This window comes from Burkholderia anthina, assembly GCF_001547525.1.
GTDB classification, from domain to species: Bacteria; Pseudomonadota; Gammaproteobacteria; order Burkholderiales; family Burkholderiaceae; genus Burkholderia; species Burkholderia semiarida.
The window spans coordinates 400,382-458,052 of sequence record NZ_LNJP01000004.1 but is presented as its reverse complement, the minus strand read 5'-3'; the positions used below and the strand labels follow the sequence as shown (position 1 = coordinate 458,052).

General features: G+C 67.9%; 44 protein-coding genes and 2 pseudogenes (2 of these 46 running past the window's edge). 27 read left to right on the top strand and 19 right to left on the bottom strand.

The window, feature by feature from the left end:
* Positions 1-40, top strand: partial view of a VC0807 family protein gene (locus tag WS64_RS31200; protein WP_059585133.1) — the 3' portion only. The gene continues 617 nt to the left of window position 1, outside the view; 40 of the gene's 657 nt are visible here — the last part of the coding sequence; its start codon lies off the left edge, out of view; it ends in the stop codon at positions 38-40.
* Between the two features lie 99 nt (positions 41-139).
* On the top strand, positions 140-1,006 hold the full coding sequence (locus tag WS64_RS31195) for a CPBP family intramembrane glutamic endopeptidase (RefSeq protein ID WP_060968961.1): 867 nt from the start codon (positions 140-142) through the stop codon (positions 1,004-1,006).
* A 27-nt stretch (positions 1,007-1,033) separates the two neighbouring features.
* On the opposite strand, the gene WS64_RS31190 is transcribed toward WS64_RS31195, so the two are convergent.
* The 5 genes from WS64_RS31190 to WS64_RS31170 all read right to left on the bottom strand — a co-directional run bounded on the left by WS64_RS31190 (position 1,034) and on the right by WS64_RS31170 (position 6,754).
* Entirely contained in the window at positions 1,034-2,014 is a 981-nt protein-coding gene (locus WS64_RS31190; protein WP_060968846.1) for an aldo/keto reductase, read from the bottom strand.
* A gap of 158 nt (positions 2,015-2,172) precedes the next feature.
* Positions 2,173-2,844 carry a MarC family protein gene (locus WS64_RS31185; RefSeq protein ID WP_059639557.1) on the bottom strand — a complete coding sequence of 224 codons (672 nt, stop codon included), beginning with the start codon at positions 2,842-2,844 and terminating at the stop codon, positions 2,173-2,175.
* A 137-nt stretch (positions 2,845-2,981) separates the two neighbouring features.
* Positions 2,982-3,782 carry an enoyl-CoA hydratase-related protein gene (locus tag WS64_RS31180; protein ID WP_060968845.1) on the bottom strand — a complete coding sequence of 267 codons (801 nt, stop codon included), beginning with the start codon at positions 3,780-3,782 and terminating at the stop codon, positions 2,982-2,984.
* 39 nt (positions 3,783-3,821) lie between these two features.
* The gene (gene paaK / locus WS64_RS31175; protein ID WP_060968844.1) at positions 3,822-5,144 is read right to left on the bottom strand and encodes a phenylacetate--CoA ligase PaaK; all 1,323 of its coding nucleotides are present in this window, start codon (positions 5,142-5,144) and stop codon (positions 3,822-3,824) included.
* Between the two features lie 53 nt (positions 5,145-5,197).
* A complete protein-coding gene (locus tag WS64_RS31170; protein WP_060968843.1) occupies positions 5,198-6,754 on the bottom strand; it encodes a 3-hydroxyacyl-CoA dehydrogenase in 1,557 nt (518 codons plus the stop codon).
* A gap of 545 nt (positions 6,755-7,299) precedes the next feature.
* Here WS64_RS31170 and WS64_RS31165 point away from each other — a divergent pair.
* Complete coding sequence (locus tag WS64_RS31165; RefSeq protein WP_060968842.1) at positions 7,300-8,388, top strand: calcium:cation antiporter; 1,089 nt, start codon at positions 7,300-7,302, stop codon at positions 8,386-8,388.
* Positions 8,389-8,549: 161 nt separating this feature from the next.
* Here WS64_RS31165 and WS64_RS31160 read toward each other — a convergent pair whose 3' ends face one another.
* The gene (locus WS64_RS31160) at positions 8,550-9,458 is read right to left on the bottom strand and encodes a LysR family transcriptional regulator (RefSeq protein WP_059585024.1); all 909 of its coding nucleotides are present in this window, start codon (positions 9,456-9,458) and stop codon (positions 8,550-8,552) included.
* A gap of 113 nt (positions 9,459-9,571) precedes the next feature.
* Here WS64_RS31160 and WS64_RS31155 point away from each other — a divergent pair, with 113 nt between their 5' ends.
* Both WS64_RS31155 and WS64_RS31150 read left to right on the top strand, forming a co-directional pair.
* A complete protein-coding gene (locus tag WS64_RS31155; RefSeq protein ID WP_060968960.1) occupies positions 9,572-10,510 on the top strand; it encodes a 2-hydroxyacid dehydrogenase in 939 nt (312 codons plus the stop codon).
* Between the two features lie 64 nt (positions 10,511-10,574).
* Positions 10,575-11,938 (top strand): annotated as a pseudogene (locus WS64_RS31150) (MFS transporter).
* A gap of 25 nt (positions 11,939-11,963) precedes the next feature.
* Here WS64_RS31150 and WS64_RS31145 read toward each other — a convergent pair.
* Entirely contained in the window at positions 11,964-12,932 is a 969-nt protein-coding gene (locus tag WS64_RS31145; protein ID WP_059639565.1) for a LysR family transcriptional regulator, read from the bottom strand.
* Between the two features lie 364 nt (positions 12,933-13,296).
* Here WS64_RS31145 and WS64_RS31140 point away from each other — a divergent pair, with 364 nt between their 5' ends.
* The 4 genes from WS64_RS31140 (at position 13,297) to WS64_RS31125 (ending at position 17,634) form a co-directional block, all read left to right on the top strand.
* Complete coding sequence (locus WS64_RS31140; RefSeq protein WP_060968841.1) at positions 13,297-14,472, top strand: HPP family protein; 1,176 nt, start codon at positions 13,297-13,299, stop codon at positions 14,470-14,472.
* Positions 14,473-14,597: 125 nt separating this feature from the next.
* Positions 14,598-15,011, top strand: a complete 414-nt coding sequence (locus WS64_RS31135) for a MarR family winged helix-turn-helix transcriptional regulator (RefSeq protein ID WP_059585021.1) — start codon at positions 14,598-14,600, stop codon at positions 15,009-15,011.
* A 14-nt stretch (positions 15,012-15,025) separates the two neighbouring features.
* Complete coding sequence (locus WS64_RS31130) at positions 15,026-16,813, top strand: chloride channel protein (protein WP_060009361.1); 1,788 nt, start codon at positions 15,026-15,028, stop codon at positions 16,811-16,813.
* Positions 16,814-17,301: 488 nt separating this feature from the next.
* Positions 17,302-17,634 (top strand): hypothetical protein, encoded by a 333-nt coding sequence (locus tag WS64_RS31125; protein WP_179231799.1) that lies wholly within the window; start codon positions 17,302-17,304, stop codon positions 17,632-17,634.
* A gap of 90 nt (positions 17,635-17,724) precedes the next feature.
* Here WS64_RS31125 and WS64_RS31120 read toward each other — a convergent pair whose 3' ends face one another.
* Positions 17,725-18,045 (bottom strand): pyrimidine/purine nucleoside phosphorylase, encoded by a 321-nt coding sequence (locus tag WS64_RS31120; RefSeq protein WP_040140021.1) that lies wholly within the window; start codon positions 18,043-18,045, stop codon positions 17,725-17,727.
* Between the two features lie 174 nt (positions 18,046-18,219).
* The gene (locus WS64_RS31115; RefSeq protein ID WP_059585018.1) at positions 18,220-19,122 is read right to left on the bottom strand and encodes a LysR substrate-binding domain-containing protein; all 903 of its coding nucleotides are present in this window, start codon (positions 19,120-19,122) and stop codon (positions 18,220-18,222) included.
* 182 nt (positions 19,123-19,304) lie between these two features.
* Here WS64_RS31115 and WS64_RS31110 point away from each other — a divergent pair, with 182 nt between their 5' ends.
* The 3 genes and pseudogenes from WS64_RS31110 to WS64_RS34030 form a co-directional block, all read left to right on the top strand.
* Positions 19,305-20,489 carry a M20 aminoacylase family protein gene (locus tag WS64_RS31110; protein WP_060968840.1) on the top strand — a complete coding sequence of 395 codons (1,185 nt, stop codon included), beginning with the start codon at positions 19,305-19,307 and terminating at the stop codon, positions 20,487-20,489.
* Positions 20,490-20,531: 42 nt separating this feature from the next.
* On the top strand, positions 20,532-21,860 hold the full coding sequence (locus WS64_RS31105) for an MFS transporter (protein WP_060968839.1): 1,329 nt from the start codon (positions 20,532-20,534) through the stop codon (positions 21,858-21,860).
* Between the two features lie 239 nt (positions 21,861-22,099).
* Positions 22,100-22,225 (top strand): annotated as a pseudogene (locus WS64_RS34030) (cysteine hydrolase); the annotation flags it as partial.
* Positions 22,226-22,449: 224 nt separating this feature from the next.
* Here WS64_RS34030 and WS64_RS31100 read toward each other — a convergent pair.
* The 5 genes from WS64_RS31100 to WS64_RS31080 all read right to left on the bottom strand — a co-directional run bounded on the left by WS64_RS31100 (position 22,450) and on the right by WS64_RS31080 (position 27,617).
* Positions 22,450-23,556, bottom strand: a complete 1,107-nt coding sequence (locus WS64_RS31100; protein ID WP_059639570.1) for a porin — start codon at positions 23,554-23,556, stop codon at positions 22,450-22,452.
* A gap of 63 nt (positions 23,557-23,619) precedes the next feature.
* Entirely contained in the window at positions 23,620-24,039 is a 420-nt protein-coding gene (locus WS64_RS31095; protein ID WP_011547564.1) for a DoxX family protein, read from the bottom strand.
* A gap of 175 nt (positions 24,040-24,214) precedes the next feature.
* Positions 24,215-25,492 (bottom strand): cytochrome c, encoded by a 1,278-nt coding sequence (locus WS64_RS31090; protein ID WP_060968838.1) that lies wholly within the window; start codon positions 25,490-25,492, stop codon positions 24,215-24,217.
* Between the two features lie 2 nt (positions 25,493-25,494).
* A complete protein-coding gene (locus tag WS64_RS31085; protein ID WP_059585012.1) occupies positions 25,495-27,114 on the bottom strand; it encodes a GMC family oxidoreductase in 1,620 nt (539 codons plus the stop codon).
* Positions 27,114-27,617, bottom strand: a complete 504-nt coding sequence (locus WS64_RS31080) for a sugar dehydrogenase complex small subunit (RefSeq protein ID WP_059639572.1) — start codon at positions 27,615-27,617, stop codon at positions 27,114-27,116. The genes WS64_RS31085 and WS64_RS31080 overlap by 1 nt, the downstream gene beginning before the upstream one ends.
* A gap of 310 nt (positions 27,618-27,927) precedes the next feature.
* On the opposite strand from WS64_RS31080, the gene WS64_RS31075 reads away from it, so the two are divergent.
* The 5 genes from WS64_RS31075 to WS64_RS34770 all read left to right on the top strand — a co-directional run bounded on the left by WS64_RS31075 (position 27,928) and on the right by WS64_RS34770 (position 41,598).
* Positions 27,928-33,975: an alpha-2-macroglobulin family protein gene (locus WS64_RS31075; protein WP_060968837.1), complete on the top strand. Its 6,048-nt coding sequence runs from the start codon at positions 27,928-27,930 to the stop codon at positions 33,973-33,975.
* Between the two features lie 10 nt (positions 33,976-33,985).
* Positions 33,986-36,238, top strand: coding sequence for a penicillin-binding protein 1C (gene pbpC / locus WS64_RS31070; protein ID WP_060968836.1), 2,253 nt, complete (start codon positions 33,986-33,988; stop codon positions 36,236-36,238).
* 123 nt (positions 36,239-36,361) lie between these two features.
* Positions 36,362-37,051, top strand: coding sequence for a hypothetical protein (locus tag WS64_RS31065; RefSeq protein ID WP_060968835.1), 690 nt, complete (start codon positions 36,362-36,364; stop codon positions 37,049-37,051).
* A gap of 386 nt (positions 37,052-37,437) precedes the next feature.
* Entirely contained in the window at positions 37,438-40,650 is a 3,213-nt protein-coding gene (locus WS64_RS31060; protein WP_081103985.1) for a DEAD/DEAH box helicase, read from the top strand.
* A gap of 3 nt (positions 40,651-40,653) precedes the next feature.
* Positions 40,654-41,598, top strand: coding sequence for a hypothetical protein (locus tag WS64_RS34770; protein ID WP_155720520.1), 945 nt, complete (start codon positions 40,654-40,656; stop codon positions 41,596-41,598).
* A gap of 106 nt (positions 41,599-41,704) precedes the next feature.
* On the opposite strand, the gene WS64_RS31055 is transcribed toward WS64_RS34770, so the two are convergent.
* On the bottom strand, positions 41,705-42,952 hold the full coding sequence (locus tag WS64_RS31055; RefSeq protein ID WP_060968833.1) for a multidrug effflux MFS transporter: 1,248 nt from the start codon (positions 42,950-42,952) through the stop codon (positions 41,705-41,707).
* A 297-nt stretch (positions 42,953-43,249) separates the two neighbouring features.
* On the opposite strand from WS64_RS31055, the gene WS64_RS31050 reads away from it, so the two are divergent.
* A complete protein-coding gene (locus tag WS64_RS31050; protein ID WP_060968832.1) occupies positions 43,250-43,792 on the top strand; it encodes a hypothetical protein in 543 nt (180 codons plus the stop codon).
* A gap of 75 nt (positions 43,793-43,867) precedes the next feature.
* Here the strand turns inward: WS64_RS31050 and WS64_RS31045 are convergent, their stop codons facing one another.
* Complete coding sequence (locus tag WS64_RS31045) at positions 43,868-44,764, bottom strand: glutamate/aspartate ABC transporter substrate-binding protein (RefSeq protein WP_059585004.1); 897 nt, start codon at positions 44,762-44,764, stop codon at positions 43,868-43,870.
* Positions 44,765-45,182: 418 nt separating this feature from the next.
* Between WS64_RS31045 and WS64_RS31040 the strand changes: the two genes are divergently transcribed.
* The gene (locus WS64_RS31040) at positions 45,183-46,853 is read left to right on the top strand and encodes a S8 family peptidase (protein ID WP_060968831.1); all 1,671 of its coding nucleotides are present in this window, start codon (positions 45,183-45,185) and stop codon (positions 46,851-46,853) included.
* Positions 46,854-47,568: 715 nt separating this feature from the next.
* On the top strand, positions 47,569-50,334 hold the full coding sequence (gene mgtA / locus WS64_RS31035; RefSeq protein ID WP_060968959.1) for a magnesium-translocating P-type ATPase: 2,766 nt from the start codon (positions 47,569-47,571) through the stop codon (positions 50,332-50,334).
* Positions 50,335-50,443: 109 nt separating this feature from the next.
* Here the strand turns inward: mgtA and WS64_RS31030 are convergent, their stop codons facing one another.
* Together WS64_RS31030 and WS64_RS31025 are read right to left on the bottom strand one after the other, a co-directional pair.
* A complete protein-coding gene (locus tag WS64_RS31030; RefSeq protein WP_071332416.1) occupies positions 50,444-50,728 on the bottom strand; it encodes a transcriptional regulator in 285 nt (94 codons plus the stop codon).
* Between the two features lie 71 nt (positions 50,729-50,799).
* Positions 50,800-51,675: a LysR family transcriptional regulator gene (locus WS64_RS31025; RefSeq protein WP_059585000.1), complete on the bottom strand. Its 876-nt coding sequence runs from the start codon at positions 51,673-51,675 to the stop codon at positions 50,800-50,802.
* Between the two features lie 51 nt (positions 51,676-51,726).
* On the opposite strand from WS64_RS31025, the gene WS64_RS31020 reads away from it, so the two are divergent.
* From WS64_RS31020 to WS64_RS30995, 6 genes are all read left to right on the top strand, one after another.
* Positions 51,727-52,005: a hypothetical protein gene (locus WS64_RS31020; RefSeq protein ID WP_060968830.1), complete on the top strand. Its 279-nt coding sequence runs from the start codon at positions 51,727-51,729 to the stop codon at positions 52,003-52,005.
* A gap of 207 nt (positions 52,006-52,212) precedes the next feature.
* Positions 52,213-53,295: a serine hydrolase gene (locus WS64_RS31015; RefSeq protein ID WP_060968829.1), complete on the top strand. Its 1,083-nt coding sequence runs from the start codon at positions 52,213-52,215 to the stop codon at positions 53,293-53,295.
* Between the two features lie 44 nt (positions 53,296-53,339).
* Positions 53,340-53,573 carry a DUF7661 family protein gene (locus tag WS64_RS31010; protein WP_060968828.1) on the top strand — a complete coding sequence of 78 codons (234 nt, stop codon included), beginning with the start codon at positions 53,340-53,342 and terminating at the stop codon, positions 53,571-53,573.
* 84 nt (positions 53,574-53,657) lie between these two features.
* Complete coding sequence (locus WS64_RS31005; RefSeq protein ID WP_060968827.1) at positions 53,658-54,101, top strand: MarR family winged helix-turn-helix transcriptional regulator; 444 nt, start codon at positions 53,658-53,660, stop codon at positions 54,099-54,101.
* Between the two features lie 67 nt (positions 54,102-54,168).
* Positions 54,169-54,732: a cysteine hydrolase family protein gene (locus tag WS64_RS31000; RefSeq protein WP_059639585.1), complete on the top strand. Its 564-nt coding sequence runs from the start codon at positions 54,169-54,171 to the stop codon at positions 54,730-54,732.
* Positions 54,729-56,189 (top strand): DHA2 family efflux MFS transporter permease subunit, encoded by a 1,461-nt coding sequence (locus WS64_RS30995; protein ID WP_060968826.1) that lies wholly within the window; start codon positions 54,729-54,731, stop codon positions 56,187-56,189. The genes WS64_RS31000 and WS64_RS30995 overlap by 4 nt, the downstream gene beginning before the upstream one ends.
* Before the next feature lie 31 nt (positions 56,190-56,220).
* On the opposite strand, the gene WS64_RS30990 is transcribed toward WS64_RS30995, so the two are convergent.
* Complete coding sequence (locus WS64_RS30990) at positions 56,221-56,874, bottom strand: LysE family translocator (protein ID WP_208606883.1); 654 nt, start codon at positions 56,872-56,874, stop codon at positions 56,221-56,223.
* A gap of 42 nt (positions 56,875-56,916) precedes the next feature.
* Here WS64_RS30990 and WS64_RS30985 point away from each other — a divergent pair, with 42 nt between their 5' ends.
* On the top strand, positions 56,917-57,671 hold the 5' portion of the coding sequence (locus WS64_RS30985) for a LysR substrate-binding domain-containing protein (protein ID WP_060968824.1). 121 nt of this gene lie beyond the right edge of the window; 755 of the gene's 876 nt are visible here — the first part of the coding sequence; the start codon lies at positions 56,917-56,919; its stop codon lies beyond the right edge, outside the window.

The window sequence follows — 57,671 nt, the reverse complement described above, 5'->3', positions numbered from 1 at the left end:
CCCGGGCCGCGGCGGCGTCACGGAAACCGCCGGCCGCTGACACGCGGTGCGCCGGCTGACCGGCCGATGCCGCCCGGCCGCGTTTCACGGCGCCTGCTGTATGATGCGCGGCGTCTCGTCCGCCCATCCGTTTCCCGTCATGTCCCTTTCGCTCCTTCCGTGTGCCACGATCTGGATCGCCCTGTTCGCGGCCGCCGCATTCGCATGGCATCGCCCGCTGCACGGCCTGAGCATCGGCCTCGCCGCGCTCGGCTATGCGGGTGCGCTCGCGTTCGGCCAGCTTGCGCCGATCACGCTGGCGCCCTTCGCGCTGCTGATCGCGGCCGCGTGGGGCGTGCTGCCCCAGCGCCCGCTCGCGGTGCGCATCGCGGCGCACCTCGTCTTCGCCGCGCTGGCGATCGCGCTGAGCCTGCACCTGATTCCGGGCTTCCACAATCCGCGCGTGATCGGGCCGATCCGCTTCACACCGGACGCCGCGCCATTCACGATGTACCTGAACTTCGACAAGCCGCTCGTCGGGCTGTGGCTGTTGTGGGTGCTGCCGTGGGTCGCCCCCGGCGTCGCGCTGTCGCACGCGCTGCGCACCGGCGTCGTGGCGGCCGTCGCCACCGCCGCCGCGTGCCTGGCCGGCGCGCTCGCGTTCGGGATGGTCGGCTGGGCGCCCAAATGGCCGCCGTCGGGCTGGCTGTGGCTCGTGAACAACCTGTTGCTGGTGACGCTCGCCGAGGAAGGGCTGTTTCGCGGCTACGTGCAAGGCGGGCTGACCCGCATGTTGCGCGCGTACTCGTGGGGCCCGTGGGTCGCGCTCGCGGCCGGCGCGGTGCTGTTCGGCGCCGCGCACGCGGCGGGCGGCTGGCAATGGATCGTGCTCGGCACGGTGGCCGGCGTCGGCTACGGCCTCGCGTGGCGGCGCGGCGGACTGCTCGCCGCCGCGCTCGCGCACGCGGGGCTGAACGTCGTCCACTTCGGCCTGTTCACCTACCCGATGCTCGCCGCCGCGCGCTGAACGCGGCGCAGGTACCGCCGCCGTCGCTCAGTTGAACCCGGCGACCGCGTGCGGCACGTACGGGCGTTCGAGCGTGGCGATTTCATCGTCGGTCAGCTTCAGCGCGAGCGCGCCGAGCGCATCGTCCAGTTGCCGCGGCTTCGAAATGCCGACGATCGGTGCGGTCACGCCGCGCTTTTGCGCGACCCACGCCAGCGCGACCTGCGCCCGCGGCACGTTGCGCGCGGCGGCGATCGCCGCGACGGCCTCGACGACCGCCTTGTCCGCATCGGCCGTGGCGTCGTACAGCCGCTGGCCGACGTCGTCCTTCTGCTGCCGTTCCGACGATTCGTCCCAGTTGCGCGTCAGGCGCCCGCGCGCGAGCGGGCTCCACGGAATCACCGCGATGCCTTCGTCCTCGCACAGCGGCAGCATTTCGCGCTCTTCCTCGCGATACAGCAAGTTCAGGTGATTCTGCATGCTGACGAAGCGCGTCCAGCCGTTCTGCTTCGACGTGTGCAGCGCCTTCGCGAATTGCCACGCGAACATCGACGAGGCGCCGATATAGCGCGCCTTGCCGGCCTTCACGACATCGTGCAGCGCCTCGAGCGTCTCCTCGATCGGCGTGCCGTAGTCCCAGCGGTGAATCTGGTAGAGGTCGACGTAGTCGGTGCCGAGCCGCTTCAGGCTCTCGTCGATGTCGGTCATGATCGCCTTGCGCGACAGGCCGGCGCCGTTCGGCCCCGGCCGCATCCGGTAGAACACCTTGGTCGCGATCACGACGTCGTCGCGCTTCGCGAAATCGCGCAGCGCGCGGCCGACGATCTCCTCGGACGTTCCGTCCGAATACATGTTCGCGGTGTCGAAGAAGTTGATGCCGGCCTCGACCGCCCGCTGGATGATCGGGCGGCTTTCCGCTTCCGGCAGCGTCCACGGATGCGTGCCGCGCGACGGCTCGCCGAACGTCATGCAGCCCAGCACCAGCTTCGACACGTCCAGCCCGGTCGAACCGAATTTCACGTATTCCATTGCACGCCTCGCCAATCAGGTGGGGATTGCGGCCGGATGCGCGCCGCGCATCCGCCAGACGTCGCATGGTATCCCGCATGCGGCGAACGCGCATGACCGCGCGCCGCGTGCAGGCTGCGTGAAAGGAGCCCCTTGAAGGATGAACCGGGCGGCCCCGGTTACCTGGCCTGATCGGCGAGCGGCTGCAGGAACGCGGAGAAGCCGGTCAGCATGATCTGCACGCCGATGCACAGCAGCAGGAACGCCGACACGCGTTTCGCGACCTTCGTCCCTTCGCTGCCGAGGTAGCGCGCGAGCAGCGCGGAGCGGCTGTAGACCTGCCAGATCACGAGCGCGACGAGCACGGACACGGCGATCGACACGATGCTCGACAGCGCGAACTCCGACAGCTTGTGCGTGCGGTTCGCGTTCAGCGCGATCGCGGTCGCGATCGAGCCGGGGCCGACCGTCAGCGGCATGGTCAGCGGGAAGAACGCGCGCGTCATGATCGCGTTCGCGTCGATCGGCTTGACCGGCGTGTCGCCGCCGCCGGGCCCGTCCGGTTCGTTCAGCATCTGCCAGCCGGCCACGGCAACCGCGAAGCCGCCGCCGATCCGCAGCGCTTCCATCGAGATCCCGAAGAAATGCAGCACCGGCGTGCCGGCGAAGAATGCGACCATCAGCACGACGAACGCATTGAACGCGACCTTCCGCGCGAGCAGATCCCGTTCATGCGCGGTGAGCGCCTCGGTCCGTTCGAGAAACAGGAACGCGATGCCGATCGGATTGATGATGCCGATCAGGCCGGTAAAGCCGAACAGGATCTCGGAGACAAGGCGGTTGACGATCATCGTGCGAAGCATCGGTCGGGACGGGGCCGGCAGCGCGCCGGGGGTCACGCATTGTAGTGCAAGCGCCCGTGCCCGAGACGCAAAATGCGGCCGCCCCGGTTTCGGCGTCGATCGTCATGAACGATCGTCGCGCAGCCTTATTCGGCGCCCGTCTCCCACGCCGGCGGCCGCTTCGCGAAGAAGGCCGCGAAGCCTTCCTTTGCTTCCGGCGTCGCCCGCACGCGGGAGATCGTCTGCGCCGTGAACGCCGCGCGCTCATCCGACGGCGGGTACTCGCCGATCGCGTCGAAAAAGCGCTTGATCTCCATCAGCGCGTGCGGGCCGTTGCGGCCGAGTTCCGCGAGCGTCCGCTCGAGCGTGTCGTCCAGCGCATCGAGCGGCACGGCCTGATGAATCAGCCCGATCGCCACGGCTTCGGCGGCCGCGAGCTGCGTCGCGGTCAGCGCGAGACGGCGCGCCTGGCGTTGCCCGACCGCCTCGACCAGATACGGGCCGATCACGGCCGGCAGGATCCCGAAGCGCGCCTCGCTGACCGAAAAGCGCGCGTGGTCGCTCGCAATCACGATGTCGCACGCGGCGCACAGGCCCACCCCGCCGCCGAACGCGTGGCCCTGCACGCGGGCGACCGTCGGTTTCGGGCATTGCCGGATCGCGCGCATCATCGCGGCGAACCGCTCGGCGTCGCGCAGGTTCGCGGCCGCGTCGTTCGCGCTCGCACGCTGCATCCACTGCAGGTCGGCGCCCGCGCAAAATGCGCGGCCGTCCGAACGCAGCACGATCGCGCGTACGTCGTCGCGCCGGCCGAGCGTCGCGAACGCGTCGGTCAGCTCCGCGATCATCGTCTCGTCGAACGCGTTCAGCACGTCGCCGCGCTGCAGCGCGACGGTCGCGATGCCGCGCGTATCGACCGTGACGGCCAGGGTCTTCAATCCATCCATCGAACAGGTTTCCTCGGGTAGAACGGCATCCATCGACAATCAGGCGGCCTGGCGGCGATCGATCACGCGCCGCGCCTTGCCGGTCGCGCTCGCGGGAATGCCGCCGGCCGCGAGCACCGTCACGCCGGACGACACGCCGACCATCGTCTTGATCCGGTGCTGCAGCTCGCGCGCGAGCGCCGCGCGGTCGCCGTCGGAAACGGACGCCGCGGCCTCGGAGCGCAACTCGACCGCGAGGTCGAGCCGGTCCATGTGACCGTCGCGCGACAGCGTGATCTGGAATTGGCCCGACAACTGCGGCAGCGCGACGACGATCTCCTCGATCTGGCTCGGGAACACGTTCACGCCGCGCACGATCAGCATGTCGTCGGAGCGGCCCGTGATCTTCGCGAGACGGCGCATCGCGCGCGCGGTCGGCGGCAGCAGCGCGGTGAGGTCGCGCGTGCGGTAGCGGATCACCGGCATCGCCTCCTTCGTCAGCGACGTGAACACGAGCTCGCCCTGGCTGCCGTCGGGCAGTACTTCGCCGGTGACGGGGTCGATGATCTCCGGGTAGAAATGGTCCTCCCAGATCACCGGGCCGTCCTTCGTCTCGACGCATTCGCACGCGACGCCCGGGCCCATCACTTCCGACAGCCCGTAGATGTCGAGCGCGTCGATGCCCGCGCGCGTCTCCACTTCGTCGCGCAGCGCCTGCGTCCACGGCTCGGCGCCGAAGATGCCGATCTTCAGCGACGATTCGGCCGGGTCCATCCCTTGCCGCACCATCTCGTCGATCAGGTTCAGCATGTACGACGGCGTGACGAGGATGATCTTCGGCTCGAAATCGCGAATCAGTTGCACCTGCTTCTCGGTCTGCCCGCCGGACATCGGCACGACCATGCAGCCGAGCCGCTCCGCGCCGTAGTGAATCCCGAGACCGCCGGTGAAAAGCCCGTAGCCGAACGCGTTGTGCAGCGTATCGCCCGGGCGGCCGCCGGCCGCGCGGATCGAGCGCGCGGTCACGTTCGCCCACGTGTCGATGTCGCGCGCGGTGTAGCCGACGACCGTCGGCTTGCCGGTCGTGCCGCTCGATGCGTGCACGCGCACGACCTGCTCGCGCGGCACCGCGAAGAGGCCGAACGGATAGTTGTCGCGCAGGTCGCTCTTGGTCGAGAACGGGAACTTCGCGAGATCGGCGAGCGACTTCAGATCGTCCGGATGCACGCCTGCCGCATCGAACGTGCGCCGATAGTGCGGGACGTTGTCGTACGCGTGGCGCAGCGACCACTTGAGGCGGTCGAGCTGCAGCGCCTGCAGTTCGTCGCGGCTGGCGGTCTCGATCGGCTCGAGGGCGGCGGCGGGGTGCGTCGGGTGAGTCATCGGGGGCTCCTCCAAGGAGTGATGTCGTTATCGTGTTCGAGGTGACGAGGCGGTCACGACCGGAACATGCGGCCGGCCGCATGCAGCGCGGCGAGCCGCGGCGACACGCGATAGCGGTCCTCGCCGTAGCTCGCCGCCAGGTTCGACAGCACGCGGTGCACGCGGCCGATGCCGATTGCATCGGCCCACGCGAGCGGGCCGCACGGGTAGTTCACGCCCTTCTCCATCGCGAGGTCGAGATCGGCCGGCGAGCACACGCCCTGGTTCACCGTGTCGGCGGCTTCGTTCGCGAGCATCGCGACGGTGCGCATCGCGACCATGCCCGGCACGTCAGCCAAGCCGACGACGCGAAAGCCCGCCTGCTGAAAGAGCCCGACCGCATCGGCGTACGCGGCGTCGCTACACTGGAGCGCGCGCGTCAGCGCAACGAGCCTGGCCTGCGCGTAATCGCGTGCGAGGTCGACGAGCACGAGATCGGCCACGCCGGTTTGCGCGGCGCGCGCCGTGGCCGTCCGGCCGTCGGTCAGCGCGATCGACGCTCGGCCGGCCGTTGCGAGCAGTTCGTCCGGCTGCACGCCGGCCTGCCGGACGCCGTCGATACGTTCGGCCAAGCGTGCGTGCAACGCGGCGGCCGGGCCGTCCTGCGCAAACAGCACGACGTCGGCCGGCGCGGCGCGCGGCGGTTCGAGATCGGGGGCGGGCGGCGTCGCGCCGTCCGCATAAGAATAGAAGCCGCGCCCGGACTTGCGCCCGAGAAAGCCCGCGTTCACGAGTTCCTGCTGGATCAGCGACGGCGTGTAGCGCGGGTCGTTGAAGTACGCGCGGAACACCGACTCGGTCACCGCGAAGTTCACGTCGTGGCCGATCAGGTCCATCAGCTCGAACGGCCCCATCCGGAAGCCGGCGGCTTCGCGCATCACCGCGTCGATCGTGGCCGGCGCGCCGCCCTGCTCGTTCAGCACGCGCAGCGCCTCCGCGTAATACGGCCGCGCGACGCGGTTCACGATGAAGCCCGGCGTCGATTTCGCCATCACCGGTTGCTTGCCCCACGCAGCGGCGGTCGCAACGAGCATCCGGGCGATATCGGGCGCGGTTGCGAGCCCGCTGACCACCTCGACGAGCGCCATCAGCGGCGCCGGATTGAAGAAATGCAGGCCGGCGACGCGCTGCGGCACGCGCAGCCCGGCCGCGATCGACGTGATCGAGATCGACGACGTGTTGGTCGCCAGTACGCACGCGTCGTCGACATGGCGCTCGAGGGTCGCGAAGATCTCGCGCTTCACGTCGAGCCGTTCGGCCGCCGCCTCGACGATCAGCGCGGCGCCCGCGAAATCGGCCAGCGCGCGCACCGCGCGGATCCGGTTGCCGGCCGCGTCGGCCTGCGCCGGTTCGAGCCGGCCCTTCTCCGCCAGCCGCGCGAACTGTGCACGGATGCCGGCCAGCGCCTTGTCGCAGGCCGCTTCGTTCAGGTCGTACAGCAACACCGGATGGCCGGCCGCCGCCGCGACCTGTGCAATGCCCGCGCCCATCGCGCCGGCGCCGATCACGCCGACGACGGCCGACGGCGCCAGCGCGCCCGAGTTCACCGAATGTGCAGAGGAAACAGCCATCGCTTGCGATCCGTCATGAAGTGGAAGTGCGAGCGATTATAAACCGACCGGTCGGTATATTTATGTCAGGGTGCGCCCGAATGTCTTGCAAGAGACCATGACGAAAACCGCAACGACAAAAAAATCGAAAGAGTGCGGCACTTTTTGCAAACCGAAAGGTCAATGTAAGCGCTCGAATATGAGATAGCGACCCCGCAACGCCTGATAAAATTCGACAAATTGCCGGATTGAAGGGGGAAACGCGTGTCGCGCCGTCACCGCCGTCCATCGCCGGCCGTCCTTATGGGGGCGAATCGAGCCACCAGCCCGCGCGTCGCCACCCATGCTTGTCTCGCTGTCCGCAGGCAGCCGCATCGAACCGTTTCGTCCCGCGACGGGCCTCGGCCCGCCCGCGCCCCTCGCCGCCTCGCGGCAGCGAACCCGGGCAGCGCCATTGCGCGCTGCCGCCCTTCGGTTTCATCGTCCTCGTTCGGCGGATAGTACGGCCGGGCTTCATCAACCCGTGACGGCGCGTCGCGCGCCGCCACTCGCATAAGGAAACCCTCATGCCGCTCTCGTCCAACCAGCTCCCGCGCTGGACCGTCTGGGCCCCGCTTGCCGCCTGGCTGGTGCTCGCGCTGTCGCGCGTCGTGCCGGCCGAAGGCCTCGTCATCGCGGTGTTCGCGGCCGCGCTCGCCGGCGCCGTGTTCTCCGCCGTCCACCATGCGGAAGTCGTCGCGCACCGCGTCGGCGAACCGTTCGGCACGCTCGTGCTCGCGGTCGCCGTGACCGTCATCGAAGTCGCGCTGATCGTGTCGGTGATGCTCGGCGCGGGCCCCGAGAAATCGGGCCTTGCCCGCGACACCGTGTTCGCCGCCGTGATGATCATCTGTAACGGCATCGTGGGCATCTGCCTGCTGGTCGGCGCATGGAAGCACGGCGAACAGGATTTCCAGGGGCGCGGCGCGAGCAAGGCGCTCGCGGTGCTCGCGTCGCTGTCGGTTCTGTCGCTCGTGATGCCGAACTACCTGAACGCCGCGCCGGGCCCGTTCTTCTCGAAATCGCAGCTTGCGTTCGCCGGCGTCGCGTCGCTCGTGCTGTACGGCGCATTCGTGTTCGTGCAGACCGTGCGCCACCGCGACTACTTCCTCGCCGAGCACGACAGCGCCAACGAAGCGGTGCACGCGGCGGCGCCGAGCAACCGCACCGCGGCCATCAGCATGGTGCTGCTGTTCGCGAGCCTCGTCGCGGTCGTGCTGCTCGCGAAGCTGCTGTCGCCGGCCGTCGAGCACGCGGTGCTGAAGCTCGGCGCGCCCGAAGCCGCGGTCGGTATCGTGATCGCCGCGCTCGTGCTGCTGCCGGAAGGGCTCGCGGCCGTCACCGCCGCGCGTGCGAACCGGTTGCAGACCAGCATGAACCTCGCGCTCGGGTCGGCGCTCGCGAGCATCGGGCTCACGATCCCGACCGTCGCGGCCGTGTTCATCTGGGTCGGCCAGCCGCTCACGCTCGGGATCGGCGCGATGGAAACCGTCCTGCTCGCGCTCACGCTGCTGGTCAGCACGCTCACGCTGAGCCAGGGGCGCACGACGGTGCTGCACGGCGTCGTGCATGTCGCGCTGTTCGCCGCGTACCTGTTCCTGTCGATCACCCACTGACGTGCCTGTGCGCGCGGCCCGGCGGATGCGCTCCGCCGGGCCGCGCGCACGTCTTCGAGCCCCGCCCTCATCCCTCGCTTCACGCCGCCGTCAGCGGGCCGCCATCGCACGTCGCGCCACGCGGAACGGGCGAGCAAGCGCCGCTAGGGCGGGTTCACGCCCTAGACGCCCGCGTCGTCCGTGCTTTCGGTCAGAAACCGCTCGACCATCGCGTTGAACACCGGCAGCGCCGGGTTGTCGTTGTCCGCGCGCCAAGCGAGATACAGCTCCGCCGCCACGTTGACGCCCGCGAGCGGCCGGAACACCACGCCGTCGACATGAAGCTCGCGCGCCGACGCCGGCACCAGCGCCGCGCCGAGCCCCGCGCGCACGAGGCCGAGGATCGTATGCGTCTGGCCGACGTAGTGCAGGTAGTTCGGCAGCCGCCCGGCGCCCGCGAACATCCCCGAGATCATGTCGTGGAAATACTTGCCCTCGTTCGGCGAATACGCGATGAACGGCTGCCGGTCGAGCTCGTCGGGGCCGATCTGCTCATAGGCCGCGAGCGGCGCGCCTTCCGCGACCGCGACGAGCATCGGCTCGCGCTGCACGAGCCGGTATTCGAGCGGCTGGCGCGCGGCGCGCTGGCGCACGAAACCCGCGTCGAGCATCCGCGACGCGAGCGCGTCGATCTGCACGGTCGACACCATCTCCCGCAGTTCGACGTCGACGTCCGGCAACGCGTGCGCCGCATGCGCGAGCAGCACCGGGATCATCCGGTACGCACTGACGGCCGTGAACCCCAGCGTGATGCGCCCGGCCCCGCCGTGCGCGACACGCTGCGCGGCCTGTTCGGCGCGCGCGGAGAATTCGAGGATGTGCCGCGCATCGCGCAGGAAGCGCTCGCCGGCCGCGGTCAGGCTGACCTGCCGGCTGCTGCGCTCGAGCAGCGCGATGCCGAGCGCGTGCTCGAGCAACTGGATTTGCCGGCTGAGCGGCGGCTGGGTCATGAAGAGCCGCCGGGCCGCGCGGCCGAAATGCAGCTCTTCGGCAACCGCGACGAAGCAGCGAAGCTGGTGCAGTTCAATCATTCAAATCTTGAATCAATCGATAGTCTTTTGATGTTAGACGCATATCGATGCGATTTCTATACTCGGTTCCACCTGATGCGCGGCCCGCGCCGCGCACGACGACCGAGACCTTCATGACCATCGACATCCTGCTGACCCAGCCGCTCCCCGACGCGATCGACGCCGAACTCGCCGCCCGCTACACCGTGCACCGGCTGTATGCGGCCGAGCAACCGGAAGCACTGCTCGATCGCGTGGCACCGCGTATTCGCGGCGTCGTGACGGGCGGCGCGAACGGCCTGTCCGCCGCGCTGATGGAGCGGCTCGGCGCGCTCGAGATCGTCGCGATCAACGGCATCGGCACCGACGCGGTCGATCTCGATCGTGCCCGGGCGCGCGGCATCCACGTGACGACGACGCCCGACGTGCTGACCGACGACGTCGCCGACATGGCGCTGGGGCTGATCCTGATGACCCTGCGCGACCTCGGCGCCGGCGAGCGGATCGTGCGCGCCGGCCGCTGGGGCAAAACGGCCCAGCCGCTCGCGACGCAGGTCACGGGCAAGCGGCTCGGCATCGTCGGGCTCGGCCGCGTCGGACGCGCGATCGCGCAGCGCGCGCGGGCGTTCCGGATGCCCGTCAGTTACTTCGGGCCTCGCGAGCATCGCGACAGCGGCTATCGCTTCGTGCCCGACCTCGCCGCGCTCGCGCATGACAGCGACGTGCTCGTGATCGCGGCCTCGGCCGATCACGGCAACGTGCTCGTGACGGCCGACGTGCTCGCCGCGCTCGGCCCCAAAGGATTCCTGATCAACGTCGCGCGCGGCAAGCTGGTCGACGAAGCTGCGCTCGTGCGCGCGCTGGCCGACGGCACGATCGCCGGCGCCGGTCTCGACGTGTTCGCGAACGAACCGCACGTGCCGGCCGCGCTGCTCGAACTCGACCGCGTCGTCGTGCAGCCGCACCGCGCGAGCGCCACGCATGAAACGCGCGAGGCAATGGGCCGCATCGTGCTCGCGAACCTCGCCGCGTGCTTCGCGGGCCAGCGCCCGCCGACCAGCGTCACGCACTGAGCGCGGCGCCGCCCCTTCCATTACGACACGGATGCCTCCGCACGACGGAGGCCAGGAGACACGCATGTCCAATCGATCCAGCGGCGCCGCCGTCGCCGCCTCGCCCGCCGCATCGCGCACGATCGGCCGCGTCCGTTATGCGGTCCTCGCGCTGATTTTCGCGGTTACCGTCGTCAACTACGCGGACCGCGCGACGATGTCGATCGCCGGCACCGGCGTCGCCCACGACCTCGGGCTCACGCCCGTGCAGCTCGGCGTCGTCTTTTCGGCGTTCGCCTGGGCCTATGCGATCGGCCAGATTCCGGGCGGCTGGCTGCTCGACCGCTTCGGAGCAAGGCGCGTGTACGGCCTGAGCCTGTTGCTGTGGTCGGTATTCACGATGCTGCAGGGCACGGTCGGCGCGTTCGCCGTGCACGGCGCGGCCGCGACGCTGGCGCTGTTCGTCATGCGCTTCATGCTCGGGCTCGTCGAATCGCCGGCGTTTCCGGCCAATTCGCGGATCGTCGCATGCTGGTTCCCGACGGCCGAACGCGGCACCGCGTCGGCCTTGTTCAATTCCGCGCAATACATGGCCGTCGTGCTGTTCACACCGGCGATGGCATGGCTCACCCATGCGCTCGGCTGGGAACACGTGTTCCTGTGGATGGGGCTGCTCGGCATCGCGCTCGCCGCGCTGTGGTTCGCGTGGTATCGCGAGCCGCACGGCCACCCGCGCATGACGGACGCGGAGCGCGACTACCTGCGCGCCCACGGCGCGCTCGTCGATCTCGAGGCGAACCGTATGCGCGAGCGGCCGCGCGCGTCGTGGCACGACGTGTCGCAACTGTTCCGCCACCGAACCTGTGGGCGATCTACATCGGCCAGTACAGCATCACGGCGCTCACCTACTTCTTCATTACGTGGTTCCCGATCTACCTGATCAAGGGGCGCGGAATGACGATCATGGAAGCCGGCTGGGTCGCCGCGCTGCCGGCGATCTGCGGCTTCACGGGCGGCGTGCTCGGCGGCGTGCTGTCGGACTGGCTGATCCGGCGCGGCATGCATCCGTCGAAGGCACGCAAGACGCCGTTCGTCGCGGGGATGGCGATGGCGACGCTGCTCGTGCTCGCGAACGGCGCATCGTCGAACGCGGCCGTGATCGCGCTGATGACGGTCGCGTTCTTCGGCAAGGGGCTCGCGGCGGTCGGATGGGCCGTGCTCGCCGACACGGCGCCGGAAGGCATGGTCGGGCTGAGCGGCGGCGTCTTCAACGGCCTCGGCAACATCGCCGGGATCGTCACGCCGCTCGTGATCGGCTACTTCGTCGCCAGCACGGGTTCGTTCGCCGGTGCGCTGTGGTTCGTCGCCGCGCACGGGCTGATCGGCATGGCCGCGTACGGGTGGCTCGCGGGCCGCTTCGAGCGGATCCGCATCGCGCCAGCCGCATGAATGCCGCGGCGGCACACCGGCGCGGTCACGTGCGCAGGCGGCCGCCCGGCATGTGCTCCGTCGTCAACCGGTCGAGTTCGCGCAGATCGTTCTCCAGCGCGGGCGTGAGCGTCGTACGCAGGTGATCGAGGAAGGTCCGGATCTTCGCGTCGAGATAGCGGCGCGTCGCATAGACGGCATAGACGCTCACCGTCTGCAGCCGGTACGCCGGCAGCACGCGGATCAGGCGCCCTTCGCGGATATCGTCGAGCACCGTATACAGTGCCACGCACGCGATCCCCCGCCCGGCACGCACCGCGACGCACAGCGCGTCCGGCACGTTGACCTGGAACGGCGCCGGCTGCAACTCGTAGACGGTTTCCTCGCCGTCGCCGCGCTCCAGGCGCCATTCGCTGGCCGGCGACGCGGGCGTGTCGAGGCGCAGGCACACGTGGTTCGGCAGGTCGTCGGGCGTCTGCGGCGTGCCGTGCCGCGCGAGGTATTCGCGCGATGCGACGAGCACGCTGCAGCTCGTGCCGCAGATCTGCGCGACATAACCCGAATCGGGCAACTGCGACGCCGTCACGATCGACACGTCGTAGCCCTCCTCGACCAGATTCGGCATCCGCTGCGCCAGCGTCAGCTCGACCGACACGTCGGGGTTGTCCTCCTGGTACCGGACGATCGACGACACGACATGACTCTTCCCGAGCCCCGTCATCGCATGAATGCGCATCTTGCCGCTCGGCCGCAGCAGCGCGTTGCGCGCCTCCGCGTTCGCGTAGTCGAGCTCCGCGAGGATCGATTTCGCGCGCTCGAAATAGCGCTCGCCGCTTTCGGTCAGGCCGAGATGGCGGGTCGTGCGATGCAGCAGGCGCGTCTGTACGTGGGCTTCGAGATTCGAGACCGCGCGCGACACCTGGGCGGTGGTCGCGTCGATTTCCTTCGCGACCGCGGTAAAACTGCCGGCTTCGACAACGCGCACGAACAGACGCATGTTTTCGAGCATGTCCATTGAATTGGCTTGGGGAGAGTCAGTGGGGAGACGTCGGCGGCGCTCGCGTCAGGTGGGTAACGGAACGCGGGCGCGAAGAGCCACGTCGAATCGAGCGCCGTGCCGGGGAGAAGGCGGGAGAGCGGGCATCGAGGACAGGGTTCTGGCATGACGGGGGAATCGAGTGCGCCGAATTGTACGCCGCTGCGGACAAATTTGCGCGGTTACGCGGGCACAACCTCCCATCCGATGAAAGGTTTTTGCAAGATTCGTGCATCACGCGCGGCCAACGCGCCTGATGCGGCGCGACAATTTGTATCACAACGCGATATAATTCCGCGCTTGTCGCCGCGCTTCCACGTTGCCGTTTTTACCGCTTACCTCCATGTCGCCAGGCTCCTCCCCGTCGCGCCGCACGTTGCGGCAATGGCTGCACAGCTTCATTCCCCATCCGATGGCACTCGGCTGGCGCGAGCGCCTGCGCTCGTGCACCGGCGCGCTCGTGGGCATTGCGACGGTCGGCGTCACGATGCGGCTATTGCCCGGCGTGCCGGGCCTCGTGCCGCTGCTCGTCGCGCCGATGGGCGCGTCAGCCGTACTGCTGTTCGCGGTGCCGGCGAGCCCGCTCGCGCAGCCGTGGTCGATCATCGGCGGCAATCTCGTCGCGGCGACGGTCGGCGTCGCGTGCGCGCAATGGATCGCCGATCCGATCACGGCCGCCGCGGTCGCGATCGCCTGCGCGATCGGCGGGATGTTCGCGCTGCGCTGCGTGCACCCGCCGTCGGGCGCCGTCGCGCTCACGGCCGTGGTGGGCGGCCCCGCAATCCATGCGCTCGGCTTCGGCTTCGTCCTTCAGCCGATCGCGCTGCAGTCGGCGATCCTGCTGTCGGCCGCGCTCGTCTATCACGCGCTGACCGGGCACCGCTACCCGCACGGCGGCGTGCGCGCCGAAGCGAAACCGCAGGCCGGCGGCGCCACGCCGACGCGCGGCGGCTTCACGCGCGGCGACCTCGACGCGGTGCTCAAGCGCCGCGGCGAATGGCTCGACGTCGATCCGGACGATCTCGAAACGCTGCTGCGCGAAACCGAAATGCAGGCTTATGCGCGCACGTTCGGCCAGTTCAAGTGCGCCGACCTGATGACGAAGAACGCGATCGAGGTCGCGCCGTCCACGTCGATCACGGCCGCGCTCGCACTGCTCGACCGCCACCGCGTGAAGGCGCTGCCCGTGGTCGACGGCGAAGGCCGCCTGACCGGCATCGTCACGCGCGCCGACCTCACGCGCCCGTTGCGCCGTTCGACCCCGCTGTGGCAACGCCTGTCCGCACGGTTGCCGCGATCGTTCGGCGGCCAGCCCGCGAGCGTCGCGTCCGTGATGACGCGCGACGTCGCGGCGGTGCCGGAAACGATGCCGATCACGGCGCTCGTGCCGCTGTTCACGCATTCGGGCCACCACCATATTCCGGTCGTCGATGCGTCGCGCCGGCTCGTCGGCATCATCACGCAGACGGATCTCGTCACGGGCCTTTATCGGCAGACCCAAATGCTCGAGGCCGCGTAGCGCACGCACCGTCGCTGTCCGCAGAACGCGAAACGTGAAACGCGCCCGTTCCGCCCGATTTCGTCCATTTATATCACGTTATGATATATTTACCGCCACCGTAACCGAATGCCCGACCGCCCCCGATGAACGATACCCGACGCGCACTGACGAAAAGCGATTTCCAGCAACTGTCCGAGTTCCGCTACCAGATGCGCCGCTTCGAGCGCTTCTCCGAACGTGCCGCGCAAAGCGAAGGCGTGACGCCGCTGCAATACCTGCTGCTGCTGCACATCAAGGGCTATCCGCATCGCGAATGGGCGACCATCGGCGAACTCGCGGAACGCCTGCAGGCGCACCACCACGGCGTCGTGGCGCTGGTGACGCGCTGCGAAGCGCTCGGACTCGTGAAGCGCAAGCCGAGCGAAGCCGACCGCCGCCAGGTCGAAGTCCACCTCGAAGCGGCCGGCGAAACGCTGCTCGCCCGTCTCGCGGCCATGCATCGTGCCGAGCTGAAGTCGCTCAAGGGCACGTTCCAGGTCCCCCAAATCGATTACTGACCCCTGCCACTCCGATGAACGCACCGCACAAACGCGATTTCTCGACCAACGAACGCCTGCCCAGGATCGCGTTGCTTGCCGCCGGGATCGGCCTGCTCAGCACGCTTGCCGCGTTCGTGCTGTTGAGCCTGATCCACCTGTTCACGAACCTGTTCTTCTTCCAGCAACTGTCGTTCGCCGACCGTTCGCCCGCGAACAACACGCTCGGCGCATGGGTGATCGCGGTCCCGGTGATCGGCGGGCTGATCGTCGGGTTGATGGCGCGTTTCGGTTCGGAAAAGATCCGCGGCCACGGCATTCCCGAGGCGATCGAGGCGATCCTGTTCGGCAAGAGCCGGATGTCGCCGAAGGTCGCGATCCTCAAGCCGCTGTCGTCCGGCGTCGTGATCGGCAGCGGCGGCCCGTTCGGCGCCGAAGGCCCGATCATCATGACGGGCGGCGCGCTCGGCTCGCTGATCGCGCAATGCGTGCACGTGACCGCCGCCGAGCGCAAGACGCTGCTCGTCGCCGGTGCGGCCGCCGGCATGACGGCCGTGTTCGGCACGCCGGTGGCCGCCGTGCTGCTCGCGGTCGAATTGCTGCTGTTCGAATGGCGTCCGCGCAGTTTCCTGCCGGTCGCGCTCGCGTGCGCGGTGGCCGGTTTCGCCCGCGCGGTGTTCTTCGGCGTCGATCCGCTGTTTCCGCTGACGACGGCCGCGCCGACGCCCGTCGCGCTGCTGTCGTGCATCGTCGCGGGCGTGCTGTCGGGCCTGCTCGCGTGCGGCTTGTCGGCCGCGCTCTACCGCGTCGAAGACGCCTTCGCGAAGCTGCCCGTGCACTGGATGTGGTGGCCGGCGATCGGCGCGATCGCGATCGGCGTCGGCGGCTGGCTCGAGCCGCGCGCGCTCGGCGTCGGCTACGACGTGATCGGCGACCTGCTGCACCAGCACATCGCGCTGAAGATCGCGCTCGCACTGCTGATCGTGAAGGCCGTGATGTGGGTGATCGCGCTCGGCTCCGGCACGTCGGGCGGCGTGCTTGCCCCGCTGCTGATGCTCGGCGCCGGTCTCGGCACCGTGCTGTCGCCGCTACTGCCCGGTGGCGATCCCGCGCTGTGGCCGCTCGTGTGCATGGCCGCGACGCTCGGTGCGACGCTCGGCGCCCCGCTCACCGCGATCGTATTCGCCTTCGGTCTCACGCACGACACCAACGCGCTGCTGCCGCTGCTTGCGGCGACGCTCGTCGCGCACGGCTTCGCGACCATCGCGATGAAACGCTCGATCATGACGGAAAAGATCGCTCGCCGCGGCTACCACATCTATCGCGAATACGGTGTCGATCCGCTCGAGCGGCACGACATCGGCGAAGTGATGACGTCGGCCGACCGGCTCGTCGCGATCGACGGCGCGGCCACGCTCGATACCGTCGAAGCGCAATACTTCGGCGCGAAACAGACGCACCGTGCGTACCCGGTCGTGCAGCACGGCCGGCTGCTCGGCCTCGTCGATCGCGCGACGCTCGATGCCCAGCGCGCGCAGGCCGGCGCCGACACGCCGATCTCGGCCGCGTTCGCCGAGCGCGCACCGGCCGTCGCGTTCGCGCACGAAACCTGCCGTGTCGTCGCGTCGCGCCTTGCGATGCTCGGCCTCGAACGCCTGCCGGTGGTCGCCGACGAGCAATCGCTGCGCATCACGGGCATCGTGTCGCGCAGCGACCTGATCAAGCCGGCGCTCCAGCACTTCGACGACGAACAGAAGCGCGAGCGCTTCCGCCCGGTCGTCCCGGCCAATCTGCGCGACGTCGGCTCGCGCAAGGCCGGCTGACATCACCCGCGTGCGCGGCGCTCTGCCGCGCGCATCGCTTCCTCGCCTCACGCCGCTCCACGATACGGCGCGCCCGTCGCGCGCCGCATCGCCTCACTCCGTTGCTTTCACCCGTTTAAAGTTGGTTAACAATCCCGCCGACGAAAGTTTGTCATCATCGTGCTCATGCGACGGGGCCATCCATCAGCCATTCCACTTCGTCATCCGATAAAGAGTCGCGGCGCGGCATGCACGCACATGCCGCCCGCCGCGGCCGTCACGTCACCACACCACGACCGGACAGCGCACCGACCGCGCCAGCATGACGTCGAGCCGTACACGACGCATGCCGCGCCGCAGCAACATGCGCAGCATTCGAGCCGCCGTTTGGCAAGCGCGTTAACAACTTGTTTCGGAATGACCGGAACCGTGCGTGCCCAACGCGATCTCACTTGCACGCAGCACTGCTGCGCATCCCACTCAATCAATCACGACTCGAGGGAGATAACGTGAACGTGAAATACTTACCGCTCATCGCATTGACCGTGGCAATTTCTGCTCATGCGGCCGAACCGGCCGTGCAGAACGTGGGACAAAGCCAGAAAGCAGCGCCGGACGTCTCGGCATGCATCGCCAAGACCTGGGCCGACAAGTCGCAACAACAGGTGATCTCGCAGAACGTGCTGGCGAACGGCCTCGCGACCGACGTGTACGCACCGGGCCAGCAGCCGCCGAACGGCGCCGCCGCGATGGTTCGTCCGTCGTGGAAGCCGGATGCGAAGACGTGGGTCGGCGTGCGCGGCGACGCAGCGGCCGCCGGCGACATCAGCGCCTGCCTGTAACGAAGGCTGGCGCACCGGATGGCCTTGCGCCATCCGCTTGCAACGGGCCCCGCTTCGGCGGGGCTTTTTCTTTGCCGCGCGAAAAGCGCGTTACAGGTAGCTGCACACGTAGTCGAGCGTCTCGATCACCTCGATGTCGAAGCGGCTCTTGCCCGGCACCGAGAACGATTCGCCGGCGCCGTAGGTCTGCCATTCGCTGCTGCCGTCAAGTTTCACGCGGCACTTGCCGGCCTGCACTTCCATCAATTCGGGCGCATCCGTGCCGAAGTTGAGCGCGCACGGCAGGATCACGCCGAGCGTCTTGCGCGTGCCGTCCGGGAAGAGCACGGTATGCGACACGCACTTGCCGTCGAAATAGACGTTCGCGCGCTTGACGACCGATACGTTGTCGAATTGGGTTGCACTGGTCATGTGATGCCTCTGATTGCTTGGATGCCGGATGGCGATGGATTTGAAGGCCGGCCGAAGCGGCGGGCCGGCCGCTATGATACCGGCTCGCGCGGCGGGCGCCGCAATGGTACGCGGCGAGCGCGTGCCGGACCCACGATCGTCAGGATCACTACGCGCTCCGTGCAAGGCGCCCTTTCATCGCAGCCCCTTGCGCCGCGCGGAATCGCGCAGGCAATCGAGCAGCATCGCCGCGGCCGGCGTCAGCGGGCTGTCGCGGCGCGTGACGACCTGCACCGATACGCCCGGCAAGCGCTCGCGAATCGGCAGCACCGCGAGCTGGTCGCGCGCCCATTCGCCTTGCAGCAATTGTTCCGGCATCGATGCGATCAGGTCGCAGCCCGTCATCAGGCTGTGCGCGAGACCGAAGCTCGGGCATTCGACGACACGCGCCGGCACCGGCAGCCCGTACGCGACGAACGAGTTGAACAGCACCTGCGTCGAGCTTTCCGGCGACGGATTCATCAGCCAGTCGGCCTCGACGAGATCGGCGAGCGACGTGGCCGACGCGAGCGGATGCCCCTTGCGCGCGACGATCAGCGAACGGCTCGCGTAAAGCTCCGCATGATCGAACTCGGCCGCCAGCAGTTCGGGCACGACGACCACCACCGCAAAATCGAGCGAACCGTCGTGCAGGCGCGGCAGCGCGACACCGGGAAACCCTTCGATCAGGTTGACGCGCGCCACTGGAAAGCGGCGCCGGAACGCACGAAACGCGTCGGGCAGGATCGTGACCGCCGCCGCCGGCGTGATCGCCGCCGAGACGGAACCCGTCATCGCCCCCTGCGCCTGCTCGATGTCGTCGCGGGCGCGCTGCATTTCGGCGACGATCAGCCGCGCGCGCACCTGCAACTGCTGGCCGAACGCGGTGAGCTGCACGCCGCGTGCGGTACGCACGACGAGCGATACGCCGAGCGCGATCTCCAGTTCCTTGACCGCCTTCGTCAGCGCGGCCGGCGACACGTTCAGGCGCCGCGCGGCCGCGCGAATGCTCCCTTCCTCGGCGGCGGTGACGAACGCTTTCAACTGATGGTATTTCATGGCGGCAACGCATGATCGGTGGAAACCCGGTGCATCGCGCGGCGCGCCGGCTCAGGGTATTCCCGAGCGGCAACCGACGGTGTGCACCAAAGCAATTTAGCAGCTTCTGGTACGCAAAAGAAATTTATATGCTTGGTCGTCATATGCGCGTCAAACGCCCCACCGGCCCCACAGGAGACACCATGCTGCAAGCCGTGAACCCCGTCATCCCCGGCATCGCCGCGATTGCCCCCGAGCTCGTCGAAGTACGTCGCCGCATCCACGCCCATCCCGAACTCGCATTCGAAGAGACGCTCACGAGCGAGCTCGTCGCCGAGCTGCTCAGTGGCTGGGGCTACGACGTACATCGCGGCATCGGCAAGACGGGCGTGGTCGGCGTGCTGCGCGAAGGGCAAGGCACGCGCACGGTCGGCCTGCGCGCCGACATGGACGCGCTGCCGCTCGCGGAAACCACGGGCCTGCCCTACGCCAGCCGCCATGCGAACAAGATGCATGCATGCGGCCATGACGGCCATACCGCGATGCTGCTGTGCGCGGCGCGCCACCTCGCGGCCACGCGCCAGTTCTCCGGCACGCTGAACCTGATCTTCCAGCCGGCCGAGGAAAACTTCGGCGGCGCGAAGGCGATGATGGACGACGGCCTGTTCGACCGCTTCCCGTGCGACGCGATTTTCGCGATCCACAACATGCCGGGCCGCGCGGCCGGTGACATGGCGTTCCGCACCGGCGCCGCGATGGCGTCGGCCGACCGCGTGACGATCACGCTGCGCGGCGTCGGCGGCCACGGCGCGATGCCGCATTTCGCGCGCGATCCGATGTCCGCCGCCGGCAGCATCATGGTCGCGCTGCAGACGATCGTCGCGCGCGAGGTCGATGCGCAGCATGCGGCCGTGATCACCGTCGGCAGCGTGCAGGCCGGCGAGACGTTCAACATCATTCCGGAAACCGTCGTGATGAAACTGTCGGTGCGCGCGCTGAACGCGGACGTGCGCGCCCTGCTCGCGCGCCGCATCGAAGCGCTTGCGAGAGGCCAGGCGGAAAGCTTCGGCGTCACCGCGGAAATCGACTATGACTACGGCTACCCGGTGCTCGTCAATCACGCGGAACCGACCGCGTTCGCGGCCGGCATCGCGCAACAGATGCTCGGCGCGGAGCGCGTCGAAACCGAAGCGGCGCCGCTGATGGGCAGCGAGGACTTCGCGTTCATGCTCGAGGCGCGCCCCGGCTGCTACGCGTTCATCGGCAACGGAATCGGCAGCAAGGGCGGCTGCATGGTGCACAACCCCGGCTACGACTTCAACGACGACATCCTCGCGATCGGCGCGAGTTACTGGGTTCGCGTCGCCGAAGCCTGGCTCGCGGCCTGAACGCCCTTCACCACGCAGTTTCGCGCTAACCGGGGGAACCCCATGGAAACGTCCGCCCTTCCGTTCGCCGGCACGCCGGTCGATGCCCGCGCCGCCGCGAGAAAACGCCGGCTGATCGCGGCCGCCGCCGTCGGCAACGCGCTCGAGTTCTACGACTTCACCGTCTACAGCTTCTTCGCGATCCTGATCGGCAAGCTGTTCTTTCCGGTGCATTCGTCGTTCGGGCAACTGATGCTCGCGGTCGCGAGCTTCGGTGTCGGCTTCGTCACGCGTCCGCTCGGCGGGCTCGTGATCGGCATGTATGCGGACCGCGCCGGCCGCAAGAAGGCGATGATCCTCACGCTGCTGCTGATGGCGCTCGGCACCGCGACGATCGCGGTCGCGCCGACCTTCGCGCAGATCGGCATCGCCGCGCCGCTGCTGCTCGTGCTCGCCCGGTTGCTGCAGGGCTTCGCGTCGGGCGGCGAAGTCGGTGCGTCGACGACGTTGCTGCTCGAACAGGCGCCGCAGCATCGGCGCGGTTTCTATGCGTCGTTTCAGTTCTCGAGCCAGGGGCTCGCCGCGCTCGCGGGCGCGCTCACCGGCGTCGCGCTGACGTCGACGCTGACGGCCGCGCAACTCGAAAGCTGGGGCTGGCGCGTGCCGTTCATCATCGGCACGCTGTTCGTGCCGCTCGGCTACTGGCTGCGCAAGACCGTCGAGGAAGTGCCTGCGGCCGCGCCTGCTGCTGCCGCACATGCATCCGGGGAAAAAGTCGCGTCGCTACCGCTCGCCGACGTGCTGCGTCATCACGGCAAGGCCGTGTTCGCAGGCCTCGGCGTGACGATCGGCGGCACGTCGATCCACTACATCATCGTGTTCTACATGGCGATCTACGGCGTGCAGGTGCTGCACCTGCCGACGTGGCTGTCGATGACGGCAGGCTGCGTCGCCGGTGCGATCCTGATGCTCGTGACACCGATCGGCGGCCATCTGTCCGACGTGTACGGGCGCAACCGGATCGTCTGGTGGACGCGCATCGTGCTGATGGCCGCGGTCTACCCCGCGTTCATCGCACTGAATCGCTGGCCGGGCGCCGCGTCGCTGCTGTCGATCATCGCCGCGCTGTCGATCGTGCATGCGATCAACATTGGTGCGACGGGGGCGATGCTCGGCGAGTTGTTTCCGCGAGCGGTGCGGGCGACCGGCGGTGCGCTCGTGTATAGCGTGGGCGTCGCGATCTTCGGCGGCTTCGCGCAGTTCTTCGTGACGTGGCTGATCGCGGCGACCGGCAATCCGAATGCGCCTGCGTGGTATGCGATCGGGTGTGGCGTGCTGACGCTGCTTGCGATTCGCTGTATGGACGAGAAGGCCGGGAAGGCGCTGGATTGAGCGATGGCCGGTGCGCGGCACGCGAAGCGTCATTGACCTTGCGCGCGCCCATCGGGCATCATCGACCAATGCACAACGCCACGATCACCCTTTCGACGACCACGCGCACGACCGCCTTCGGCGGGCCCGTGCGGCGAGTGCGCGCAAGATCGTAGCGTCACCGATTCCCACAGGCCCCGCCGGTTCCGGACGGGGTCTCATCGTTTCTCCGTCTGCATCGGCCACTCAGGAGAAACGCCATGTCCGAAGCCCCTTCCCCGAAACGCGCGCTGCTCGTGATCGACATGCAGGTCGGGTTGTTCCACGGCCCCGATCGTCCGTATGACGGCGAACGCGTGCTGGCCAACATCAATCGGCTGATCAACGCACGTTATCGGTAGCACGATGCGTAACGCCAGCTATAAGACTCGCGGCGAAAAGATGAATGGGCGATGCACGGCAGCCATATAACGGCCTGCGGCAGGCCCGGCGCACCTTGATCTGCGCGCCGGCGCTGATGTGCACGTCATAATGATCCGGCAACGCCGTAAACGCAAAAAGGCACGGACCTTCATCGCCCATGCCTTTTCCCCTACACGAACCACCTCACTCAGAACGTATGCATCATCCCCACATACGCCCCCGTCTGCGACTCGCCCGTCATCGGACTCGTCCCTGACGTCGCATCGCGCGGCGACGCAATCAGCGAAAAGTTCGAATTCCCGCCATTCCGCACATACGCGACCGTCCCATACAGGAACGTGCGTTTCGACAAGTTGTACGTGGTGCCGAGCACGTACATGATCGCGTGACCCGACGGATCGTGCGACGCATCGCCGCCGCCGTCGCCCACCTTCACGTAGTACCCGCCGCCCGTCACCGCCCATTGCGGCGTCGCCGTATACGTCGCACCGAGCCAGTAATGATCGGCACGATCGGCCACCCCCGCCGGGCTGTCCGGCGCCTGGTAGTGCGTATACGCCCCCTGGATCTTGAACTTCGACACCTTCACGTTCGCCCCGACGAAGTACTCGCGCGACGCGGTGAAGATGTTGCTGAACTTGCCGTTGTTGTCGCGCAGTTCGTCGTAGATGCCGCGCACGTCGAGCACCGGCGAGTGGTACGAGATCATGATCCCGTCCGAGCGGCCGAAATCGTCGGCCGCACCGTAGTTGAACCCGCGCGACTGGTTGCCGAACGCGTATTGCGCCTGCACGTCGAAGCCGCCGATCACCGGGCTGTGATATTCGATGTTGTTGCTGCTTTGCGGCCAGTTGCGGCCACGCACGAGCGACGCCGACGAAAACGCCTGCTGGACGAACGGATCGAATTCCCACACGCCGTCGCTGTCGATGAACAGGTTGCGGCCGGCCTGCAACTGGCCCCACGTGTCGCTCTTCAGCCCGACGTATGCACGCCGCGACCACATGCGCCCGCCGCCCGTCTGGCCGTTCATCACCTGGAACGCGGTTTCCAGGTTGAAGACCGTCGACAGCCCGCCGCCGAGATCCTCGACGCCCTTCAGCCCGAACATGCTGGTGCCCCAGTCGCCGCTTTCCGCGCTCCAGCGCGTGCCGCTGCCGCCGTTCGGCTTCGCGATGTGGTTCAGGTATTCGACGCCGCCGTCGATCCGGCCGTACAGCGTGACGCTCGTCTGTGCAAACGCAACCGCCGGCGTGGCGGCCGCAAGCAGCCATGCAAGGTATTTGAGTCGCAAAATGATGCCCCCTCGAAGTCTCGACCGTCCGACGCGCGCCCCATGCACGCGCCTCGGGTCTGCTTAGCCGCGATCGATCGAAAAACGTCCGGGGCCGGCCGCGCAGAGCGCGAGCAAGCCGCCCGAGATCGCGATGTTCTTGTAGAAGTGAATCATGTTGTTGATCTGCTCGCCGCCCGTCATCGTCCAGTAGTGATGGCCGATGATGCCGGTGCCGATCGTATACAGCGCAAGCAGCAGCGCGAGCGCGCGCGTCTGGAAACCGACGAGGATCGCGATCCCGACGAACAGCTCCATCACGACGGAGATCGCCGCCGAGATGATCGGCGCCGGCGCGCCCTCGCTACCCATGAACGCGATCGTACCGGAGAAGTCGATAATCTTCTTCCAGCCGAACATCACGAACAGGATCACGAGCAGAATGCGGGACAGCAGCAGCAGCACATCGCGCTGGGACGCGAGAAACGGTTGATTCGGTGTCATGGTGTGATCAACGAAAACGATGCGCGCGCAACCGCACGCACCGGATTGCCTGTGAACCGGGGCGGGCGGCCATCCGCGCCGCCCGCCCCGCTCTGCAACAACCGGCATCGGGGCCCGCCCGATGTGCTGTGCTCCTCCTCTTTTATGTTGTCGCCCTGCTTCGTCGCGCGCCGCGTCAGCGCAGCTTCGCGACGTCCTGCTCGGTCACCTTCGCGGCCGGATTGCCGAACTGCCCGGTCAGGTAGTTCGTCAGCGCGGCGATCTGCGCATCCGACAGCTCGTGGCGGAACGCCGGCATCCCGACGTCCTCGCTACCGGCCTTGCGCTGCACGCCGTTCAGGATCACCTGCACGAGGTTGGTCGGATTCGACGCGCCGACCGTCGAGTTGTGGAACAGCGGCGGGTAGTAACCGTCCGGCGTGCCCTTGCCCTGCATCTGGTGACAGGTCGCGCAGTTGCCGAGATACAGCCGCGCCGGATCGATACCCAACGACGCGAGCGCGACGCCGCGCAGCTTCAGGCCGTCCTCGGCCGGCTTGCCCCACGACGAGCGCGACTGCTTCGCGTCGCCGCTGGCCACGGCCGGCACCGTACGGATGTACGTCGAGATCGCGCCGATGTCGGCTTCGGTCATCTTCGAGAAGCTGTGCTCGATCGCCTCCGCCATCGGGCCGGCTGCCTGCGCGAGGCCCGGCACGCTGCCGGTGCGCAGGTACTGGACGAGCTGCTGCTGCGTCCAGCCGCCGATCCCCGCGTTCGGGTCGGACGTGATGTTGTAGCCGTCCCAGCCCGCGAGCACCGAGCCCGACAGGAAGCTGCCGCCCGTTTCGTCGAGCGACTTCTCCTGCATCGCGATGCCGCGCGGCGTGTGGCACGTGCTGCAGTGCGCGAGGCCCTGCACGAGATACGCGCCGCGGTTCCACTCGGCGCTCTGCTCGGGCTTCGGCTGGTACACGCCGTCCTTCAGGAACAGCCAGTTCCAGATCTTCAGCGGCCAGCGCATGCTCAGCAGCGCGGGGATCTCGTTCTTCGGCGGCGCCTGCTTGACCGGCTCGACGCCGTGCATGAAGTACGCGTACAGCGCCCGCACGTCGTCGTCGTTGATCTTCGCGTACGACACGTACGGCATCGCCGGATACAGGTTGTCGCCGTTCTTCGACACGCCGTGACGCACCGCGCGCTCGAAATCGTCGAACGTCCAGTTGCCGATGCCCGTGTCGGGATCGGGCGTGATGTTGCTCGTATAGATCTTGCCGAGCATCGGCACCGGCATGCCGAGGCCGCCCGCGAACGGCTTGCCGCCTTTCGCGGTGTGGCAGGCCATGCAGTCGCCGGCGACCGCGAGGTATTCGCCGCGCTTGACCTGCGCCGGATCGGCCGAATCGGCCGCGCGTGCGAGGCCGGGCAACGCAAGGCAGCCGGCCAGGAGGAAGGTGAGAGTAGATTTCCGCACGGTCAGACTTCCTTCTTCAGCGTGTCCGACATCCGCAGCGCGAGCGCCGCGATCGTCAGCGTCACGTTCACCGTACCGACGGTCGGCATCGTCGAGCTGCTCGAGATGAACAGGTTCGGATGGTCGAACGTGCGGCAGTCCTTGTCGACGACCGAGTCGCGCGCATCCGCGCCCATGATCGTCGCGCCGGTGATGTGGTTGTTCGGCGCGAACTCGTCGTTGAAGACGACGTCGGTGCCGCCGAGCACCTTCGCGGCCGTCGCGTAGACCTCGCGCGTGTGCACGGCGCCGCGTTTCACGTAATCGTCGATCGCATACGTGATCTCCGGGCGCGGGATGCCGATCGCGTCGGTGGCCGTCTTGCTCGGCACGATGCGGTTCTCGGGCTGCGGCAGGATTTCGTGGAAGCAGTCGAACTGCACGTAGCGCGCGGAACGGTCGCGGATCTGCGCGTCGAGTTCCTCGTGCTTCATCAGCTTGCCGGCCTTGAAGATCTTCTGCGTCTCCTGGTTGATGCGCGACATGTTCGACAGATGGATCTTCTTCGCGGCTTCGGTCGCGCGGAACGGGCCGTCGCGGAAACCGATCAGCGACGTCATCTCCTGCGGGCCGCGGCCCGGCCACAGCTTCTCGCTCGCGTAGAACGACACGCCGGTGCCGGGGTGGTCCATCAGGTTGCGGCCGACCATGTCGGAGCTGTTCGCGACGCCGTTCGGGAAATCGCGGTTCGCGGACATCAGCAGAATCTTAGGCGTCTCGATGCCGTTCGCGGCGAGTACGAAGTACTTGCCCTCGACGCGATGGTCGGCGCCCGTCTTGTCCTTGTAGATCGCGGCGACGATGCGCTTGTCCGGCCCCGTCTCGAGCTTGTAGACGACCGCGCTGTCGATCAGCTTCGCGCCGGCCTGCTCGGCCTTCTCGACGTGGACGATGCCGTTGTACATCGCGCCGATCGGGCAGATCGGCATGCAGTTGTTGTTCCCGCAACAAGTCGGCCGGCCGTCGTACGGGCGGCTGTTGCGCGCGACGGGCTCGGTCACCACGTGGAACTTCGGGTCGTAGCCGTTCAGCGCGCTCTTGATGGTCTGCTCGTTGAACGACAACGGCAGCGGCGGCATCGGGTACGCCTGCTTGCGCGGCGAGTACAAATCTTCCTCGGGGCCCGGGCCCCACACGCCGAGCTCTTCCTCGGCGCGCTGATAGTAATGCTCGAGATCGTCGTACTGGATCGGCCAGTCGCGGCCGACGCCGTACACCGTCTTCATCTTGAAGTCGTTCGGGATGAAGCGCCACGCCGACGCGGCCCAGTGCCACGTCGTGCCGCCCACCGCGCGGATGTACTGCGAGTTGAACTTGTGCTCGCCCTTCAGGATCAGGTAGTCGTTCGGCGGGCCGTATTCCGGATGCGGGGCCCACGGGCTCGACGGGTACGGCGCCATGAAATCGGTCTTGTCGGGCTGGTTGCGAAAACGCTCGACGATTTCCCAGCGCGGCATGCGCGGGCCGGCTTCCAGCAGGATCACGGACTTGCCCGCCATCGCGAGCTGGTGCGCGACGATCGCGCCGGCGACACCGGACCCGACGACGACGATGTCGGCCTTTTGCGTATCGGTATCGGCCATCAGGCTTGCCTCTCGATCGGTTTTTCGGCCCAGAAGCCGGGTTTGTTGGGGCAATACGAAGGGATCACGAGGGTATCGGACACCACGCTGAACATTAATGCTTCTTCGTAGGTAATCACGACGTCGTCGACGATGCCGAGATACCACGCGCCGAGAATCGTCAATGCGAGCGATTCCTGGTCGGGATTCAGCGAGCCGGATGCGAGCGCGCCGGCAAGTTGCGGCAGGCTGTCGGCCGTCTTGAACGAGCCCTTCTGCAAGGCCTGCAGATAGCGCTGGCCGGTCACGCGGCTCAGCCCTTTCTTGCCGGTCAATGCTTCGGAAAGCGTCATGAACGTATCGAGCGGCGCGGTGCCGGGATCGTCGGCCAGGGCCCGCAACGCCAGCGAGCCGGTGAGGCCCGCCGCCGTCAGCGCCAGTGCGCCCTGCAGCCATTGACGCCGCGTGATGCCGGTTGCGGCTGCGTCGTCACGACGCGATTGGGGGGTGTTGTCGTTGTGCATGTTTCCTTCTCTCGAACACCGGATTCGGGAAAACCACGCTTGATATTTCTCAAACATTGGCGCGGACCTGAAATGTACGCGCACAAATCGAATCGAACAATCTTTTTATAGTTCATTAAATGTTCCGCAATCCGGGGTAATCGACATTTCGCTGCATTTTTGTGTCGTCGACGCGACAAATCTGCGGCACGCCTGCCCGTGTCGCGCGCCGACCACACACTGCCCCTGCACGCCGCGCTGCGCGCGCACGGCGGTCGGTTAGAATCCCGTGCAATCAAACAGAAAGCTTCCCTCCGAGGGCAATCGAGCGATGAAGCAACGCGACAAGCACAACAAAGAAACCGACCAGACCAACCACACGGCCCGCCTGCTCTGGCGCATCGGCGCCGTCGCGGCGCTCGGCGGCGCCACGGCGCTGTCGCTGCATGCGGGCGCGGCGCGCACGGTGAGCGTGTCGCCGCAAGGCACCGTCACCGAAGTCCGGCAGAGCGTCGTCAAGTTCGACGAACCGATGGTCGCCTTCGGCTCGGCCTCCGCGCCGAATCCGGCGCGCATGACCTGCAACGATTCGACGGCCGCGCGCGGCCAGGGCCACTGGCTCGACGACAAGACCTGGGTTTACGATTTCGAAAGCGACCTGCCGCCCGGCGTGCGCTGCTCGGTCGCGCTCAACGACACGCTGCGCTCGGTCGCCGGCAACGCGGTCAGCGGCCCGCGTCGCTTCACGTTCCAGACGGGGGGCCCGTTTCCGGTGTCGGTGCGCCCCGGCTCGCGCGAGATCGAGGAGCGGCAGGTCTTCGTGATGAAGCTGAACGGCCCGGCCGAGCCGCGCTCGGCGCTCGCGAACATCTGGTGCGAAGCGGCCGGCATCGGCAACCGCATTCCCGTCACGGCGGCCGACGACGAGACGCGCAACGCGCTGCTCGATCACTTCGGCTGGAAGAAGGAGGCGGCGCGCGTGCTGACGCTGTCGTGCTCGCAGGCGCTGCCGGCGAGCGCGAAGATGCAGCTCGTGTACGGCAAGGGCGTCGCGAGCCCGAGCGGCATCGCGAACGACACCGAACGGCGCTTCGATTTCACCGTGCGCGCACCGTTCGCCGCGAGCTTCTCGTGCGAACGCGAAAACGCGAAGGCGCCCTGCACGCCGCTGCGCCCGCTCACGCTGTCGTTCAACGCACCGATCTCGCGCAAGCAGGCCGAAGCGATCAAGCTGCGCGGCCCCGACGGCTCGCTGTCGCCCACCTTCGCGGCCGACGATCACAGCGAGGAAGTGACGACCGTCACGTTCAACCCGCCGCTGCCCGCGCAGGCCGGCCTGACCGTCGAGCTGCCGTCCGGCCTGCACGACGTGACCGACCGGCCGCTGTCCAATGCCGACCTGTTCCCGCTCGCGACGCGCACCGCGCCGATGCCGCCGCTCGCCAAATTCTCGTCGGGCACCTTCGGGATCGTCGAGCGCTTCGCCGAACCCGATACGCCCGCGCTGGTGCCCGTCACGCTGCGCAACGTCGAGGCCGACCTGCATATCGCCGGCCTCAATGCGGGCGGCGCGCAATTCGCGAACCTGAAGGTCGAGAACGACACCGCGATCCGCCAATGGATGCGCACCGTCGATCGCTTCGACAACTGGTCGATGACGGCCGGCTCGATCGACGACCAGATTCCCGGCCTGCTGGAACGCAAGGGCCAACACCCGGTGTACGTGCCGCTCGAGGCCGGCGAAAAGCAGCCCGCGCCGAAGAACCGCCGCATCGACGTGCGCTCGCTGTCGCTGCTGACGGGCGAGCCCGGCGCGCAGGTGCTGACGCTGCCGAAGGCCGACCCGAAGACGCTGCGCCCGTTCGAGGTGGTCGGCGTGCCGATCGACAAGCCCGGCTTCTACGTGCTCGAACTCGCGTCGCCCGCGCTCGGCCGCTCGCTGCTCGCGAAGCCGTCGAGCATGTACGTGCGCACGACCGTGCTCGTCACGAACCTCGGCGTGCACCTGAAACGGGGCCGCGAGAACAACCTCGTGTGGGTCACGACGCTCGACAAGGGCAAGCCGGTGCCGAACGCGCAGATCCGCGTGTCGGACTGCAACGGCGACGAGATCGCGGCCGGCAAGACCGACGCGCAGGGCCTGCTGAAGATCGACGGGCCGTTCGAGCCTAAGCGCGCGTGCAACGCGTCGGAAACCTTCAACGACTATTTCGTATCGGCCCGCGTCGTCGATCCGAAGACGGGCCCCGACATGGCGTTCGTCAGCTCGGGCTGGAACCGCGGGATCGAATCGTGGCGCTTCAACGTGCCGACCGACACCGACAGCGCGCCGACCGTGCGCGCGCATACGGTGTTCGACCGCACGCTGCTGCGCGCCGGCGAAACCGTGTCGATGAAGCATTTCATCCGCACCGAGACGCTGCAAAGCCTCGCGTTCCCGTCGCAATACCCGACGCGCGTGACGATCCGCCATCTCGGCACGGGCCAGACCTACAAGCTGCCGCTCACATGGGCAGCCGACCACAGCGCGGATTCACGGTTCACGCTGCCGGCGGCCGCGAAGCTCGGCGAATACGGCGTCGAGCTCGAAGGCGGCCCGGAAGATGCGCCGACGGCCACTTACTACAGCGGCAGCTTCCGCGTCGAGGCGTTCCGCCTGCCGGTGCTGAAAGGCTCGATCGGCGCGCGCGACGCGCAGAAGAGCCCGCTCGTCGCCGTGAAGGAAGCGCCGCTCGCGGTGCAGATCGACTACGTGTCGGGCGGCGGCGCATCGAACCTGCCGGTGCAGGTGTCGGCGCTGATGAAGTGGGCATCGCCGCCGTTCGCCGATCGTTTCGAGGATTTCAGCTTCACGCCGTATCGCCCGGACACGAGCGACGGCAACGCCGACGACGATGCGCAGGATGGCGACAACACGTCGTCGTCGGCATCGAGCAACGATCCCGACGCGACGAAACTGATCGCCGACAAGCTGCCGCTGACGCTCGACCGCAACGGTGCGGGCACGGTCACGCTCAAGGGCCTGCCCGACGTCGACGCACCGAAGCGCATCGCGCTGGAGGCGACGTTCGCCGACCCGAACGGCGAAGTGCAGACGATCCGAGGCGACACGATCCTGTGGCCGGCCGCGGTGGTGGCCGGCATCAAGGCCGGCCGCTGGGTGTCGGTCGGCCAGCGCGTGCCGGTGCAGGCGCTGGCGGTCGACCTGCAGGGCAAGCCGCGTGCGTCGGTGCCGATCGAGATCAAGGGCGTGGCTCGCATCACGACGTCGTCGCGCAAGCGGATGGTCGGCGGCTTCTATGCGTACGACAACAAGAGCGATACGCGCGACCTCGGCGTGCTGTGCTCGGGCAAGACCGACGACAAGGGCCGCATGGCCTGCGACGCGACGCTCGAGCAGGCCGGCAACGTGCAGCTGATCGCGGTCGCGAAGGACGGCGACGGCCGCACGTCGAATGCGTCGACGTCGGTATGGGTCACGCGCGAGGACGAACTCTGGTTCGGCGGCGACAACACCGACCGGATCGACGTGATCCCCGAGAAAACGTCGTACGAACCGGGCGAAACGGCCCGCTTCCAGGTGCGCATGCCGTTCCGCTACGCAACCGCGCTCGTCGCGGTGGAGCGCGGCGGCGTGATGGAAACGCACATCGTCGAGCTGAACGGCAAGAACCCGACCGTCGACCTGAAGGTCGGCGAATCGTGGGGGCCGAACGTCTACGTATCGGTGCTCGCGCTGCGCGGGCGGATTCGCGAGGTGCCGTGGTACTCGTTCTTCACGTGGGGCTGGAAGGCGCCGGTCGAATGGGCGCGCGCGTTCTGGCGCGAAGGTCGCCACTATGAGGCGCCGACCGCGTTCGTCGACCTGTCGAAGCCCGCGTTCCGCTACGGGCTCGGCGAGATCAAGGTCGGCACCGGCGTGCATCGCCTCGGGGTGACCGTGACGACCGACGCGACGCGCTACACGGTACGCGGCAAGGCGCAGGCGCACGTGAAGGTCACGCTGCCGAACGGCCAGCCCGCACCGGCCGGCACGCAGATCGCCATCGCGGCCGTCGACGAGGCGCTGCTCGAACTGATGCCGAACAACAGCTGGGACCTGCTCGATGCGATGCTGCGCCGGCGCGCATACGGCGTCGAGACGGCCACCGCGCAGATGGAGATCGTCGGCCGCCGCCACTTCGGCCGCAAGGCCGTGCCGGCCGGTGGCGGGGGCGGCAGCGCGCCGACCCGCGAGCTGTTCGACACGCTGCTGCTGTGGAACCCGCGCGTGACGCTGGATGCCAACGGCAGCGCAACCGTCGAGGTGCCGCTGAACGACGCGCTCACGCGCTTCCGGATCGTCGCGATCGCGGCGGTCGGCCCCGACCGTTTCGGCACGGGCAGCACGTCGATCCGCAGCACGCAGGATCTGCAACTGATCTCCGGCCTGCCGCCGCTCGTACGCGAAGGCGACGCGTTCCGCGCGCAGGTCACGCTGCGCAACACGACCGACCGCGCGATGCAGGTCGTCGTGACGCCGCGCGTGACGGGCCTCGACGTCGCGCCGCAGACCGTGTCGCTGGCGGCGAATGCGGCGACCGAGGTCGCGTGGACGATCACCGTGCCCGAGCAGGCGCTCGATGCGGCCGGTGCGCTGAACTGGCGCATCGAGGCGGCCGAGCAAGGCGGCAAGCGCGCGTCCGATGCATTGGCCGTCGCGCAGAAGGTCGTGCCGGCGCTGCCGGTCACGGTGCAGCAGGCGACGCTCGCGCAGGTCGACGGCACGCTGACGGTGCCCGTCGCGGCCCCGGCCGGCGCGGTCGGCAACGCGCAAGGCATACCGCGCGGCGGCATCGCCGTATCGTTGCAGTCGAAGCTCGCCGACGGCCTGCCCGGCGTGCGGCGCTGGTTCGAGCGCTATCCGTACCGCTGTCTCGAACAGCAGACGTCGCGCGCGATCGGGCTGCGCGACCCCGCGCAATGGCAGGCGCTGATCGCACGCATGCCCGTCTACCTCGACAGCGACGGCCTGGCGAGCTACTTCCCGCCGTCGTCCGACGATTCGCACCACGGCAGCCCGACGCTGTCGTCGTACCTGCTCGTGGTGTCCGACGAAGCCAGCCGCCTCGATCCGCGCTTCGCGCTGCCGGAAGACCTGCGCACGCAGCTCGAGGCCGGGCTCGCGCGCTTCGTCGACGGCCGCATCGAGCGCAACGCGTGGGCGCCGCGCCAGGATCGCGACCTGCGCAAGCTCGCCGCGATCGAGGCGCTGTCGCGCTACGGCGCCGCACAGGGCCGCATGCTCGGTTCGATCGAGATCGCGCCGAACCAGTGGCCGACGTCGGCGGTGATCGACTATCACGCGATCCTGACGCGCGTGAAGGACATCCCGCAACGCGACGAGAAACGCGCGCAGGTCGACCAGATCCTGCGGGCGCGCCTCACGTACCAGGGCACGCAGCTCGTGTTCTCGACCGCGCGCGACGACGACCTGTGGTGGCTGATGACCAGCAACGAGACCAACGCCGCGCGTCTCGCGCTGGAATTCGCGGGCGACCCGGCATGGAAGGATGAAATGCCGCGCGTGACCGCCGGCCTGCTCGCGCTGCAACGTCAGGGCGCATGGCAGACGACGACGTCGAACGCGCTCGGCCTGCTCGCGGTCGAGCGCTTCTCGCGTACCTACGAGAGCACGCCGGTCACCGGCGCGACGAAGGTGGCGCTCGGCGGCGACGCGCGCTCGATCTCGTGGTCGCAGCCGGCATCGGCCGCGCCCGCCGATACGCCCGCGTCGGCCACGCCCGCGACCCGCGCGGCCGCCGCGCGCAGCGTGCTGATGCCGTGGCCGCGTGCGTCGCAGGGGCCGGCCACGCTGTCGGTCACGCAGGACGGCACCGGCCGCCCGTGGGCGACCGTCGAGAGCCTCGCGGCCGTGCCGCTGCGCGCGCCGTTCGCGGCCGGCTACCGGATCACGAAGACCGTCACGCCCATGTCGCCGGCCGTCAACGGCGTGCTGACGCGCGGCGACGTCGTGCGCGTGCATCTCGACATCGATGCGCAGAGCGACATGACGTGGGTCGCCGTCAACGATCCGATCCCGGCCGGCGCGACGATCCTCGGGTCGGGCCTCGGCCGCGATTCCGAAGCCGCGACACAGGGCGAGAAGACGCCCGACGGCGCATGGCCGACGTTCATCGAGCGCGACTTCGACGGCTACCGCGCGTATTACGACTATTTGCCGAAGGGCAAATTCTCGGTCGAGTACACGGTGCGGCTGAACAACGTCGGCACGTTCGGGCTGCCGCCGACACGTGTCGAGGCACTGTATGCGCCGTCCGTGTACGGCCTGTGGCCGAACCCGCCGATGACCGTGAAGCCGGCCGAAGCGGGCAAGTAACGAGACCGCGATGATCGATCTGGCTTTGCCGCGGCCGGCGCGTTTCGCCGGCCGCGTATTCGTCGCCGTCGTGCTGGCCGCCCCGCTCGTCGCGCATGCGCTGCCCGGCTACGACGACGTGCGCCGCAACTGGCGCAGCTCCGACTGGGTGCTGCTCGCGCGCGACGGCACGCCGCTGCAGCGCACGCGCGTCGACCTCACCGAGCGGCGCGGCGACTGGGTATCGCTCGCCGACGTATCGCCCGCGTTCCGCGAGGCGATCGTCGTGTCCGAGGACAAGCGCTTCTACGAACACAGCGGCGTCGACTGGCGCGGCATTGCCGGCGCCGCGTGGGGCAACCTGTGGAACGAGCGCACGCGCGGCGCGTCGACCGTCACGATGCAGCTTGCGGGGCTGCTCGGCGATTCGCCGCGCCGCTCGGGCCAGCGCTCGCTGCCGCAGAAGGCCACACAGGCCGTGAACGCGCTGTGGCTCGAACGCAGTTGGCGCAAGGACCAGATCCTCGAGGCCTACCTGAACCTGGTGCCGTTCCGCGGCGAGACGATCGGGCTCGGCGCGCTGTCGCAGGTGCTGTTCGGCAAGGCGCCGTCGGGCCTCGACGCGCGCGAGGCCGCGATCGCCGCCGCACTCGTGCGTGCGCCCAATGCGGCTCCGGCGAAGCTCGCCGAGCGCGCATGCCGGATCCTTCGCGACATGCAGGCCGGGCAGGCATGCGCGTCGCTCGACGGCTACGTGCAGCTCGTCGTCGCACGCCCGGCCAATGCCGTACGCGACGAGGGCGCCGCCCTCGCCCCGCACTTCGCGCGGCGCATCGCGGCCGAGGTCAGGCCGGCGGCCGGCGCGCAGGTCCGCACGACGCTCGACGCGCCGTTGCAGCGCTTCGCGCGCGACACGCTGATGCGCGCGCTGACCGAACTGAACGCGCCCGCGCACCGGCGCAACGTGCAGGACGGGGCGGTCGTCGTGATCGATAACGCGACCGGCGAGATCCGCGCGTGGGTCGGCTCGTCGGGGGCGCTGTCGAGCGCGCGCGACGTCGATGCCGTGCTCGCGCCGCGCCAGGCCGGCTCGACGCTCAAGCCGTTCCTCTACGCGCAGGCGATCGACGAAAAACGACTGACCGCCGCGTCGCTGCTCGACGATGCGCCGATCAACCTCGCCGCCGGCGGCGGCCTGTACATTCCGCAGAACTACGACAAGGATTTCAAGGGCTGGGTGAGCGTGCGCAGCGCGCTCGGCGGCTCGCTGAACGTGCCGGCCGTGCGCGCGCTGGTGCTCGTCACGCCGCACCGCTTCGCGCGCACGCTGACCGCGCTTGGCCTGCCGCTCGCGCAGGAAGGCGATTACTACGGATTCAGCCTCGCGCTCGGCAGTGCGGACGTCACGCTGCTGTCGCTGACCAACGCCTACCGCGCGCTCGCGAATGGCGGCGTCGCGCGCAAGGTCGTCGATCTGCCGGCCGCTGCACCGGCACCGGCCGCCGGCGCATCCGGCGCATCGGCATCTGCGCGGCCGGACGCCGGCACGCGCGTGTTCAGCGAGGCGGCCAGCTTCGTCGTCACCGACATCCTGTCCGACAACAACGCGCGCGTGCGCACGTTCGGCTTCGACAACCCGCTCGCGACGCGCTTCTTCTCGGCGGTCAAGACTGGCACGAGCAAGGACATGCGCGACAACTGGACGATCGGTTTCACGTCGCGCTATACGGTCGGCGTGTGGGTCGGCAATGCGGACGGCTCGCCGATGTGGGACGTGTCGGGCGTCACGGGCGCGTCGCCCGTGTGGTCGGCCGTCGTCGGCTACCTGCACCGCGACCTGCCGAGCCGTGCGCCGCGTGCGCCGGCCGGCGTCGAAACGCGCCGCATCGCGTTCGAGCGCGACATCGAGCCGGCCCGCAACGAATGGTTCGTCGCGGGCACGGCGGTCGACACGATCCGGCTCGCGGCGCCCGCCACGCCGGGCAAGGACGGCGCGCGGGCGCCGCTGACGATCGGCGCGCCGACCGACGGCACGATCTTCGCGATCGATCCGGACATTCCGCCGAAGAACCAGCGGATCTGGTTCGAACGCTCGGCCGGGCGCGCGACGAAGTTCGCGTGGCGGCTCGACGACAAGATGATCGGGCACGCCGACCGCGTCGCGTGGCTGCCGTGGCCCGGCAGGCACCGGCTCGAACTCGTCGATGCGCGCGGCAACGTCGCCGATGCGATCGGCTTCGAGGTGCGCGGCGCGTTCGCGAAGCCGGCCGCGCGCAAGCCGTGAGGCGGCGGGCCGGTCTTGCTGGCCGGCTGCATTCGCTTTTACGCCAGTTCACGACATAGAATTACAGCAGCGCCGCATTCCCGATGCGCACCGGTTGCCTCATTCTCTCGATCGCCCGCGACCATGAACCTTCGCCTTACGCGCTTCACCCGCCCCGCGCTGGGCGCATTGTGCGTCGCAACACTCGCTGCCCTCCAGGCCTGCAACGGCGAAGCCTGCTTCGGCGTCGACGCGTGCTTCAACGACAACACGCAAACCGTCTCGCTGTCAGGCACGGCCGCGACGGGCGACGCGCTCGCGAGCGCGCAGGTGTCCGTCAATTGCGCGGCGGGGTCGGCCACGACGCTGACGGACGGCGGCGGCAACTACCGGGTGACGCTCAACGCCGCGCTGCCATGCGTCATCACCGTGGCGTCGGGCGGCGCGAGCCTGCATTCGCTCGCCTACGCGGGTGGCACCTTCAATACGACGCCCGAGACCGAGCTGATGCTCGTCTATCTCGCGGCGCAACTCGGGACGAACACGGCCGGGCTGATCGGCAATTTCCAGGGCACCCTGCGCTACCAGCGGGCGATGAACAGCCCGGACACCGTGCAGGCCGCGCAATCGGCCGTGGTGACGAACCTGCAGCAACGCTATGCGGTCACGCTGGCCGCACCGGCGTTCCTCACCACGTCGTTCGTGGTCGGGCAACCGGGCGTCGACAGCGATCTCGTCGCGCTGGCCAAGGCTGGGGCGATCGATTCGAACGGACTGCCGGATCCGGTTGCCGTGTCGCTGTTGCAGCAGGCCGGCGCCGCGCATCCGCTGTAAGCGCCGCGATCGTCGCCGCGTGGATTGACCGCGAGCGATTCCGTCGATATTCCGATCCATCGCTCAGCAATGCGCCAGCGCATGCCCGTACCGATTGGCTGCAATCCGTTCGGAGTCCCGCCGCCGTTCTTTTCATGGGCCACGCATCCGATCCACTTCATTCGAAACCTAACCATCGAACTCCGCTCTTGCGGCATTATCGACATCGAATATATCTGTTTCATTTTTTTGCAAATCGGAATAAATATCGGCTTATCTTCAATTTTTTCAACAATCGACATCAAGCCGCGCATTTCCCATTCGTCGAACAATTAGGTAAAGTGCCCACCATCCGACGACGCGAACATTTCATTCGCGCCGCATAGCGCAACATCGGTCTGCATCAAATGAATACGAAAGCACAGATTCTTCGTTACTGGCGCGCCGCTGAAATCTTCAATCCGCAGTCCGTTCCGGACATTGATCTGAAACCCGGAAAGCGAACGAAACAGACCGACCGTTTTACTCGCGACGATCTTCTCGCGCCCTGGCAACCCGGATTCACGCGTCTTCCGGCTGCGGGAAAGGACTGTGTATGGCGTCACGACGTCTACGGCGGTATCTACCTCGTCCGGCGCGTACGCGAATTGCTCGAGTCGGTCTTCGGGCAGGATCCGCAATCGTTCGACTCGCGACTCGACAGTCTGTCGGCATGCTTCCTGATTCGCGTCGATCATGACGGGCGCCCGCTCTTCGATACGTTCGTACTGTCCGCATGCGTCTGGGCATGGGGACGTACGGCCGCACCCGGACCCGATTCGCCAGACTGGCTCGACGGATTCGAATCATTCGCTGCCGACCTCCTGATCAAATTGCGCCAGATATTCGCGGTTCCCGACGACGACGACGAAGGCAAGGCGCTACTCGCGAAGGAACTCGACGTCGGACGCAAATTGACATTGGGCGACATTGACGCGATCACCGCATTGCTATTCGAGGAAATCGGCCTTGTGGAAGAGACGCCGGACGAACGCGCCCGCATTCAGTCGAAGCAGATCGAGGCCGGAAAGGTGTATCAGGTCGACCGTGTCGACTTCCTGAACAGCTTCTTTGTGGACGATCTGACGCGGGTCGCGGACGCGTTCGAGCGCAACGACGCGGGAGCCGCTTTATCGTCTTATCTGAAGCCGGATCGCGAGATCGACAACGCGGCGCGCACCGACACCCGGCAATCGGTCGATACGATGTACGAGACGCTCACTCCCGAGCGCTACCCCTCCGGGCGTTGGCCGGCAAGCGGACACCACCCGCTGGTCTTCAGTCAGCAGTTCGCGATCAACCGCATGATTCACGAACTGGACAACGACGCCGGGATATTCAGCGTCAACGGACCGCCCGGCACCGGCAAGACCACCCTGCTCCGCGATCTCGTCGCGCACATAGTCGTCACACGGGCTGAAATGCTTGCGTCGCTGCGCAGACCGGAAGACGCGTTCGACGGCGTCGGTGGCTGGGGATCCGGCAATCGTCAGCGGACCATCTATTTGTGGAAGCCGGAATTCTCGGGCTTCGAGATCGTGGTGGCCTCTGCCAATAATGGCGCCGTCGAAAATATCACGCTCGAACTGCCGGGAGCCGATGCGATCGACGACATGTGGAAACCGAGCGTCGACTATTTCCCGGATCTGGCCGCGCGCGCACTCGGCGGCGGCAAGCCGGTCTGGGGCTTGCTCGCAGCCCGTCTCGGCAACAAGACGAACCGCACCGCGTTCCTTCGCGACGTCTGGTGGGACGAACAAAAGGACGATCGTCGAACGAACGACGACTCGGAGAGCGAAAAAGGACTACCGGGCCTCATCACTTGGCTCGGCGACCACGCCAGGCGCCGGCCTTCGATGTGGCGTGAGTCTGTCGAGCGCTTCCGGCGAACCTGTGCCGATGAGTCGAAACTGAGAACGCAGCGCGAAGATTGGGCCCGGCAGGCAGACATGCTTCGTGCTGCGCGTTCGCGCCGGGATGCGCTGAACGCACTTGCGCGGGAACGCAGTCGGGCGACGGCGAACGCGACAAACGCTTACGAAACTGCTCGGGCCCGTCACTCGACGGCTATCGAACAAGCAAGGCAGGCGCACGTTCAAAAAATCGATCACTTGCATGCGCGCCCGGGTTTCTTCGAGAACGTGTTCAGCTTCGGTCGCGCACACCGGGACTGGCGAATCAGATTTCTGGCATGTATCGACGCCGAACAGCAGGCCAGCAATGCGATGGACACCGCCGCTGGCATTGTGGATCAAGCCGATGTCGCGCGCCGAGGTGCGGAACGACTCGAACGCGCGACCCACGACGAAATCGGGGTGCTGTCGGGTGACATTACGCGACTCGATGCCGGACTGGCCCAAGCGCGCAGGGTCCTGGGCGATCATTTCGTCGATCGCGATTGCGCCGAGCGCACGGACGACGAACGTGAACTATCGTCACCATGGACAGACCGGGCATGGAACGACGCCCGGGCAAAGGTGTTCCTTGAAGCACTGAACCTGCATCAGGCGTTCGCAGCCGAAAACGCCCATATCGTCCGTTCCAATCTGTTCGGCATGGTCGACATCTTGCAAGGCTCCGTACCGGGCAGCGTATCCCGCGAGGCTGTGAAATCCGCGTGGCAAACGCTTTTCGCTGTGGTGCCGGTCATATCCAGCACGTTCGCTTCGTTCAGTCGCCTGTTCTCGAATCTCCAGCGAGAGGAAATCGGCTGGCTGTTGATCGACGAGGCCGGACAAGGGCTGCCGCAAGCCGCCGTAGGCGCGCTGTGGCGGGCCAGGCGGGCCGTCGTGGTCGGCGATCCGCTTCAACTAGAGCCGATCCTGCCGCTGCCGTTCACCTCGCAACAGGCGCTGCGCACCCGCTTCGGCGTCGAAACGACGTGGACGCCCGGTCGTCAGTCGATTCAGCGGCTCGCCGACCGGATCTCGACGGTCGGCACCTATCTTCCCGACCATGAAGGCAAACCGCTCTGGGTCAGCGCTCCGCTTCGGGTTCATCGCCGCTGCGACGTCGAGATGTTCAATGTCGCCAACAAAATCGCGTACAACGGGATGATGGTATTCGGCACCGTCAAGCGGGCCCAACTCGCGCTTCCCGGGACGACCTGGATTCACGTCGAGGGACGCGATGCGAACGGACACTGGGTCCCCAACGAGGGACGTGCTGTCGCCACGATTCTCGATGACATTCACACACACGACGACGCCTCCGGAACGATCTATGTCATCTCCCCATTCCGGGACGTGACGCAAGGTTTGCACGACACGCTCGGCAATCGATACGGGAATGTCAAGATCGGCACGATCCATACGGTGCAGGGCAAGGAATCGGACGTCGTCCTGCTCGTACTGGGGGGCCATCCCGACCGCCCCGGCGCGAAAGCATGGGCGTCGGAAAAGCCGAATCTGCTCAACGTCGCCGTCAGTCGCGCGAAACGCAGACTCTACGTGATCGGCAATCGCGACGCGTGGCGCGACTATCCATTCTTCAGCGAATGCGCCGCCACGCTCGAACATCGGACGACATGGCCGGGCGTCGCCGGGCACGGCACCGCGATGCTCCTGCGCGACGAGGCATGACGAATGGACAACGTGATTGAACGCGCGGCGCGTCGTGCCGGTTCGATCGATACAATCGACGCCGACACCTATTTCCGGTGGCTCCGACTCGCATATACGGCGCGGGGCGCGGGCGAAGACGTCATCGTCACGCTGCACGCGGCGGGCACACCGGACGCCGACGCGCAAGCCATCGCATGCGGTCTCGACTTGCCCGACGGGCCATGCTCCGTGCCGGGGGCTGCCGCCCGTATCGTGTCCGACGGGCTGCCTGACCATGGGATCGGCGAACGCCGCAGCATCACACGACGGGACGGGCGTCCGTCGTCGCGCGTACGATACGGGCGCCGGGTCGCCGTCGGCGCTGCACTCATTGCCGTCGCAGCTGGCGGAGTCTTCGCGCTGATCCATCGCCCGTCCGAGCATCTGGCCGCGCCCCCCGCTCGGCCCGCCAGCCAGCAGCACGTGGCGGCAGCGATCGAGAATCGCCCGACATCGATACCGCATCAGCAACGCGACAGCTGGCGGGCCTCGCCATCGGAATCGCCGACGGCGCTGACGAAACACGCTCGCCCGTTGTCTCGCGACACATCGCTCAAACAAACGGACGATGCGCCCGCGCACACCACGCCGGCACCGGCGCCAATGGACGCGGCTCGTCCGGAATCCTGTCCGCCTGGTGTCGATCGCCTCGGGTGCCCGGGCGCTGCGGGCCGCACCGAGCGCGAATCGTCGTGTCCGAACGGCTTCAGCCGCGCCGGATCGTCATGCGTGCCGGCCGCCATGCCGCAGCACGCACACGCGATACCCAGCGGTTTCGGATGGGAATGCGACGTGGGTTTCATTCAGACCGGCCGGAGCTGCACGAAACTGCGCGTGCCACCCAACGCGCACGTCGATTTCACCAGACGCTCGTGGGAATGCGATTCGGGTTACGAACGCGCTGGCGAAAGCTGTCGCCCTTCGTGACGTAGATACTCCCCGCCCGGAAAACTGCGGCATCACGATACGGCGGGCCTGACAGGTATTCGCAAATCGAGCCATGCATGGCTTGGCTGCGTTGCCAGCCGGCCTGTTACGCCGCCTCGCCACTCCCGCACACGACCGGCGCCGCCTGCTGCCGCGACAGATGGCGCAGCAGCTTCGTCACCATCCACACGACGATGAACGACAACGCGACGAAGAACACCGCAAGCGGCGTCAGCACGTGAATCGACACGAAACCGGCCAGGCCCATCATCGCGGACGACACGAGCAGCAGCGCGCAGCCGAGAATCGCGCTCGTCAGGCCGGCGATATGCGGAAACAGCGAATTGCCCTTGGCCATCAGCGTCGGATACATCGCGCCCGCGCAGAAACCCATCACGAGCACCGGCGTCGCGAGCGTCCACACGCGCAGGCCGACGGTCAGCGCCAGCACCAGCATCGCGATCGACGCGCCCGCCATCACGCGCGCGCCGATGCGCAGCCGCTGCTCGGCGCTCGGCAGCCCGCGGCCGTGGATCCGGTTCGACAGGCCGCCGAGGAAATACATGAGGCCGATGCCGAGCGCGAGGTAGCCGAAGAAGGTCGGCGGCTTGTGCAGCGTGGTCTGCACCATGAACGGCCCGACGATGTTGAACACCAGCAGGATGCTGTAGCACAGCCCCTGTGCGAGGAAGCAGCTCTGGAACACGGGGCTCGCCAGCACCTTGCCGGTGTTCGCCATCAGCGTGCGCGGCTCGAGACGCACCGGCTTCGGCAAGGTTTCGCGGTAGCGCCACAGCAGCGCCCACATCGCCAGCGAGTAGACCAGCAGGAACACGAGGCACGCGCGCCAGCCGAACCATTCCTGCAGGTGCGCGCCGATCACCGGCGCGATGATCGGCGCCAGCCCCCATGCGATCGACATGTACGTGAACGCATGCATCAACGCCTGGCCGGAGAACGAATCGGTGATGATCGCCTTCGCCAGCAGGTTGGTGGTCGCGATCCCGAAGCCCTGCAGGCAGCGCGCGAGCACGAACGTCTCCAGGTTCGGCGCGCCGAGCGACAGCAGGCAGCCGATCGTGTAGATCACGAGCCCGAACGCGAGCACGCGCTTGCGTCCGTACGCATCGGCGATCGGCCCGAAGATCAGCTGGCCGAGCGCGTAAGCGGCCATGTAGCCGGACACGCTCGACTGGATCGCCTGCGGCGTGGTCGCGAACGAACGTGCCATGTCGGGCAGCGCGGGCACGTAGATGTCGATCGCGAGTTGGCCGGCGGACGCGAACAGGCAGATCAGGAACAGCAGGAAGCGCGGCGAATTCGACTCGCGCGCCGGAGTGAGCGTGGCGTTCATGACGACTGGGAAGGAGGTCGGGCAGCAGTGCCGCGCCGTCAATGTTCGGATGGCGAACATGCGTGCGGGGGTGGCGAATTCCGTATTGTGCCTGTTGTTGCACCGGGCGACAGGATTCCCCCTGGCGCGGGCGAGGTTGAATGCCGATCGCGGCACGTCCCGACATGCGCCGATCGGGCCGGCGGGCGGCGATTTTAATGTTGATTTAAGCCGACGGCCGCATTGTTTCGGGTGGCTCACTCCGTGAGCCGTACGTCATTGTTGATTCGATCAGTCTCGTTCGATGGAGATACGAAGATGCGATTCCGTTCGTATATGGCGGCGGGCGCGCTGGCGCTGGTGCCCGTGTTCGCGCTGGCCGGGCAAGCCGGCGCGGCGGCCGCCGCCCAACCGATGTTCGTCAATGTCAACGGGCAGGCCGTGCCCGTGAAGGCCGAAACGCGGGTCGTCCAGACGGCCGGCGGCCCGATGAAGGTCAGCACGTGGAGCTGGCACAGCCCGCAAGGCGGCGCGAGCTTCGAGATGCAGACGGCGTCGTCGGGCGGCATGCCGCCCGCCGCGGCGTTGCGGCAAATCCAGGCCGTGCAGTACCGGATGCAGGCGGCGCAGGCGCAGATGGTCGCGATGCAGCAGCAGATGATGGCGCTCCAGCACATCGCGCTCGCCAACGCGTTCGCGATGCCGATGCCGCAGCCCGTCGGGTTCGCGATACCGGCGTGGGCCGCGCCTCAACCGGTGCTCGTCATCGTCCCGGCGCAGCCGCCGATGCCGTCGGCGGCCCCGGCAACGCCGGCCGCTCCCGTCGCACCGGCCGCACGCGGCCCGGAAATCAAGGCCTGACGCGGTTCGCGCCACTCGGCGCGCCGCGCCCGAACCGCCGGCACGTGCCGGCGGTTTTTCTTTGAGACGGCCGGATCAATACTGCGCCTGATCCGTCGGATTCTTGAACAGCTGCTTCATCTCCGGCGACAGCGGATAGTTGAGGCTCACGCCTTTCGGCGGAATCGGCCGCATGAACCACTGATCGTAGAGCTTCTCGGCCGCGCCCGAGGTCTGCATCTTCGCGATCACGCCGTCGACGACGCGCTTGAACGCCGGATCGTCCCTGCGCATCATGCATGCGTAGTTTTCGTGAACGAGCGGCGTGCCCGCGACCGTATACGCGCCCGGGTTGCGGTCCTTCGCGATCTCGCCGTACAGCAGCGGCTCGTCCATCACGAACGCCACCGCGCGGCCCGTCGTGACGTTCATGAACGCTTCGGCGTGATCCTTCGCGCTGATGATCGTCATGTTCATCGCCTTCTCTTCGTTCAGCTTGCGCAGCAGGCGCTCGTCCGACGTGCCGGCCGTCGTCGCGACCGTCTTGCCGGCCAGGTCCGCGAAGTCCTTCACGCCCGAATCCTTGCGCGTGCTGAAGCGAATGCCGTACAGAAAGATGCTGTTCGAGAACGCGGCCTGCTTTTGCCGCTCGAGCGTGTTCGTCGTCGATCCGCATTCGAAGTCGATCGTCCCGTTCTGCAGCAGCGGAATGCGATTCTGCGACGTGATCGGGATTTCCTTCACCGCGAGGTTCGGCAGGTTCAGATCCGTCTTCAACTGGTCGATGATGCGCGACGCGATGTCCCGCGAGTAGCCGATGTTCTTCTGCTGGTTGTCCGAATACGAGAACGGCACCGACGACTCGCGAATGCCCAGCGACACGACGCCCGTGTCCTTGATCTTCTTCAGCGTACCGGTAAGGGCCTGCGCGTGCGCGGCGCCGGCCAGCGCACAGGCCAGCGCGACAGCCAGCCAACGGAAGCGGTGATCCATGCTTTTCTCCTGAAGAAACCTTGATCGAATCGCGATCCTACGCCCGCCAAAATTCGCCCCGCATCGGGGAAAGCGTCAAGCGCCCTCAGTCACGCGCCTCACCGTGAGGCATCGTTTCCGCGACGCGCAAAAGCGCCTGCGGCGCACGTTTCGCCGGGCCCGCTGCCTGCAATCTTGCACCCCATGAACAGGTCGCCCGTTCGAAACGCGCGTTCGTGCTGCAAGACAGCATCGCAACCGTTTGCGTGCCGCGCCTTTTTCGCACAAAACATACTCAAGAAGCCGCCTCATCAGCCGTTACCCAATGCATGGCGCGTCGCAGCAGCGCTGCGTGCGCCCGACAAGAACAAGGTCCGGTTTACGCCGGACCAGGCACCACCGCCGGCACGACGGTTATCTACGAGGATCGACTTTCAACATGAAAGCCAAACGCTTCAATTTCGCGCTGGCCCGTTCGGCCCATGCGCGCATGCTCGCCGGTATGCTGTCCGCCGCCGCGCTCCTGCCCCTCGCCGGTTGCGGCGGCGGAGGCGGCGGCGGCAGCGACCCGTCTCCGTCCAACGCGTCACCTGCACCGGCGCCCACGCCGACGCCCGCTCCCACGCCGGCACCCGCGCCCGCCCCGACCAACCCGCCGGCGTCGTCCGGCGGCAATGCGTGCTCGTCGCAGCAGGCCGCCGCGCAGATGGCCGCGCAGACGGCGCCGGTCGAGCCGCCGGTCGATCACCTCATCGTCAAGCTGAAAACGCTGACGGCCACGCGTGCGATGGCGGCCGTCGACGACGGTTCGCGACTCGACGCGGTGATCCAGCGCGCGATGACGCGCTGGACGGCGCCGGTGACCGGCAGCGCGCGCGCGTACGCGAGCACCGTCGCGCAAACGCCGGTGAACGTGCAGGTCGAGCGAACGATCTCGAACGGCGCGGCCGTGCTGTCGCTCGGCCAGCGCATGGCCGCCACCGATGCCGCCGCGCTCGCACAGGCGTTCGCGGCCGACAGCGACGTCGACTACGCGGAACCGGATCACCCGATGCAGATCCGCGACACGCCGAGCGACCCGCTCTACAACCAGCAGTGGTACCTGTCCGATCCGACCGCCGGCATCAACCTGCCGCCCGCATGGAACGTGACCAAGGGTTCGCCGACCGTCGTCACGGCCGTGCTCGATACCGGCTACCGGCCGCACGGCGACCTCGTCGGCAATCTGATACAGCAAGGCTACAACTTCATCAGCAACATCAACACCAGCAACAACGGCTCGAGGCGCGGCCCGGACGCAACCGATCCGGGCGACTGGGTCACGCAGCAGGAACTCGACGACGTCAACGGCCCGTTCTATCACTGCGCGAGCCAGCCGAGCAACAGCAGCTGGCACGGCACGCGCGTGATGGGCGTGATCGGCGCGACCGCCAACAACGGCACCGGCGTCGCCGGCGTGTCGTGGCTCGGCCAGATCCTGCCGGTGCGCGTACTCGGCAAGTGCGGCGGCGTGACGAGCGACATCGCCGACGGCATGCGCTGGGCAGCCGGCATTCCGGTGTCCGGCGTACCGACGAACCCGCGCCCGGCGAAGATCATCAACCTGAGCCTCGGCGGGGTCGGCGCGTGCAGCACGACGTTCCAGCGGGCGATCGACGACGTGACCGCGAAAGGCGTGACCGTGATCGTCGCGGCCGGCAACGACGGCCTGTCGACCGGGCTCGACCAGCCCGCGAACTGCCGCGGCGTGATCACCGTCGGCGCGACCGACGCGACGGGCCGACGCGCATCGTTCAGCAACTTCGGCGCCGACGTCGCGCTGAGCGCACCGGGCGTCAACATCCTGTCAACGTCGAACGCCGGCACGACGACGCCGGGCTCGGACACCTATGGCCCCGCGACCGGCACCAGCCTCGCGACGCCGCAGGTGACGGGGGTTGCCGCGCTGATGCTGTCGGTGAACGGCAACCTCACGCCCGCGCAGATCATGCAGAAGCTGCAAGGCGGCACGCGCGCGGCGAAGCTCTCGGCCGGCACGTCGTGCACCGCGATGCCGGCAGGCTCGGGCATCCTCGATGCGGCGGCCGCCGTCGCGACCGCGAACCAGTAACCGGCATCTCGTTCGACGCGGCCGCGCGCATGCCGACAAGGTGTGCGCGCGGCTGTTTCATTGCGGGTTGTCGGGCGCGACCGCGAACATGCACCCACGCGATCAAGCATCTCGAAATAACGCCCGACAAAAGGGTTGACGCTTCGCACGGCGAGCCATTACCATCGCCCCCGTCTAGTTACATGGAGTGTTCTGTGAACACCGATGCGAGTTGTAGTTGGTGCATGACCAACTTGACTGCTGCCTGAGGAAAACGCGCAGAGCCTCGTCTTCTGCCGCATCCCGGGAAGCAGGATGCGGCGCCCTTCCGGCCTGACTACCGGCCCGATCTCCCGCCGAATTTTCGATGTTGTCGAATGCACGCGACGCGCCGTCGCGCGTGTGCGTTCGTGCCGCGCGCGGCGCCAGCCGCGTGCGCCCTCCGTTCGCGTGCCGTCCGGCCGCGCGCCTCGTGGCGCGCGCCGCTGCCGATCGCCCGTGCCGACCATTCGCAACCGACAGGAGTGCAGATGAACTCAGACGACAGTAGTCGATTACCGCTCGCCGGTGCGACGCCGCGCATCGACACGCCGTGCGCCTCGCGCGCGCCGGCGAGCGTTCCCGCCTTTACCGATCCACAGCCGATCGCGCCTGACGCGACGCGGCGGGGAGCGTTCGTGCGTCGATAACGTCACGGCCGCTCCCCGCCCGCCGCCTCGTGCGCAAGGAGCGACTCATGACGACACGACACAACACCTCGCACAACAAACAGCGCGGCTTCATCAAGGCCGGCGCCGGCCAGCAGAACGAACCGCGCATCATGCGCGCCGCGCGGGAAGCGGCTCGCCCGCTCGAAGACACGCTGAAGTCGCTGCGCACCAGCACGCGCGGCCTCACCTACGATCAGGCCGCCGACCGCCTGCAGCATGACGGCCCGAACGAAATCGCGCACGACAAGCCGCCGCACTGGACTCGCCAGTTGCTGCTCTCGTTCCACAATCCGTTCGTCTACGTGCTGCTGGTGCTGGCCGCCATCAGCTTCTTTACCGACGTCTACTTCGCGGCGCCCGACGATCGCGATTACGTCGGCATGACGATCCTGCTGACGATGGTCACGATCAGCGCGCTGCTGCGCTTCGTGCAGGAATTCCGTTCGCTGCGCGCGGCCGAGAAGCTCAAGGCGATGGTCCGTACGACGGCCACCGTGCAGCGCGCGGTGACCGACACGGCCGAGCCGTCACGCCGCGAAGTGCCGATGCGCGAGGTCGTCGTCGGCGACATCGTGCATCTGTCCGCCGGCGACATGATCCCCGCCGACGTGCGCCTGCTCGCGTCGCGCGACTTGTTCATCAGCCAGGCCGTGCTGACCGGCGAGGCGCTGCCGGTCGAGAAGTACGACACGCTCGGCGCGGTGGCCGGCAAATCCGCGGGCGCGCCCGCGGCCGGCGCGGCCAACGACGCACCGGCGTCGCTGCTCGATCTCGAGAACGTCTGCTTCATGGGCACCAACGTCGTCAGCGGCACGGCGACGGCCGTCGTCGTCGCGACCGGCGAGGACACGTACTTCGGCTCGCTCGCGCGCAACGTCGTGAGCCACAAGCGCATCGAGACGAGCTTCGACCGCGGCGTGGCGAGCGTGAGCTGGCTGCTGATCAAGTTCATGTTCGTGATGGTGCCGATCGTGTTCATGATCAACGGCCTGACCAAGGGCGACTGGCTGAGCGCGCTCACGTTCGCGCTCGCGGTGGCCGTGGGCCTCACGCCCGAGATGCTGCCGATGATCGTCAGCGCGAACCTGGCGCGCGGCGCGGTCGCGATGGCGCGCCGCAAGGTCGTCGTCAAGCGGCTGAACTCGGTGCAGAACTTCGGCGCGATGGACGTACTCTGTACCGACAAGACCGGCACGCTCACGCAAGACAAGATCATCCTCGAACACCACCTCGATCTGTCCGGTCACAAGAACGAGGACATCCTGCGGCTCGGCTGGCTGAACAGCTTCCACCAGAGCGGCCAGAAGAACCTGATCGACATCGCGGTCGTCGCGCGCGCCGACGAGATCGGCGAACGCGTGAAGCCGCAGGGTTACAAGAAGATCGACGAACTGCCGTTCGATTTCGTGCGGCGCCGCCTGTCGGTCGTCGTCGAGGATACGCACGGCACGCACCTGCTGATCTGCAAGGGCGCGGTCGAGGAAATGCTGGCGGTCTCCACGCACGTGCAGGACGAAGACGGCGTGCGCCCGCTCGACTTCGTGGCCCGCAAGCGATTGCTCGAACAAGCCACCGCGTACAACGAGGACGGCTTCCGCGTGCTCGTGCTCGCGACGCGCACGATCCCGCGCGGCGACGAACGCGCGCAATACCGCACCGCCGACGAACGTGATCTCGTCGTGCGCGGCTTCCTGACCTTCCTCGATCCGCCGAAGGAATCGGCCGCGCCGGCGCTCGCCGCGCTGCGCGAGAACGGCGTCGCGGTGAAGGTGCTGACGGGCGACAACGCGACCGTCACGATGAAGGTGTGCCGCCAGGTCGGCCTCGCGCCGGGCAAGCCGATGCTCGGTACGGAAATCGACGCGCTCGACGATGCGACGCTCGCGCAGGCGGTCGAACGCACGACCGTGTTCGCGAAGCTCACGCCGCTGCAGAAGGCGCGCATCGTCAAGGCGCTGCAGGCGAACGGCCACACGGTCGGCTTCCTCGGCGACGGGATCAACGATGCGCCCGCGCTGCGCGACGCGGACGTCGGCATCTCGGTCGACAGCGGCGCCGACATCGCGAAGGAAACCGCCGACATCATCCTACTCGAAAAGAGCCTGATGGTGCTGGAGGAAGGCGTGATCAAGGGCCGCGAGACGTTCGGCAACATCCTGAAGTACCTGAACATGACGGCCAGCTCGAACTTCGGCAACGTGTTCTCGGTGCTCGTCGCCAGCGCGTTCCTGCCGTGGGAGCCGATGCTCGCGACGCAACTGCTCGTGCTGAACCTGATCTACGACACGTCGCAGATGCTGCTGCCGTGGGACAGGATGGACCCCGAGTTCCTGAAGAAGCCGCGCAAGTGGGAAGCCGGCAACATCGGCCGCTTCATGCTGTGGGTCGGACCCACGTCGTCGGTGTTCGACATCACGACGTACGTCCTGATGTGGACCGTGTTCGGTGCGGGCGCGCTGTATCACCTGAACGGCGGTTCGGGCGGCCAGATCGTGATGAATTCGGGCTGGTTCATCGAGAGTCTCGTGTCGCAGACGCTCGTCGTGCATCTGCTGCGCACGCAGAAGATCCCGTTCCTGCAAAGCACGGCGTCGCTGCCGGTGCTGCTGTCGACCTTCACCGCGATCGCGATCGGCTGCTGGCTGCCGTTCTCGCCGTTCGCGGAGGCGATCGGCTTCATGCACCTGCCGGGCACCTACTGGCTGTGGCTCGCCGCGACGATGGTCGGCTACATCGTGCTCGCGCAGATCGTCAAGACGATCTACGTGCGCCGCTACAAGCAGTGGTTCTGATGGCACGCCGATGACGACGTGCCGGCCCGTGCACTACCCGCGCGGGCCGAACGACCCGACCTGCCGTCGTTCGGTGATGAACGGGCCGCATCAGCGGCCCGTTTTTCTTTCATTGGGCGTCGTTCGCGCCGAACAGTTGCGCGCACACGGCGCGCCCTTCATCGGTCAGCGCAGCGCTGCCGGTACCGTCCTCGTTCAACGTCGTCGCGCTCAGGCCTGCGGCGTCCAACTGCGTGAGCACGCGCCGCAGCGTGCTCATCGGCAGTTGCGTGCGTTTTGCAATTTTCGGCAACGACCAGGTCTTGCCGGCCGGATCGCTCGCGGCTTCGTTCAGCGTCGCCAGCGTGGCGACGAGTGCGGGATCGAGCGGGGATTCGTCGGATTCTGAAGTCATCGGTTCGGGCTCGTCGGCCGGCGTCGGGCCGGCATGCATGGAGAAAACGATCGCGGACACTATACGCCGCGTCACGCGCCCTTGAGCGCCGCGCGCATGAACGACACGAAACGCGCGGTGACGGGATCGTCTCGCTCGGACCGCCATGCGAGCCCCACGCGCCACTTCGCGTCCCGGCCGTCGAGCGGCAGCACCGTCGCGTCGCGCAACAGATACCGCGCACTCGACGGGATGAACGCGACGCCGACGCCGGCCGCGACCGACGTCAGCACCGACTGCACGTCTTCCGCCTGCTGCATCACGTGCGGCACGAAGCGGCGCTCGACGCACCACCGGTCGATCTGCGCGGCCAGCCCCGGGCCGCGCGCACGCTGCAGCGCGATGAAGCCGATTTCATTGAGCACGTCGAGGTTGGCCGGCACGCGCTTGAAGCCGAGATGCGGCGGCACCGCGAGCGCGAGCGCCTCGTCGGTCACCTTGAACGACGACAAGCCTTCGTCGGAAGGCAGGCGCAGGAAACCGGCGTCGAGCTTGCCGGCGCGCAGCCGGCGCGTCTGTTCGGACGACGACAGGTCGCTCAGCGTCACCGCGATACCCGGATTGCAGCGACGGAATTCGGCGATCAGTTTCGGCACGAGCGTCAGCACCGACAGGCAGATGCCGAGCCGCAAATGCCCGCGCTGCCCGCTCGTCGCTTCCCGCGCACGCGCCAGGATTTCGTCGGCATCGCGCACGAGCGCCTGCGCGTCGGGCAGGAAGCGTTCGCCGAACGGCGTGAGTTCCGCGCCATGCCGGCCGCGCTCGAACAGCTTGCCGCCGAGGCTCGCCTCGAGTGCGCCGATCTGCTTGCTGAGCGCGGGCTGGCTCATGTGCAGTGCATCGGCCGCACGGCTGAAATGGCACAGCTCGGTGACCGTCAGGAACGTGCGCAGCAGTTTCAGTTCCATTCTTTCGTGGAATCGTAACGATTGAAATATTCATTTTACCGATCGAATGCAATGGCGTTCAATACGGACATGCCCTTCCCGGAACTCACTTTCATGTCCGTCGATCAAGCTGCCGACTGCGTAGCCGAGCCACCATGCGATGTCGCGGACGCAAACGCATGCGTTGTCGCCGCCGATACGCGCGCACCGAAACGCCGTACCGAACGCACCGACGGGCGCAGCCGCCGCTTTCGCTTCGGCGACGCGCTGGACGACACGCCGCCGCGCGCGGTGACGGGTTCGATCGCGGTCAGTTTCGCGGTTGTGTCGCGGCGAAACTGGCCGCGCTGACCCGCACACCTGCTCGCCTTCTGTGCGCGTCCTGTCCCACGCGCGCCGCTGCCCGGCAATTCGAAAACGATCGGAATCCTCCCGTATCGCGCGTCATTGCGCGTCATCGAATCGTCATCGCTCCGCGATCGACCGTATAATTTCCCGCACCCGCCGACCGCCCATGCATCCGCGCAGCCGCATCGCGCGTGAAAAGGAGACTTTCGCTTGACCGGCCTCATCGCGCGCGTGCCTCGCGCCCGGATCGCCCTGATCCTCGCCCTGTCGTTCCTGCTGCTGGCATTCGCCACGAATGCGTCCGCGCAGCGCGTGCAGCCGCATCGCACCGCCCATGCGCAGCCGCATGCACACACGAAGGTCGTCAAGAAGCAACCGCATCGCAAGAAAAAGGCCGTCAAGCATCGCCGCTCGCGCGTGACGCATCAGGCGGCCAAACGCCACGCGGCACCCGCGCCGCAGCAGCGGCGCGCGAAACGCACGACTGCCGTGCGGCCGCGTCCGCCCGCGAAACCGAAATTGCTCGCCAGCTGCGGCTACACCCCGCGCGCGGTCGGGTCGCTGCATTCCCGCGCGGCCTACGTGCTCGACGTCGATTCCGGCACGCCGCTGCTGGCCCGCCACGCACGCACCGTGCGGCCGATCGCGTCGATCTCGAAACTGATGACGGCGGTCGTCGCGCGCGACGCCGATCGGCCGCTGAACGGCGTGCTGCGCGTGACCGCGCGCGACCGCGACACGATCAAGTTCACCGGTTCGCGCCTCCAGGTCGGCTCGGAACTGTCGCGCCGCGAGATGTTCCACATCGCGCTGATGTCGTCGGAGAACCGCGCGGCCGCCGCGCTGAGCCGCGACTACCCGGGCGGGCGCGCGGCGTTCGTCAACGCGATGAACCGGAAAGCGCGCCAGCTTGGCATGCGGCATACGCATTTTCGCGAACCCACCGGCCTGTCGCCGCACAACGTGTCGACGGCGGAAGACCTCGCGCGGCTCGTCGGCGCGGCCGCGCGGGATCCGCTGATCCGCTATTTCTCGACCGATCTGTCGGCCACCGTGCGCCCCGGCGACGGCGAACTCGTGTACGTGAATTCCGACCCGCTCGTGCGCTACCGCCGCCTGCCGATCCGGCTGCAGAAAACCGGCTTCATCAACGAATCGGGGCACGGGGTCGTGATGCGCATGCGCGTGAAAGGCCGCCGCGAAACGGTCGTGCTGCTCGGCGCACCGACGCGTGCCGGCGTTTCGAGCGACGCAATCAGGATCCATCGCTGGCTGTCCTGTTCGATCCAGTAAACGCGTACGGGCAGCCGGCGCGTTCACGCCACCGGAGCGACGCCATGCAGGACGAATACCGCTTCAACGCATTCGGCCGGCTGCTCGCCGTCGTGCGCACGGACGGCCGCTGGGCCGTGTTCGATCTCGGCGCCGAAGGCAAACGGCGCCCGGCCAATCTGCAGATTCCATCCGCGCTCGCCGCGGACGAACTCGGCCAGTACCTCGGCGATCTGCTGCACGAAAACGCGACCCCGCGATACAGCGAAGTCGTACCGGTCGCGCATCGGCGCACGTAACCGCGTGCTGACGGTGCCGCCAGCCGGCGATCAATTCGACAGCTAAACTTGCAAGTTTAGCTGTCGTGTCCTAAGATTCGCCGCATGAACCCGCCACGCAAACCCGGCGTTTCCGCCGAAACCGTCGCCGCCGACCTGACCCTCGCGGTCGGCCAGCTCATCCGCCGGCTGCGCTCCGAGGTCGATTCCGCAGGGCTCGGCATGTCCCAGACGAGCGCGCTCGCGCGGCTCGATCGGCACGGGCCGATGACGACCGCCGATCTCGCGCGCGCCGAAGCCATGAAGCCGCAGTCGATGAAGGCGATCCTCGCGAGCCTCGAGGAAGACGCGCTCGTCGAGCGCGAGCCGCATCCGACCGACGGACGCCAGATCCTGTTCAAACTCACCGCGGCCGGCCTCGACGCGCGGCGCAAGCGCAATGCCGCGAAACACAGGTGGCTCGGCGCGGCGATCGAACAACTCGATCCGCAAGACATCGACACGCTCGCCGCGGCCATCCCGCTGATCCGCCGCATCGGCGAGCAATGAACCCGGCCGGTGCGCCGCGCGGCATGCGCGCGCCCGGCTTTCTTCGCCCTTTCCCCGGAGCCCCATCATGAGCGCAACCCGTCTCGACACGAACACGGCGCTGGTCGTCATCGACCTGCAGAAAGGCATCGTCGCCCTCCCCACCGCGCACCCGGTCGCACCGGTGATCGCGCACGCCCGCGAACTGCTCGACGCATTCCGCAGCCGTGGCCTGCCGGTCGTGCTGGTCAACGTCGCGGGCGGCGCGCCGGGCCGCACCGAGCAACCGCCGCGCACGGCGCAACTTCCCGCCGACTGGACCGAACTCGTACCCGAACTGAACCGCCAGCCAGGCGACCACGTGGTGACGAAGCACACCTGGGGCGCCTTCACCGGCACCGGTCTCGACGCGCATCTGAAGGCAGCCGGCGTCACGCAGATCGTGCTGGCCGGCGTCGCGACGAGCATCGGCGTCGAATCGACCGCGCGGCAGGCGCACGAACTCGGCTACCACGTGACGCTCGCCGTCGACGCGATGACCGACCTCAACGCCGACGCGCACGTCAACAGCATCGAACGGCTGTTCCCGCGCCTCGGCGAGACGGGCACGACGCAGGACATCGTCGCGCTGCTCGACCGGCGCGGCGCGTGAGCACCCCACGCATCCGGCCGGCACCGGGCCGCGCGCCCGGCCGGTTCGATCCGTCGATCTGGAAAGTCAGCGCGGTCGCGACGCTCGGTTCGCTGCTGTCGCAACTCGATGCGACGATCGTCAACGTGTCGCTGTCGAGCCTCGCGACCGACCTGCATGCGAGCCTGTCGACGATCCAGTGGGTGACGAGCGGCTACCTGCTCGCGCTGACGCTGGTGCTGCCGCTGAGCGGCTGGCTCGTCGATCGCATCGGCGCGAAGGCGCTGTACCTGTGGTGCTTCTCGGCGTTCACGCTGACGTCGGCGCTGTGCGGGCTCGCGTGGTCCGCGCCGTCGCTGATCGCGTTTCGCGTGCTGCAAGGCGTCAGCGGCGGTTTGCTCGCGCCGATGGCGCAGATGATGATCGCGCGCGTCGCCGGCCAGCAGATGGCGCGCGTGATCGGCTACGCGGCGGTGCCGGTGCTGCTCGCGCCGATCCTCGGCCCGGTCGTGGCCGGCGCGATCCTGCAACACACGTCGTGGCGCTGGCTGTTTCTGGTGAACCTGCCCGTCGGCGCGCTCGCGCTCGCGCTGGCGGTACGATTCCTGCCCGGCGACCGGGACGATGCGCCGCGGCGCGAACTCGACTGGATCGGCCTCGCGTTGCTGTCGCCGGGCCTCGTGCTGTTCCTGTACGGCGTCGAGCGGATCGGCGCGATGGCCGGCATCGCGGCGGTCGCAGGCTCGGCGCTCCTGCTCGTCGCGTTCGTGCGCTTCGAGCGCCGCCGGGGCGAGCGTGCGCTGATCGATCTCGCGCTGTTTCGCTCGCGCGTGTTCGGCGCGGCGGCCGGCACGCAGTTCCTGTCGAACGGTGCGTTGTACGCCGGCCAGATGCTGATCCCCGTGTTCCTGATCCAGGCGTGTGGGCGCTCGCCGGGCGAGATGGGCTGGCTGCTCGCGCCGCTCGGGCTCGGCATGCTCGTCACCTATCCGTCGATGGGCGCGCTGACCAGCCGGTTCGGCGTACGCCGGCTCGCCGCCGGCGGCGCCTTGCTCGCACTCGCCGCCACGCTGCCGTTCGTGTTCCTCGCGCTGACCGGCTACGATCCGCTCGTGCTCGTACCGGCGCTGTTTCTGCGCGGCATGGGCCAGAGCGCGATCGGCGCACCGTCGATCGCCGCCGCGTATGCGTCGGTCGAGCGCCGCAACCTGCCAATGGCGACGACGTCGCTCAATATCGTGCAGCGGCTCGGCGGCCCGACGTTCACGACGCTATGCACGCTGTTTCTCGCGTGGCGGCTGCAGGCCGAATCGGTCGCGGCGGGCGGCACGCAGGGCGTCGCGTATGCGTGGGCGTTCGGCCTGCTGTGCGCGCTGCATGCGGCGAGCTTCGTGACGACGCTGCGGCTGCCGTTGCGCTCGGCCGGTGCAGGCGCCGGCGACCGACGGGCCGGCAACGCACCGGCCGGTTCGCGCTGAACACGGACCGCGCCGCGTGCGCGGCCTTCCGCTACGGCAGCCACATCGGCACGATCGACGCAGCGAGCAGCACGCCGAGCCCCGCATTCAGGCAACGCCACTGCCGCTCCGTGCGCAACACGCGCGCGAACAGCAGCCCGGCGAAACACCACAGCGACAGCGACGCCATCGCCGCCACGCCGAATGCAAAGCCGAGCAGCGCGCCGAGCCGCGCCGGCCCCGAGGCGAGCGCCGCGAACGACGCGGCCGCGCCGAGCGTCATCGCCCAGCCTTTCGGGTTGTGCCACAGCATCCACACGCCGCTGACGAACCCTTGCGGCCGGTGCACGTCGACATCGAGCCGCGGCTTGCCGCCACGTCCGATGCGCACGGCGAGCCACATCAGGTACGCCGAACCGGCCGCCCTCATCGCGAGCTGCAACGCGGGCAGCGCGAGCAGCACACTGCCGAGCCCGGCGGCGGCCGCCGCCGCCATCGACGCGAGGCCCGCCGCGATGCCCGCCATCAGCGGCAGCGAACGCCGATAGCCGAAATGCGCGCCCGATGCGGTCGCGAGCGTCGTCGCGCCGCCCGGCGTCACGGTGGACACGATCACGAACAGCACCAGCGGCAGATAGTCGTGAAGCGGCACGAAGGCTCCCGGTTGTCGTTGCTGAAGCCTCGTTTTTACCTGCGATTCCTCCATTACGACAGCGAAAGCTTTTTATGCATTCCATTAGCATTCATAATGCGACGCATGGCACGCAATCTCGACCTCGCGCTGCTGCGCGCATTCGTCTCGGTGGCCGATCATCGCAGCATGACGGCGGCCGGCCACGCGCTGCACCTGACGCAGGGCGCGATCAGTCAGCAGGTCGCGCGGCTCGAAATGCTGTCGGGCCCGCTGTTCGTCCGCGAGCATCGCAATCTGCTGCTGACGGCCGCCGGCGAGCGGCTGCTCGAACAGGCGCGCCGGCTGCTCGCCGTCCACGATGCGCTGCTCGCCGACCTGAGCGCCGGTGCGGTGGAAGGCGCGGTACGTCTCGGTGCGCCGCAGGACCTGGTCGGCACCTGCCTCGCGCCAATCCTGAGAAGCTATGCCCACGCGCATCCGCAGGTCGCGCTCACGCTCGTGTGCGCGGCATCGCCGGAGTTGCGGCGCGGGCTCACGCACGGTGACCTCGACGTCGCGCTGATCGAGGCGCCGGTCGGATCGTCGCGCGGCGAGTGCATCGCCGTCGACCGGCTGGTGTGGGTCGGAGCGAAAGGCGGCACCGCGCACCGGCACTCGCCGCTGCCGGTATCGATGGTCGCGCCGGCCTGCGCATTCCGCCCGACGGTGCTCGATGCACTGCGCGGCTGCGATCGCCCGTGGCGCACCGTGTTCGAGAACGGCAGCTTCGATGCCACGGCCGCGACCGTGCGCGCCGATCTGGCCGTGACCGTCTGGCTCGCGTCCACCGTGCCGCCCGATCTCGACATTCTGCCGGCCGGCAGCGGCCT

Bases quoted from the DNA above. Each gene is read 5' to 3' on its own strand.
- WS64_RS31005 (WP_060968827.1), top strand. From the start codon at position 53,658: ATGAACCCGCCACGCAAACCCGGCGTTTCCGCCGAAACCGTCGCCGCC.
- WS64_RS31010 (WP_060968828.1), top strand. From the start codon at position 53,340: ATGCAGGACGAATACCGCTTCAACGCATTCGGCCGGCTGCTCGCCGTC.
- WS64_RS31120 (WP_040140021.1), bottom strand. From the start codon at position 18,045: ATGACCAGTGCAACCCAATTCGACAACGTATCGGTCGTCAAGCGCGCG.
- WS64_RS31000 (WP_059639585.1), top strand. From the start codon at position 54,169: ATGAGCGCAACCCGTCTCGACACGAACACGGCGCTGGTCGTCATCGAC.
- WS64_RS31080 (WP_059639572.1), bottom strand. From the start codon at position 27,617: ATGCACAACGACAACACCCCCCAATCGCGTCGTGACGACGCAGCCGCA.
- WS64_RS31185 (WP_059639557.1), bottom strand. From the start codon at position 2,844: ATGATCGTCAACCGCCTTGTCTCCGAGATCCTGTTCGGCTTTACCGGC.
- WS64_RS31045 (WP_059585004.1), bottom strand. From the start codon at position 44,764: ATGGATCACCGCTTCCGTTGGCTGGCTGTCGCGCTGGCCTGTGCGCTG.
- WS64_RS31145 (WP_059639565.1), bottom strand. From the start codon at position 12,932: ATGGACATGCTCGAAAACATGCGTCTGTTCGTGCGCGTTGTCGAAGCC.
- WS64_RS31040 (WP_060968831.1), top strand. From the start codon at position 45,183: ATGAAAGCCAAACGCTTCAATTTCGCGCTGGCCCGTTCGGCCCATGCG.
- WS64_RS31190 (WP_060968846.1), bottom strand. From the start codon at position 2,014: ATGGAATACGTGAAATTCGGTTCGACCGGGCTGGACGTGTCGAAGCTG.
- WS64_RS31160 (WP_059585024.1), bottom strand. From the start codon at position 9,458: ATGATTGAACTGCACCAGCTTCGCTGCTTCGTCGCGGTTGCCGAAGAG.
- WS64_RS31135 (WP_059585021.1), top strand. From the start codon at position 14,598: ATGAACGATACCCGACGCGCACTGACGAAAAGCGATTTCCAGCAACTG.
- WS64_RS31140 (WP_060968841.1), top strand. From the start codon at position 13,297: ATGTCGCCAGGCTCCTCCCCGTCGCGCCGCACGTTGCGGCAATGGCTG.
- WS64_RS31075 (WP_060968837.1), top strand. From the start codon at position 27,928: ATGAAGCAACGCGACAAGCACAACAAAGAAACCGACCAGACCAACCAC.
- WS64_RS31180 (WP_060968845.1), bottom strand. From the start codon at position 3,782: ATGGATGGATTGAAGACCCTGGCCGTCACGGTCGATACGCGCGGCATC.
- WS64_RS34770 (WP_155720520.1), top strand. From the start codon at position 40,654: ATGGACAACGTGATTGAACGCGCGGCGCGTCGTGCCGGTTCGATCGAT.
- paaK (WP_060968844.1), bottom strand. From the start codon at position 5,144: ATGACTCACCCGACGCACCCCGCCGCCGCCCTCGAGCCGATCGAGACC.
- WS64_RS31050 (WP_060968832.1), top strand. From the start codon at position 43,250: ATGCGATTCCGTTCGTATATGGCGGCGGGCGCGCTGGCGCTGGTGCCC.
- WS64_RS31020 (WP_060968830.1), top strand. From the start codon at position 51,727: ATGGCGTTCAATACGGACATGCCCTTCCCGGAACTCACTTTCATGTCC.
- WS64_RS31155 (WP_060968960.1), top strand. From the start codon at position 9,572: ATGACCATCGACATCCTGCTGACCCAGCCGCTCCCCGACGCGATCGAC.
- WS64_RS31030 (WP_071332416.1), bottom strand. From the start codon at position 50,728: ATGACTTCAGAATCCGACGAATCCCCGCTCGATCCCGCACTCGTCGCC.
- WS64_RS30990 (WP_208606883.1), bottom strand. From the start codon at position 56,874: ATGGAGGAATCGCAGGTAAAAACGAGGCTTCAGCAACGACAACCGGGA.
- WS64_RS31170 (WP_060968843.1), bottom strand. From the start codon at position 6,754: ATGGCTGTTTCCTCTGCACATTCGGTGAACTCGGGCGCGCTGGCGCCG.
- WS64_RS31055 (WP_060968833.1), bottom strand. From the start codon at position 42,952: ATGAACGCCACGCTCACTCCGGCGCGCGAGTCGAATTCGCCGCGCTTC.
- WS64_RS31025 (WP_059585000.1), bottom strand. From the start codon at position 51,675: ATGGAACTGAAACTGCTGCGCACGTTCCTGACGGTCACCGAGCTGTGC.
- pbpC (WP_060968836.1), top strand. From the start codon at position 33,986: ATGATCGATCTGGCTTTGCCGCGGCCGGCGCGTTTCGCCGGCCGCGTA.
- WS64_RS31060 (WP_081103985.1), top strand. From the start codon at position 37,438: ATGAATACGAAAGCACAGATTCTTCGTTACTGGCGCGCCGCTGAAATC.
- WS64_RS31115 (WP_059585018.1), bottom strand. From the start codon at position 19,122: ATGAAATACCATCAGTTGAAAGCGTTCGTCACCGCCGCCGAGGAAGGG.
- WS64_RS31165 (WP_060968842.1), top strand. From the start codon at position 7,300: ATGCCGCTCTCGTCCAACCAGCTCCCGCGCTGGACCGTCTGGGCCCCG.
- WS64_RS31130 (WP_060009361.1), top strand. From the start codon at position 15,026: ATGAACGCACCGCACAAACGCGATTTCTCGACCAACGAACGCCTGCCC.
- WS64_RS31110 (WP_060968840.1), top strand. From the start codon at position 19,305: ATGCTGCAAGCCGTGAACCCCGTCATCCCCGGCATCGCCGCGATTGCC.
- WS64_RS31105 (WP_060968839.1), top strand. From the start codon at position 20,532: ATGGAAACGTCCGCCCTTCCGTTCGCCGGCACGCCGGTCGATGCCCGC.
- WS64_RS31195 (WP_060968961.1), top strand. From the start codon at position 140: ATGTCCCTTTCGCTCCTTCCGTGTGCCACGATCTGGATCGCCCTGTTC.
- WS64_RS31065 (WP_060968835.1), top strand. From the start codon at position 36,362: ATGAACCTTCGCCTTACGCGCTTCACCCGCCCCGCGCTGGGCGCATTG.
- WS64_RS31095 (WP_011547564.1), bottom strand. From the start codon at position 24,039: ATGACACCGAATCAACCGTTTCTCGCGTCCCAGCGCGATGTGCTGCTG.
- WS64_RS31085 (WP_059585012.1), bottom strand. From the start codon at position 27,114: ATGGCCGATACCGATACGCAAAAGGCCGACATCGTCGTCGTCGGGTCC.
- mgtA (WP_060968959.1), top strand. From the start codon at position 47,569: ATGACGACACGACACAACACCTCGCACAACAAACAGCGCGGCTTCATC.